This window comes from Bergeriella denitrificans NBRC 102155, from assembly GCF_001592185.1.
Taxonomy (GTDB): domain Bacteria; phylum Pseudomonadota; class Gammaproteobacteria; order Burkholderiales; family Neisseriaceae; genus Neisseria; species Neisseria denitrificans.
Genome location: NZ_BCWL01000002.1, coordinates 1 through 57,671 on the forward strand (window position 1 = coordinate 1; position 57,671 = coordinate 57,671).

46 protein-coding genes and 7 tRNA genes are annotated in these 57,671 nt (G+C 55.5%); 39 read left to right on the plus strand and 14 right to left on the minus strand.

Going from position 1 to position 57,671, the window contains the following annotated elements; translation table 11 throughout:
- Positions 1-128: 128 nt before the first annotated feature.
- The gene (locus BDE01S_RS00415) at positions 129-887 is read right to left on the minus strand and encodes a formylglycine-generating enzyme family protein (RefSeq protein ID WP_066075724.1); all 759 of its coding nucleotides are present in this window, start codon (positions 885-887) and stop codon (positions 129-131) included.
- 175 nt (positions 888-1,062) lie between these two features.
- Complete coding sequence (gene nirK / locus BDE01S_RS00420) at positions 1,063-2,214, minus strand: copper-containing nitrite reductase (RefSeq protein ID WP_066075728.1); 1,152 nt, start codon at positions 2,212-2,214, stop codon at positions 1,063-1,065.
- Positions 2,215-2,625: 411 nt separating this feature from the next.
- On the opposite strand from nirK, the gene BDE01S_RS00425 reads away from it, so the two are divergent.
- Both BDE01S_RS00425 and BDE01S_RS00430 read left to right on the plus strand, forming a co-directional pair.
- Entirely contained in the window at positions 2,626-4,881 is a 2,256-nt protein-coding gene (locus tag BDE01S_RS00425) for a nitric-oxide reductase large subunit (RefSeq protein WP_066075731.1), read from the plus strand.
- 217 nt (positions 4,882-5,098) lie between these two features.
- On the plus strand, positions 5,099-5,545 hold the full coding sequence (locus BDE01S_RS00430; RefSeq protein WP_066075734.1) for a hypothetical protein: 447 nt from the start codon (positions 5,099-5,101) through the stop codon (positions 5,543-5,545).
- Positions 5,546-5,618: 73 nt separating this feature from the next.
- Here BDE01S_RS00430 and ppc read toward each other — a convergent pair whose 3' ends face one another.
- Both ppc and BDE01S_RS11190 read right to left on the minus strand, forming a co-directional pair.
- The gene (ppc, locus tag BDE01S_RS00435; protein WP_066075737.1) at positions 5,619-8,321 is read right to left on the minus strand and encodes a phosphoenolpyruvate carboxylase; all 2,703 of its coding nucleotides are present in this window, start codon (positions 8,319-8,321) and stop codon (positions 5,619-5,621) included.
- 99 nt (positions 8,322-8,420) lie between these two features.
- Positions 8,421-8,612, minus strand: coding sequence for a hypothetical protein (locus BDE01S_RS11190; protein ID WP_147283894.1), 192 nt, complete (start codon positions 8,610-8,612; stop codon positions 8,421-8,423).
- Here BDE01S_RS11190 and ettA point away from each other — a divergent pair.
- Entirely contained in the window at positions 8,604-10,277 is a 1,674-nt protein-coding gene (gene ettA, locus BDE01S_RS00440; RefSeq protein ID WP_066075740.1) for an energy-dependent translational throttle protein EttA, read from the plus strand. The genes BDE01S_RS11190 and ettA overlap by 9 nt on opposite strands.
- A 68-nt stretch (positions 10,278-10,345) precedes the next feature.
- Here the strand turns inward: ettA and hemA are convergent, their stop codons facing one another.
- The 8 genes from hemA to gatC form a co-directional block, all read right to left on the minus strand.
- Positions 10,346-11,596, minus strand: coding sequence for a glutamyl-tRNA reductase (hemA, locus tag BDE01S_RS00445; protein WP_066075743.1), 1,251 nt, complete (start codon positions 11,594-11,596; stop codon positions 10,346-10,348).
- A 199-nt stretch (positions 11,597-11,795) separates the two neighbouring features.
- A complete protein-coding gene (gene rpoH / locus BDE01S_RS00450; RefSeq protein WP_066075746.1) occupies positions 11,796-12,659 on the minus strand; it encodes an RNA polymerase sigma factor RpoH in 864 nt (287 codons plus the stop codon).
- Between the two features lie 542 nt (positions 12,660-13,201).
- Positions 13,202-14,221: a 2Fe-2S iron-sulfur cluster-binding protein gene (locus tag BDE01S_RS00455; protein WP_066075748.1), complete on the minus strand. Its 1,020-nt coding sequence runs from the start codon at positions 14,219-14,221 to the stop codon at positions 13,202-13,204.
- A 63-nt stretch (positions 14,222-14,284) separates the two neighbouring features.
- Positions 14,285-14,428: a hypothetical protein gene (locus BDE01S_RS11195; protein ID WP_156472587.1), complete on the minus strand. Its 144-nt coding sequence runs from the start codon at positions 14,426-14,428 to the stop codon at positions 14,285-14,287.
- Complete coding sequence (gene gatB, locus BDE01S_RS00460; RefSeq protein ID WP_066075749.1) at positions 14,428-15,858, minus strand: Asp-tRNA(Asn)/Glu-tRNA(Gln) amidotransferase subunit GatB; 1,431 nt, start codon at positions 15,856-15,858, stop codon at positions 14,428-14,430. Before gatB ends, BDE01S_RS11195 begins: the two co-directional genes overlap by 1 nt.
- A gap of 107 nt (positions 15,859-15,965) precedes the next feature.
- Positions 15,966-16,490 carry a transposase gene (locus BDE01S_RS00465; protein WP_066075750.1) on the minus strand — a complete coding sequence of 175 codons (525 nt, stop codon included), beginning with the start codon at positions 16,488-16,490 and terminating at the stop codon, positions 15,966-15,968.
- A 117-nt stretch (positions 16,491-16,607) separates the two neighbouring features.
- Entirely contained in the window at positions 16,608-18,056 is a 1,449-nt protein-coding gene (gatA, locus tag BDE01S_RS00470; RefSeq protein ID WP_066075753.1) for an Asp-tRNA(Asn)/Glu-tRNA(Gln) amidotransferase subunit GatA, read from the minus strand.
- 187 nt (positions 18,057-18,243) lie between these two features.
- The gene (gatC, locus tag BDE01S_RS00475) at positions 18,244-18,534 is read right to left on the minus strand and encodes an Asp-tRNA(Asn)/Glu-tRNA(Gln) amidotransferase subunit GatC (RefSeq protein ID WP_066075756.1); all 291 of its coding nucleotides are present in this window, start codon (positions 18,532-18,534) and stop codon (positions 18,244-18,246) included.
- A gap of 231 nt (positions 18,535-18,765) precedes the next feature.
- Between gatC and BDE01S_RS00480 the strand changes: the two genes are divergently transcribed.
- Together BDE01S_RS00480 and BDE01S_RS00485 are read left to right on the plus strand one after the other, a co-directional pair.
- A complete protein-coding gene (locus BDE01S_RS00480) occupies positions 18,766-19,425 on the plus strand; it encodes a MarC family protein (RefSeq protein WP_066075759.1) in 660 nt (219 codons plus the stop codon).
- A gap of 87 nt (positions 19,426-19,512) precedes the next feature.
- Complete coding sequence (locus BDE01S_RS00485) at positions 19,513-20,856, plus strand: aldehyde dehydrogenase family protein (RefSeq protein ID WP_066075762.1); 1,344 nt, start codon at positions 19,513-19,515, stop codon at positions 20,854-20,856.
- Positions 20,857-20,962: 106 nt separating this feature from the next.
- On the opposite strand, the gene BDE01S_RS00490 is transcribed toward BDE01S_RS00485, so the two are convergent.
- Positions 20,963-21,544: a superoxide dismutase gene (locus BDE01S_RS00490; protein WP_066075765.1), complete on the minus strand. Its 582-nt coding sequence runs from the start codon at positions 21,542-21,544 to the stop codon at positions 20,963-20,965.
- Between the two features lie 190 nt (positions 21,545-21,734).
- On the opposite strand from BDE01S_RS00490, the gene dnaB reads away from it, so the two are divergent.
- The 19 genes from dnaB to BDE01S_RS00580 all read left to right on the plus strand — a co-directional run bounded on the left by dnaB (position 21,735) and on the right by BDE01S_RS00580 (position 33,573).
- Positions 21,735-23,141, plus strand: coding sequence for a replicative DNA helicase (dnaB, locus tag BDE01S_RS00495; RefSeq protein ID WP_066075768.1), 1,407 nt, complete (start codon positions 21,735-21,737; stop codon positions 23,139-23,141).
- A 60-nt stretch (positions 23,142-23,201) separates the two neighbouring features.
- A complete protein-coding gene (locus BDE01S_RS00500) occupies positions 23,202-23,867 on the plus strand; it encodes a GspH/FimT family pseudopilin (protein ID WP_066075771.1) in 666 nt (221 codons plus the stop codon).
- Positions 23,868-23,885: 18 nt separating this feature from the next.
- Entirely contained in the window at positions 23,886-24,482 is a 597-nt protein-coding gene (pilV, locus tag BDE01S_RS00505; protein WP_066075774.1) for a type IV pilus modification protein PilV, read from the plus strand.
- The gene (locus tag BDE01S_RS00510) at positions 24,482-25,423 is read left to right on the plus strand and encodes a PilW family protein (RefSeq protein ID WP_066075777.1); all 942 of its coding nucleotides are present in this window, start codon (positions 24,482-24,484) and stop codon (positions 25,421-25,423) included. The genes pilV and BDE01S_RS00510 overlap by 1 nt, the downstream gene beginning before the upstream one ends.
- Positions 25,402-25,971 carry a pilus assembly PilX family protein gene (locus tag BDE01S_RS00515; protein ID WP_066075780.1) on the plus strand — a complete coding sequence of 190 codons (570 nt, stop codon included), beginning with the start codon at positions 25,402-25,404 and terminating at the stop codon, positions 25,969-25,971. The genes BDE01S_RS00510 and BDE01S_RS00515 overlap by 22 nt, the downstream gene beginning before the upstream one ends.
- A complete protein-coding gene (locus BDE01S_RS00520; RefSeq protein ID WP_066075785.1) occupies positions 25,958-26,419 on the plus strand; it encodes a type IV pilin protein in 462 nt (153 codons plus the stop codon). The genes BDE01S_RS00515 and BDE01S_RS00520 overlap by 14 nt, the downstream gene beginning before the upstream one ends.
- 170 nt (positions 26,420-26,589) lie before the next feature.
- Positions 26,590-27,153: a CDP-diacylglycerol--glycerol-3-phosphate 3-phosphatidyltransferase gene (gene pgsA, locus BDE01S_RS00525; RefSeq protein ID WP_082790373.1), complete on the plus strand. Its 564-nt coding sequence runs from the start codon at positions 26,590-26,592 to the stop codon at positions 27,151-27,153.
- Between the two features lie 101 nt (positions 27,154-27,254).
- Positions 27,255-27,330, plus strand: a tRNA-Gly gene (locus BDE01S_RS00530).
- A 22-nt stretch (positions 27,331-27,352) separates the two neighbouring features.
- Positions 27,353-27,428, plus strand: a tRNA-Gly gene (locus BDE01S_RS00535).
- Positions 27,429-27,453: 25 nt separating this feature from the next.
- Positions 27,454-27,529: transfer RNA gene (locus BDE01S_RS00540), tRNA-Gly, on the plus strand.
- A 20-nt stretch (positions 27,530-27,549) separates the two neighbouring features.
- Positions 27,550-27,625: transfer RNA gene (locus tag BDE01S_RS00545), tRNA-Gly, on the plus strand.
- Between the two features lie 40 nt (positions 27,626-27,665).
- Positions 27,666-27,739: transfer RNA gene (locus BDE01S_RS00550), tRNA-Cys, on the plus strand.
- Between the two features lie 9 nt (positions 27,740-27,748).
- Positions 27,749-27,826, plus strand: a tRNA-Cys gene (locus BDE01S_RS11200).
- A gap of 32 nt (positions 27,827-27,858) precedes the next feature.
- Positions 27,859-27,948, plus strand: a tRNA-Leu gene (locus tag BDE01S_RS00555).
- A gap of 161 nt (positions 27,949-28,109) precedes the next feature.
- On the plus strand, positions 28,110-28,394 hold the full coding sequence (locus BDE01S_RS00560; protein WP_066075788.1) for a surface lipoprotein assembly modifier: 285 nt from the start codon (positions 28,110-28,112) through the stop codon (positions 28,392-28,394).
- Positions 28,395-28,640: 246 nt separating this feature from the next.
- Positions 28,641-30,197 carry a TerC family protein gene (locus tag BDE01S_RS00565; RefSeq protein ID WP_066075791.1) on the plus strand — a complete coding sequence of 519 codons (1,557 nt, stop codon included), beginning with the start codon at positions 28,641-28,643 and terminating at the stop codon, positions 30,195-30,197.
- 91 nt (positions 30,198-30,288) lie between these two features.
- Positions 30,289-31,248, plus strand: coding sequence for a thiamine-phosphate kinase (thiL, locus tag BDE01S_RS00570; protein ID WP_066075796.1), 960 nt, complete (start codon positions 30,289-30,291; stop codon positions 31,246-31,248).
- Positions 31,241-31,732: a phosphatidylglycerophosphatase A family protein gene (locus tag BDE01S_RS00575; RefSeq protein ID WP_066075858.1), complete on the plus strand. Its 492-nt coding sequence runs from the start codon at positions 31,241-31,243 to the stop codon at positions 31,730-31,732. Before thiL ends, BDE01S_RS00575 begins: the two co-directional genes overlap by 8 nt.
- 461 nt (positions 31,733-32,193) lie before the next feature.
- Positions 32,194-33,573 (plus strand): alanine/glycine:cation symporter family protein, encoded by a 1,380-nt coding sequence (locus tag BDE01S_RS00580; RefSeq protein WP_066075798.1) that lies wholly within the window; start codon positions 32,194-32,196, stop codon positions 33,571-33,573.
- Between the two features lie 87 nt (positions 33,574-33,660).
- Here BDE01S_RS00580 and mtrR read toward each other — a convergent pair whose 3' ends face one another.
- On the minus strand, positions 33,661-34,296 hold the full coding sequence (gene mtrR, locus BDE01S_RS00585) for a multidrug efflux system transcriptional repressor MtrR (RefSeq protein WP_066075801.1): 636 nt from the start codon (positions 34,294-34,296) through the stop codon (positions 33,661-33,663).
- 269 nt (positions 34,297-34,565) lie between these two features.
- Here mtrR and BDE01S_RS00590 point away from each other — a divergent pair, with 269 nt between their 5' ends.
- From BDE01S_RS00590 to BDE01S_RS00660, 15 genes are all read left to right on the plus strand, one after another.
- The gene (locus BDE01S_RS00590) at positions 34,566-35,849 is read left to right on the plus strand and encodes an efflux RND transporter periplasmic adaptor subunit (protein ID WP_066075803.1); all 1,284 of its coding nucleotides are present in this window, start codon (positions 34,566-34,568) and stop codon (positions 35,847-35,849) included.
- Positions 35,850-35,862: 13 nt separating this feature from the next.
- Complete coding sequence (locus BDE01S_RS00595) at positions 35,863-39,045, plus strand: efflux RND transporter permease subunit (protein WP_066075806.1); 3,183 nt, start codon at positions 35,863-35,865, stop codon at positions 39,043-39,045.
- A gap of 62 nt (positions 39,046-39,107) precedes the next feature.
- Positions 39,108-40,550: an efflux transporter outer membrane subunit gene (locus tag BDE01S_RS00600; RefSeq protein ID WP_066075809.1), complete on the plus strand. Its 1,443-nt coding sequence runs from the start codon at positions 39,108-39,110 to the stop codon at positions 40,548-40,550.
- A 150-nt stretch (positions 40,551-40,700) separates the two neighbouring features.
- Positions 40,701-42,359 carry an electron transfer flavoprotein-ubiquinone oxidoreductase gene (locus BDE01S_RS00605; protein WP_066075812.1) on the plus strand — a complete coding sequence of 553 codons (1,659 nt, stop codon included), beginning with the start codon at positions 40,701-40,703 and terminating at the stop codon, positions 42,357-42,359.
- Between the two features lie 66 nt (positions 42,360-42,425).
- Positions 42,426-42,824: an HIT family protein gene (locus BDE01S_RS00610; RefSeq protein ID WP_066075814.1), complete on the plus strand. Its 399-nt coding sequence runs from the start codon at positions 42,426-42,428 to the stop codon at positions 42,822-42,824.
- A 199-nt stretch (positions 42,825-43,023) separates the two neighbouring features.
- Positions 43,024-44,205, plus strand: coding sequence for an LD-carboxypeptidase (locus tag BDE01S_RS00615; RefSeq protein ID WP_066075817.1), 1,182 nt, complete (start codon positions 43,024-43,026; stop codon positions 44,203-44,205).
- Between the two features lie 262 nt (positions 44,206-44,467).
- Complete coding sequence (locus tag BDE01S_RS00620; RefSeq protein WP_066075820.1) at positions 44,468-45,070, plus strand: LOG family protein; 603 nt, start codon at positions 44,468-44,470, stop codon at positions 45,068-45,070.
- A gap of 42 nt (positions 45,071-45,112) precedes the next feature.
- Positions 45,113-45,877, plus strand: a complete 765-nt coding sequence (locus tag BDE01S_RS00625) for a Rossmann-fold NAD(P)-binding domain-containing protein (protein WP_066075823.1) — start codon at positions 45,113-45,115, stop codon at positions 45,875-45,877.
- A 116-nt stretch (positions 45,878-45,993) separates the two neighbouring features.
- A complete protein-coding gene (locus BDE01S_RS00630) occupies positions 45,994-46,566 on the plus strand; it encodes a ubiquinone biosynthesis accessory factor UbiJ (protein WP_066075826.1) in 573 nt (190 codons plus the stop codon).
- 59 nt (positions 46,567-46,625) lie between these two features.
- The gene (locus BDE01S_RS00635; protein WP_066075829.1) at positions 46,626-47,516 is read left to right on the plus strand and encodes an NAD(+) kinase; all 891 of its coding nucleotides are present in this window, start codon (positions 46,626-46,628) and stop codon (positions 47,514-47,516) included.
- 400 nt (positions 47,517-47,916) lie between these two features.
- Positions 47,917-49,584: an ABC transporter ATP-binding protein/permease gene (locus tag BDE01S_RS00640; RefSeq protein ID WP_066075832.1), complete on the plus strand. Its 1,668-nt coding sequence runs from the start codon at positions 47,917-47,919 to the stop codon at positions 49,582-49,584.
- 472 nt (positions 49,585-50,056) lie between these two features.
- On the plus strand, positions 50,057-52,621 hold the full coding sequence (locus BDE01S_RS00645; protein ID WP_082790374.1) for a TonB-dependent receptor plug domain-containing protein: 2,565 nt from the start codon (positions 50,057-50,059) through the stop codon (positions 52,619-52,621).
- Between the two features lie 91 nt (positions 52,622-52,712).
- Complete coding sequence (locus BDE01S_RS00650) at positions 52,713-55,475, plus strand: M16 family metallopeptidase (RefSeq protein WP_066075839.1); 2,763 nt, start codon at positions 52,713-52,715, stop codon at positions 55,473-55,475.
- 236 nt (positions 55,476-55,711) lie between these two features.
- Positions 55,712-57,076: a sodium-dependent transporter gene (locus tag BDE01S_RS00655; RefSeq protein WP_066075842.1), complete on the plus strand. Its 1,365-nt coding sequence runs from the start codon at positions 55,712-55,714 to the stop codon at positions 57,074-57,076.
- Between the two features lie 95 nt (positions 57,077-57,171).
- The gene (locus BDE01S_RS00660) at positions 57,172-57,528 is read left to right on the plus strand and encodes a hypothetical protein (RefSeq protein ID WP_066075845.1); all 357 of its coding nucleotides are present in this window, start codon (positions 57,172-57,174) and stop codon (positions 57,526-57,528) included.
- Positions 57,529-57,671 lie beyond the last annotated feature (143 nt).

A 57,671-nucleotide genomic window follows, 5' to 3' on the forward strand; every position in this document is an offset into this window, starting at 1 on the left:
TCCGACACGGAAATGCTGTGTGCGGTTTTCAGACGGCCTTTTTGCGGGCGGTGTGGTGAAGCGGAAAAAAAGCGGCGATACCTTGCGGTACCGCCTAAGCTGCTTTGGTCATAAAACGCCAAAAAAAGTTATTTCGCTGCGCAGCGGAAGCCTAAGTTTTTCAATGCGTATTTGGCTTGCAGGCTGGTGCGGATGCCGAAGCGCATGAAGGCAGCGTAGTTGGTCGGGTCGCTCGCGCCTACGGATGCGCCGCTGCAGAACATCTGGCTGTCGGAGTTGCTGGAGTTGAGCTGGCTGCTGTTGAAGTCTTCGGTCCACTCCCAAATCATGCCGTGCATATCGTAGATGCCCCAGTAGTTGGGCTTGCTTTGGCCGATGTTGCGCAGGCCGCTGCGGCCGCCGTCGGCATACCAGTCGAGAATGGTGCGGTTGAAGCCGGGCTCGGCGGTGCCGTTGATTTGGGTGTTGGATGCTTGGGCGGCAAATTCCCATTCGTCGATGGTGGGCAGGCGCTTGCCTTGCGCTGTGCAGTAGGCGTTGGCGGCAAACCAGGAAACGTTGGTCACGGGGTGTTTCAGCTCGGCGGGTTTGGGCGTGAAGTTATTGCTGCCGTTTTGTACCCAGTGCTCGAGATAGGAGGGCTCGGCCTGTTTGGAGCTGACTTTGCCTTTTTTCCATTGCGGGTGTTTGCGGATAAATTCGGCAAATTCGGCGTTGGTCACGGGGTATTTGTCGATTTGGTAGGGCTTGACGTTAATCATGGGGGTATCTTTTTTCAGATACAGGGGGCGGTAGCTGCCGCCGTCCACTTTGGCCATGTCTGCAGCTATGGCGCTGCTGCAGGCGAGCAGGCCGCCGAGAATGAGGATTTTGCGCAGGGTGTTCATGATGTGCTCTTTATCGGATCGTTGTTGTGTTTTGGAAACCGGTTTTTCAGACGGCCTGAAGCGGCCAAGCCGTCTGAAAAACCGGCCTGCGGTTGCGGGCTTTGGGAAAAAAGCCACCGTTATCTTTGGCGCAGCCGGGATAACAGTGGCTTTGCGGTTCACTATCCGTAATGAATTAGTAAGCGTTGGCTGCCGATGCGGCTGATGCTGTGGCCGGAGCCGGTGCGGCAGAGCCTGCAGGTTGGTAAGCAGTGTCGCTCAGTTTCGGCGTCATGATTTCAGGGTTGGCTTCGCCTTCTACTTTCAGTTGACCCAGTGCGCCTTTGTTGAATGCGCGGAAGATAGAGTGGTCAACCAGGGTGTAGCTTCCCGGGGTATCGATTTTGAATTCGACGATGGCTGCGCCGCCGGCAGGAATCACGGTGCTTTGTACGTTTTCGTTAATCAGTTTACCGCCTTCTACATATACTTTGTCGAAGATTTCGCCGATAACGTGGAATGAAGACACCAGGTTCGGGCCGCCGTTACCGACGTACATACGCACGGTGTCGCCTACGTTGGCTTTCAGGGCGTTTTCACCGGCAATCGAACCTACGTGGCCGTTGAATACAACGTATTCAGGCTGCTCGGCGATGGCTTTGTCCATGTCGAAGGCTTGCAGGCCTTGTGCGCCGTATTTGCCTTTGGTGTAGAAGTCGCCTTGTACGATGTAGAACTCTTTATCTACTTTCGGCAGACCTTCTTTAGGCTCAACCAAAATCAGACCGTACATACCGTTGGCGATGTGCATGCCGACAGGAGCCACGGCGCAGTGGTAGATATACAGGCCGGATTGCAGGGCTTTGAAGCTGAAAGTAGAAGTGCGGCCGGGTGCGGTAAAGGTGGCTTCTGCGCCGCCGCCGGGGCCGGTAGCTGCGTGGAAGTCAACGTTGTGCGGTACGGTAGAAGACGGGTCGTTAGAGAATTCCACTTCTACGGTGTCGCCTTCGCGTACGCGGATCATTTGGCCCGGTACGTCGCCGTCGAATGTCCAGTAGTGGTAATCCACGCCGTCAGCCATTTTCATGGTTTTTTCTACGGTGGTCATTTTCACGCGGACTTTGGCCGGTGTGTCGCGGTCGATGGCCGGCGGTACTTCCGGTGCGTGGGTCATGACGGCATCGATAACGGGCAGCTCGCTTGAAGGCACGTCGGCAGCTTGGGCGGCCGGAGCGGAAGCTTCTGCGGCAGCCGCAGGTGCAGCGGCTTGTTCGGCAGGTTTGTCGCCGCCGCAGGCAGCTAAAGCGAACATGGAAGCAATGATTGCAGCTAAGGCTTGGCGTTTCATAGTTATATTCCTTTTGTGGAAGAAATGTGGTTTTGAGAAAAACGGGTTAATGTGTAGTTTTGCGTAATTATGTAGAGGTCTCGCGCAAAATATATTGACCTAAATCAATTAATTCACAAAATATGAACCTTTATTTACCAAATTAATACCTAGTAACTAGCAGAAATTAGTTATTTATAACTAGATTTTCTGAAAATTCTGCGAATGGGTTTGTCGGTGTTTTGCAAAGATTGACGGTGTCATCAGGCTAAATAAGAATGATTTTGAATGTAAAAGCGTAAATATGCAAATAAAAGTAACGAAACCATTCCTTTGCGGCGAAAAGCGTGCTACAATCCTTAACATTCATATTCAATGAATTAATTTCTCTGACTATAAGCAACCACTTTATACCAAAAAGGAGTACCTGAAATGGGACAGTACAAGAAGCTCTGGTACTTACTGTTTGCAGTGCTGACAGTTTGTTTCACCATTCTTGGCTATATGGGTAGCGAGGTTTATAAAAAAGCGCCTCCTTATCCCGAACAAGTCGTTTCGGCTTCAGGCAAAGTTCTGATGACCAAAGACGACATTCTGGCCGGCCAATCGGCTTGGCAAACCACCGGCGGTATGGAAGTCGGCTCGGTATTGGGTCACGGTGCCTACCAAGCGCCCGACTGGACTGCCGACTGGCTGCACCGCGAGCTGGTGGCTTGGTTGGACATCACCGCTCAAGACACTTACGGTAAGAAATTTGCCGAATTGGGTGCGGAAGAGCAGGCTGTGTTGAAAACCCGCCTGGCCGATGAATACCGCGAGCAAAGCCGTGTGAAAGAAGACGGCAGCGTGGTCATCAGCGATACCCGCGTGAAAGCCATCGAAGCCATTACCCCTTACTATATGGGTGTGTACGGCGACGATCCGGCCTTCCAGCAAACCCGCGAACACTTCGCAATGAAAAACAACACATTGCCGAGCGTGGAAGCGCGTCAAAAGCTGTTTAACTTCTTCTTCTGGACTGCATGGTCTGCTTCTGCCAACCGTCCGGGCGAAACCTTTACCTATACCAACAACTGGCCGCACGAGCCGCTGATTAATAATGTGCCGACTACCGAAAACTATATGTGGTCGTTCACCAGCGTGGTCTTGCTGCTGATGGGCATCGGCCTGCTGATGTGGGGTTACTCTTTCCTGACCAAACACGAAGAAGTGCAAGTGCCGACCGAAGATCCGCTGTCCAAAATCCAGCTGACCCCTTCGCAAAAAGCCTTGGGTAAATATGTTTTCCTGACTGTTGCGCTGTTTGTGGCACAGGTATTGCTGGGCGGTCTGACCGCGCACTACACCGTGGAAGGCCAAGGTTTCTACGGCATCGACAAGGCTTTGGGCTTTGAAATGGCCGACTTGTTCCCGTATGCCCTGACCCGTACTTGGCACATCCAATCTGCGATTTTCTGGATTGCCACAGGCTTCCTGACTGCGGGCTTGTTCCTGGCACCGATTGTCAACGGCGGTAAAGATCCGAAATTCCAACGCGCCGGCGTAAACTTCCTGTATATCGCCCTGTTTATTGTGGTTGGCGGCTCTTATGCCGGTAACTTCCTGGCGCTGACCCACATCATTCCGCCTGAGCTGAACTTCTGGTTCGGCCACCAAGGTTACGAATATCTGGACTTGGGCCGTTTCTGGCAGCTGCTGTTGATGGTCGGTCTGCTGTTGTGGCTGTTCCTGATGCTGCGCTGTACCGTGACCGCCTTTAAAGAAAAAGGCACCGACAAAAACCTGTTGGCAATTTTCGTTGCCTCTATGGTCGGTGTGGGCGTGTTCTACGCACCGGGCTTGTTCTACGGCGAAAAATCTCCGATTGCCGTGATGGAATACTGGCGCTGGTGGGTGGTACACCTGTGGGTAGAAGGCTTCTTCGAAGTATTCGCCACCGCCGCATTTGCCTTTATTTTCTACAACATGGGCTTCGTGCGCCGCAGCACCGCTACCGCCTCTACTCTGGCCGCTGCCGCCATCTTCATGCTGGGCGGTATTCCGGGCACGCTGCACCACCTGTACTTCACCGGTACCACTTCGGCTTCTATGGCCATCGGCGCATGTTTCTCCGCCTTGGAAGTCGTGCCTTTGGTATTGCTGGGTCGTGAAGCGTACGAACACTGGTCTTACCAACACCTGTCGCCTTGGGCAAAACGTCTGCGCTGGCCGCTGATGTGCTTCGTGGCCGTGGCATTCTGGAACATGATCGGTGCCGGCGTATTCGGCTTCCTGATTAACCCGCCGATTTCCCTGTTCTACATCCAAGGTCTGAACACCACCGCCGTACACGCACACGCCGCTCTGTTTGGTGTATACGGTTTCCTGGCACTGGGCTTCGTATTGCTGGTGGCCCGTTACCTGAAACCGGATGTCGAGTTTGACGACAAACTGATGACTTGGGCATTCTGGCTGCTCAACGGCGGCTTGGTCGGCATGATTGCCATCAGCCTGCTGCCGGTCGGCGTGATTCAAGCCTACGCTTCGATTACCGAAGGCTTGTGGTATGCCCGCAGCGAAGAATTCATGCAAATGGAAATCCTCGATACCCTGCGCTGGGTGCGTACCGCAGCCGACTTAATCTTCATCGGCGGTGCCGTATGCGTCGCATGGCAGGCAACCAAAATCGTATTCAGCCGCAGCAAATAAAGCTGAATGTCTATCGGATTGAATACACCGAAAAAGCCGTCTGAAAATTCAGACGGCTTTTTTTGATGCCCGCAGTGCAGAATAGGGCTGCGGAGTAGAGAAATAGGCCGGTTGTGAATGTGGCCATAGCTGAACATACGACTGCTCCGCTATAATCGGCATATCCGCTGACATTTTAGTCACGACAGACTTTTATTACCGGAAACAGGAGGACATCATGAAAGCAAAACTAGGGCAGGCAGCCGCAGCCTGTCTCGCCGCGCTACTGGCCGCCGCGCCCGCCCATGCCGCCGATGAGCAGGCCAAAATCGATTTGGTGAAAAAAGTGTATCAAACCGAGCAATATGCCCGCTACGCGTCGCCGTCGTTTCAAAAAATCATCCGCCTGGGCAACAAGGCCGCCGAAAAAGCCGACCCGGAAATGGCGTGCGAAATGTACGAGCATTACGCCATCGGCTTGGGCAACGGCGATTCGGATGTGAAAAACCTGAAAATCACGCCGATGAAAGGTAATCTGGTGCGCGCCACTTTCCGAAACGGCGATGAACAAGTCAGCACCGATTTCGACATCAGCTGCACCAAAGGCCGCTGCGTGATTAATGATGTCAACGGCTACCGCGACATCTACCGCCGGATTATCCGCACCCGCTCTTGCGGTGATTGATGATTGGTTTGCATGAAAAAAGCCGTCTGAAAAATCGATGATTTTCAGACGGCTTTTTTGATGCCTACACAGATTAGCCGGTGTTACGCAGACCTTGCGCCACGCCGTTGATGGTGAGATGGACCATCAGCAGGGCGTGCGGGTCTTCCGGGTTTTGGCGCAGGCGTTTGAGCATGGCGACCTGCAGACCGTTGAGCGCGTTCAGATAGGGAATACGCAGCGCCAGCGAGCGGGCCAGGCTGCGGTTGTCGCTCAAAAGCTCGGTGGTTTGCAGAATATCCAGCAGGGCTTTGCGGCTCTTCAGGTATTCTTCTTTAATCATGGCGAAAATCACGGCGGCTTTTTCGGGCGATTCGCTCAATTCGGCATAATCTTCCGCCAGCGTGATGTCGGTTTTCGCCATTACCTGCTCCATATTCGACAGCATGGCTTGGAAAAACGGGTTGTTTTTCGCGTGCTGCTGCATCAGCGTCATATTGGCCGGGTTTTGCTGACACAAAGTCACGACCGCGCTGCCGAAGCCGTACCAAGCAGGCAGCATCAGGCGGTTTTGCATCCAGGAGAAGACCCACGGAATGGCGCGCAAATCCTGAATCCGCGCCAGCGTTTTGCGGCTGGCGGGACGGCTGCCGAGGTTGAGGGTGGCGATTTCGCGTATCGGGCTGGTTTGCAGGAAGTAGTCGATGAAGTCTTCATGCGTAATCAGCTCGCGGTAGTATTGGAACGAAATATCCGACAAAGCCTGCATCATCTCGGAATCGGGGTCTTTGCGGTCGGGCAGCAGGCTGGCTTCCAGCGTGGCGGCGACCAGCGTTTCCAGATTGCGGCGGGCATTGCTCGGGTCGGCGTATTTGGCGGTGATGACTTCGCCCTGCTCGGTAATGCGGATTTGACCGGCCACGCTGCCTGCGGGCTGCGCCAAAATCGCTTGGTAAGACGGGCCGCCGCCGCGGCCGACGCTGCCGCCGCGGCCGTGGAACAGGCGCATACGCACGTCGTATTTTTTAAACAGCTCCACCAAGCCCAATTCGGCCTGATACAGACACCACGAACTGGCGACGTAGCCGCCGTCTTTATTGGAGTCGGAATAGCCGAGCATGATTTCCTGAATATTGTCGCGGCTGGAGAGCAGCGCGCGGTACCATTCCAGCGCAAACATGGTGTCCATCACCGGGCAGGCGTTTTCCAGCGCTTCGATGGTTTCAAACAGCGGCACGATATTCATACGGCTCTGCGGCTTGCCGTCGGTTACGCTCAAGAGGCCGCTTTCTTTCAGCAGTAGGGCGACGGCCAGCAGATCGCTGGGTTTTTCGCAGTTGGAAATAATGCACTGGGTCACGGCTTCTTCGCCGAATTCGTCTTTGATTTTGCGCGCTTCGTTGAAAATCGCTAACTCGCGGCGGGCGTGTTCACTGTAGGTGACAAACGGGCTGTAGAGCGGGCGCTGGTGGTGCAGTTCGCGCAGCAGGGCGGCCTGTTTTTCGTCTTCCGAGAGCTGCCAATAATCTTCTAAACCGGCAGATTGGAACAGCTCGGCTACCACATCGCCGTGTTTTTCCGCGTGCTGGCGCAAATCCAGCGGCATCATGTGAAAGCCGCATACGGAAGCGGTGCGGATAATGTCGGCGATGCGGCTGTCGGCGGTGAGGCTGCTGCCGTTGTCGCGCAGCGAGCGTTGCAGGGCGTGCAGGTCGCGGAGAAACTCGGCGGCATGGGCGTAAGGTTCGCCGAAGCCGAATTTGCTGCCCAAGCCCAGGCCGAGCGCGCGCGCTTTGCCCATCACGCGTGCCATGATATAGGCGATGGCGCGGCGGTAAGGCTCTTCGGCGCGGGCGATTTCTTTATCGGGCGACTGCTCGGCCATCGCCGTTACATCATCATTGACGCTGACTCGGCGGGTGGAAAGCGGCAGCTCGCGGTAGAGCTTGTCCAGCTCGGCGCGGTAATGGCGGAACACGGCATCGGCGTGGCGGGTAAAGGCGTGGCGCAGCGTTTCGGCGGTCACGAAAGGGTTGCCGTCGCGGTCGCCGCCGATCCAGCCGCCGATTTTCAGAATATCGGGCACGCGGATGCCGGGATAGGCCGTCTGAAGATCGCGCTCCATGCCGCGGTAGAGTTTGGGCAGAGCTTCAAAAAAGCTCATCGGGAAGATGGATACGCCGTTGTTGATTTCATCGTTGACGGTGATTTTGTAGTGGCGGGTTTCGCTGGTCTGCCACAGGCCGAGCAGGATGGTGTCGATTTCGCGGCGCAAATCCGCCAGCGCCGTCGCGTTGGTGCAGCGTTCGCGCTTGGGCAGCAGGGCGCGGATGCGGCGGTTGAAGCTCAATACCGACTGGCGCTGTACCTCGGTCGGGTGCGCGGTCAACACGGCAGTGACATTGGTGGCGTCGAGTTGCGTCTGCAGGGTTTTGCTGTCCACCTGGCCGGCACGCAGCTTGCGTACGGTATCGGCCAGGCTGCCTTCGGCGGCATCGTGTCCGGCATCTTCGTGAACTTGGCGGCGGCGCTCGTGGTGTACGTCTTCGGCGATATTGAGAATTTGCGCCAGCAGGCCGCAAGCCAGCGTTAAATCATGGGTTTGGCGCTCGTCGAGCTGGGGCAGTACTTTTTCAATCACCGCGCCGCTGTCGTCGGAGGCCGACAGCAGTTTGACGGTTTCCACCACCAGCGGCGATGCTTCTTCATGCAAAAGGTCGAACAGGGATTGTTTTAAAAATTCCGCATCGGCCGCCAGCGCGGCATCTTTGGGGTTATTCAGGATATGGAGCTGCATGGTTTCTCTCTCTTCAATCAGGCAGATTGCGGATCCGGAGCGCCGGCGCGCGGACACGCAACAGGATATGAAATTAAATTCCGCTAACGGCAGGATAAATCAAACTTTCCAAACCGACAAGCCTGATATTTGTTTCATAAGAAATAAATTGATGCCGCGCCGCCATGCCGTCTGAAAAACGCGTTTTTCAGACGGCATGGCGGCAATATTTTTCAAGCTGCCTGATTTGTGTTTTTCAGTTAAAATCAAACTATCTGTATCCATCACCCACGAAAGATTTTCATGGCCCAATACGTTTATTCCATGCTGCGCGTGAGCAAGGTTGTGCCGCCGCAGAAAACCATCATCAAAGACATTTCCCTTTCCTTTTTCCCCGGTGCGAAAATCGGCCTTTTGGGCTTGAACGGCGCGGGCAAATCCACCGTATTGCGCATTATGGCGGGCGTGGATAAAGAATTTGAAGGCGAAGCCGTGCCGATGGGCGGCATCAAAATCGGCTATCTGCCGCAAGAGCCTGAACTTGACCCTGAAAAAACCGTGCGCGAGGAAGTGGAAAGCGGTTTGGGCGAAGTAGCGGCGGCGCAGAAACGCTTGGAAGAAGTGTATGCCGCCTATTCCGATCCTGACGCGGATTTCGACGCGCTGGCGGAAGAACAAGGCCGTTTGGAAGCGATTATCGCAGCGGGTTCGTCCACCGGCGGCGGTGCGGAACACGAATTGGAAATCGCCGCCGACGCGCTGCGCCTGCCCGACTGGGACACCAAAATCGGCGTGTTGTCGGGCGGTGAAAAACGCCGCGTGGCCTTGTGCAAACTGTTGTTGAGCAAGCCGGACATGCTCTTGCTCGACGAGCCGACCAACCACTTGGACGCGGAAAGTGTCGAATGGCTGGAGCAATTCCTGGTACGCTTCCCCGGCACCGTGGTGGCGGTCACGCACGACCGCTATTTTCTGGACAACGCCGCCGAGTGGATTTTAGAGCTCGACCGCGGCCACGGCATCCCGTGGAAAGGCAATTATTCGTCTTGGCTGGAACAAAAAGAGCAGCGTTTGGCCAACGAAGCCAAATCCGAAGCCGCACGCATCAAAGCGATGAAGCAGGAATTGGAATGGGTGCGCCAAAACGCCAAAGGCCGCCAAGCCAAATCCAAAGCACGTTTGGCGCGTTTTGAAGAAATGAGCAACTACGAATACCAAAAACGCAACGAAACGCAGGAAATCTTTATCCCCGTGGCCGAGCGTTTGGGTAATGAAGTGATTGAGTTTACCAATGTGTCCAAATCCTTCGGCGACAAAGTGCTGATTGACGATTTGAGCTTCAAAGTACCGGCGGGCGCGATTGTCGGCATCATCGGCCCGAACGGCGCGGGTAAATCCACGCTGTTCAAACTGATTTCGGGCAAAGAGCAGCCCGACAGCGGCGAAGTGAAAATCGGCCAAACCGTGAAAATGAGCCTGATCGACCAAAGCCGCGACGGCCTGCAAAACGACAAAACCGTGTTCGACAACATCGCCGAAGGCCGCGACATCTTGCAAGTCGGCCAGTTTGAAATCCCCGCACGCCAATATCTCGGCCGCTTCAATTTCAAAGGCAGCGATCAAAGCAAAATCGCAGGCAACCTCTCCGGCGGCGAACGCGGCCGCCTGCACCTGGCGAAAACCCTGCTCGCCGGCGGCAATGTATTGCTGCTCGACGAACCTTCCAACGACCTCGACGTGGAAACCCTGCGCGCGTTGGAAGACGCCTTGCTCGAATTTGCCGGCAGCGTGATGGTGATTTCGCACGACCGCTGGTTCCTCGACCGCATCGCCACACATATTCTGGCAGCGGAAGGCGACAGTAAATGGGTGTTCTTCGACGGCAACTATCAGGAATACGAAGCCGACAAAAAACGCCGCTTAGGCGAAGAGGGCGCGAAACCGAAACGCATCAAATACAAGCCGGTCACGCGTTAAGCTAAAAAAGCCGTCTGAAAAATCGATGATTTTCAGACGGCTTTTTTTATCAAGAGATTTCAAGAGATTTAATGCTGATCCAAATGATAAATTTGGGCAACGGTTTCAATCAGGTTGCTGTCGTCGGCTCCGGCTTTATTCAAAGTACTGGTGGGGGAGTGGAGCAGCTTATTGGTTAATTGGATGGAAAGGCGCTCAAGTACTTCTTCGGCGGGGGTGCCTTTGGAAAGCTGCTTCATGGCGTTTTCGAGTACTTGTCGGCGGGCGCGTTCGCCTTCGTCGCGCAGGGCGCGGATTAGGGGGACGCTTTGGCGGCTTTTCTGCCATTTAACGAATTCGGCGACTTTTTCTTCTACCATGGCTTCGGCAGCAGAAGCGGCTTTTTGGCGAGCTTCTTTGCCGCTTTGCACGATTTCCATCATATCGTCCACGGTGTAGAGATAGGCGTCGTTCAGTTCGGCGACTTCGGCTTCGATGTCGCGGGGGACGGCCAGGTCTAAAAGGAACACCGGCATGTGTTGGCGTTTTTTCAGGGCGCGTTCGACCATGCCTTTGCCGACTAAAGGCAGCTGGCTGGCGGTGGAGGAAACAATGACGTCGTATTCGTGCAGGATGTCGGGCAGCGCGCCGAGCAGGCAAGGCTCGGCGTGGACGCTGAGTTTATCGCACAATTCTTGCGCGCGCGGCAGGGTACGGTTGGCGACGGTAATCAGTTTGGGCTGCTTGGCGGCAAAATAGGTGGCAACCAGCTCAATCATTTCGCCGGCACCGATAAACAATACGTTTAAGTCGGCAATATCGGGAAAGATTTGCTCGGCCATTTTGACGGAAGCGGAGGCCATGGAGACGGAGTTTTCGCCTACTGCGGTATCGGTACGGACTTCTTTGGCCACGGCAAAGGTTTTTTGGAACATGGCGTTCAGGTGGCTGTCCATACTTTCCTGCTCTTGCGCGATGCGGACGGCGTCTTTGATTTGGCCGAGAATCTGCGGCTCGCCCAATACCATGGAATCCAAGCCGCAGGCAACGCGGAAGGCGTGGCGGACGGTTTCGTTACTGTCGAGGGTATAGAGGTAGGGGCGGATTTCTTCGAGCGGCAGGTCGTGGTATTGCGCCAGCCATGCGATGATTTCTTCGGTTTCGCCGACGCAGTAAAGCTCGGTACGGTTACAGGTAGAGAGAATGACTGCTTCTTTGGCCGCGCGGCTGTGGGCCAGACGGTGTACGGCTTCAGGCAAATCGGCGGCTGTGAAAGCCAGCTTTTCGCGTATGCTCAAAGGCGCGGTTTGGTGGTTGAGTCCGACGGCTGTAAGTTGCATGTGATGATGGGAATAATGGTGTTTAGGGCAGTATTATAGCGTAAACCGGCTTTGAAATGAATGTTTCGGAAGCGGCAGCGGGCGTTGCGGGTGGGTATCAGTGTGTATTCTGTCTTTCAGCGTATTTTCTAGAAATAGTCAAAAAGCCGTCTGAAAAATACGATTTTTCAGACGGCTTTTTATGGTATCAACAATCCGCTTAAGCGTTTTCTGCTTCTTCGGCCAGGAAACCGCGCAGTTTCTGCATGGCTTTGGCTTCGATTTGGCGGATGCGCTCGGCGGATACGCCGTATTCTGCGGCCAATTCGTGCAGGGTCAGTCCGCCATCGTCTTGCAGCCAGCGGCTTTCGACAATGCGGCGGCTGCGGTCGTCGAGCTGCGCCAGGGCATTTTGCAGACCTTCGGTTTGCAGCGCGTAATGGGCTTGCTTGGCCAGCTGCTGGGTCGGCTCGGAGTCGTTGTCGGCCAGCCAGTCGATGGGAGCGAAGCTGTCTTCGTCATCGTTGTTGTCGGCCATGATGGCGATGTCGTGGCCGGTCATGCGCTGTTCCATTTCCAAAACTTCGGAAAGTTTAACGCCCAAATCGTCGGCGATGTCCTGCGCTTCTTTCGGTGACAGGGCATTCAGGCTTTTACGCATGGAGCGCAGATTGAAGAACAGTTTGCGCTGCGGCTTGGTGGTGGCAACGCGTACCAAGCGCCAGTTACGCAGGATAAATTCGTGAATTTCGGCTTTAATCCAGTGTACGGCAAAGGAAAACAGGCGTGCGCCACGCGAGGGCTCGAAGCGTTTGACGGCTTTCATCAGGCCGATATTGCCTTCCTGAATCAGGTCGGCTTGGCTCAAGCCGTAACCGTCGTAGCCGCGGGCAATGGATACGACAACGCGCAGGTGGGAGAGAATCAGCTTTTTGGCGGCTTCCAAGTCACCTTTGAGCTGGCGCTCTGCCAAGCTGTGTTCTTCTTCGGCGCTCAGCATGGGAATGCTGTTGACAGTATGGATGTATTGCTCCAGGCTGCCGTTGCCGCTGTGAATGACCGGTAATGCAAAAGCGTTATTCATCAAAGGTATTTTCCTTTTATTGGTGCTGCCTTATGGTGGCAGCTGAAGTGTGTGGCCGGTGACAGAGTATATCACTGCTTGGCGGATACGGCTATTTTTCGCAGCGCCTACGGCCGAATATTTGAGTAGTTTACTCAGGTTTTAGGTATTATATTACAGACATCTGTGAATGTAAATATCGCAATCGGGTTATGATTCAATAAGTTTTGTGTGTTTTGGTTGTGTGGTGCGGTAGGGGGAAACCGGATTTTGAGAGCGGATTTTGAGGGTGGTATCAGGAGAGCGAGGGCTGTGAAAGCACGGAAATATGGCGAAAAAAAGGGGGTGGCTGATTTGCCACACCCAAACACACACACATCAAGAGGAAAGAGGTAATGAAAACATTTCAAAAAATGAAGCGTAATAACCGCTAAGTGCATCAAGGCAAGCGGTATCTGCCCTGATGCATTAGATAGGCATTATAAATAAAAATGATTTCGCGGTTTTGACGCAAATCAATTTCATGCAGATTGCCTGATAAAAAGATGTAAATAAAATGTTTGTTATGGCTGCGCCGTGGACGGGGTGAAGGCATCGGCGTGGAAGGCCTCAGGCGGCAGCCCGCATTGCCCGGTGAACAGGGCTTGTGCGGCATAAACCATCTGCTCTGCGCCGCAGGCATAAACAGCATAAGCGCTCATATCGGCAATATCTTGTGCGGCCAAGTGTTGCACATAGCCGCGTGCACCTTGCCAATCGTCATCCGCTTGGGAAAGTATGGGCATAAAGCGGCCGTGTGCCAGCTGTTGTATCAGCTTGGCTGCTTCTGCTTGTGCATACAAATCGGCTGCGCGGCGGGCACCCCAGTAGAAATGGACGGGATGGCGGAAATCTCGGCGGATCAGTTCCAGCAGAATACTACGGATAGGCGCATATCCTGTGCCGGTGGCCAGCAGGATAACGGGCTGCTCGCAATCAAAGTAGGGATAAGGCGCGCCGAGTGGCCCTTTGATGCGGACGATGCTTTTTTCTTTAATGGCCGGCGCATTGCCGAACAGCATATCGGCGCACACGCCGTTTTCGCGCCTGCGGATATGCAGCTCAATCAATCCTTGCCCGTCGGGCGCGTTGGCAATCGAATAGCTGCGGCTGATGTTGCCGGGCAGCAGTAAATCCACATATTGCCCGGCTTCAAACATCAGCTGCGGCGATTTGGGCAGCGCGAGCGTGAGCAGGGCGGTATTGTGTGCGAATGCGATGGATTGGACGCGAGCGGGCAAGGTGCGGACGGGGATGCTGCCGGCGCCGGTATAGCCCGGAATGTCGATGCGCAGATTACTGCCCGGCGTGGCGCAACACATCAGGATTTTGCCCTGCGCCGCTTCTTCCGCCGATAAGGCCCGCCCCGAATGCTCGGCCAGGCTGACTTGGCCGTCAAGCAAAACGGCTTTGCATTGCCCGCAAAAACCGTTTTGGCAGGAATGCGGCAGGTTCAGATTTTGGCGGAGCGCGGCGGCCAGCACGGTTTCCCGTGCATAGACGGTAAACGAGGATTGGTCGGGTAGGGTAACGGAATGAGTCATACGGATTATTCGGCTATGCAGCCTGTTCAAATTATAGGTATTGAACACTGAATGATACTTCGACTATGTATAGGCGGTATCGTTTATCATCGGATTAAGAGAGAGGCCGTCTGAAAATACAGGGTCGAAATTCGGGATTTCAACGGCATTTTCAGACGGCCTGTAATGCCCGGCGGCAGCAAGCATCTGCAGCCGGAGAGCGGGCATCAGCCCAGCTTCGCTTTCACCAATTCCTGCACCTGCGCCGGATTGGCCTTGCCTTTGCTGGCCTTCATCACTTGGCCGACAATCGCATTGAGGGCTTTTTCGTTGCCCGCTTTAAACTGCTCGACGGCTTTGGCATTGTTTGCCAACACTTCGTCTACCATCGCTTCGATGGCGCCGGTGTCGGTGATTTGTACCAAACCGTGTTTCTCGATGATTTGTTCGATGGAGGCTTCCGGCTCCGCCCACATCGCTTCAAAGGCTTTTTTCGCCAGCTTGCTGCTCAAAGTGCCGTCTGAAATTTTGCCCACCAAAGCCGCGAGGCGCGGCGCAGTAATCGGGCTTTGCGCCAACTCCAAACCTTCTTTGTTGAGTGTAGCCGCCAGTTCGCCGTTCATCCAGTTGGCCGCCAGCTTGCCTTGGCCGCTTGCTTTGGCGGCTTCTTCAAAGTAAGCGGCTTGGCTACGGCTTGCAGTCAGCAAACGCGCATCGTATTCGCTCACGCCGAATTCCGCTACGAAACGCGCCGCCATTTCCTTCGGCAACTCAGGCATTTCCTCGCGCGCTTTCTGTAACTGGCCGTCTGAAATCATTACCGGCAGCAAATCCGGATCAGGGAAATAGCGGTAGTCGTGCGCGTCTTCCTTCAGGCGCATCACGCGGGTTTCACCCTTGTCGGGGTCGAACAGCATGGTCGCCTGCTGCACCTTGCCACCGTCTTCCAAAATCTCGATTTGCGCTTCCACTTCGTAATTAATCGCCGCTTCCAAAAAACGGAACGAATTCAAGTTTTTAATTTCGCGGCGCGTGCCGAACTCGGCCTGTCCTTTCGGGCGCACCGATACGTTGGCATCCACGCGGAACGAACCTTCCGCCATATTGCCGTCGCAAATATCCAGCCAAGTCACCAAACCGTGCAGCGCCTTGGCATACGCCACCGCCTCGGCGGCGGAACGCATTTCCGGCTCGGACACCACTTCCAGCAGCGGCGTACCCGCGCGGTTCAAATCAATGCCCGTCGCACCGCTCAAACCTTCGTGTACCGACTTGCCCGCATCTTCCTCCATATGCGCGCGGGTGACATTGATGGTTTTCACCTCATCGCCCACCACGATTTCCAGCTTGCCGTGTTCCACAATCGGCAAATCCAACTGGCTGATTTGATAGCCTTTCGGCAGGTCGGGATAAAAATAGTTTTTGCGGTCGAACACGTTTTTCTGATTGATTTTCGCATCCAGTGCCAAGCCCAATTTAATGGCTTTGGCCACTGCCTCGCGGTTCATCACCGGCAGCACGCCCGGCAGCGCACATTCCACCACGCTCGCATGCGCATTCGGCTCCGCGCCGAACGCAGTTGACGCGCCGCTGAAAATTTTGGATTTAGTGTTTAATTGGACGTGGATTTCCAGTCCGATTACGGTTTCCCAGGTCATAGGAGGGTCTTTCTTTACTGGTTATTTTGATATGAAATTCGAGTAATGAGCGAATGCTTAGTCACTTTGTAGGGGAGGGTTTTATACCCTCCCGCAATACTTAAAATTCAGAAACATGGATTTTCTGTGGTTCGGTTTTTTTCAGCCGTAGTCGCCCGATAAAACCTATCCAACTCCCATTGCAAGGGATTATTGCGGATGTATTCGCGTATTCTTTCATGGGTTGATTCATTGCGGATAACGTGGTCATAAAAGCTTCTCTGCCACAATGTTCCGTCAGCGCCCACAGCCTTAGCTGCCTTTAAAAACAGGGAAGTGCTTTTTCCCTTGAACCATTTTACCGCCGCCGTTAAATCAGTATGACCGCTTTCGTTTACCCAAATAAAGTGAAGGTGATTGGGCATCAATACGCTGTCTTCGATATAGCAGCCTGGAAACTTCCCGTTTAATTCGGATAAAACCACCATGACCATTTTGCCGGTTTGATTTGGCTTCATTTCGCCGTTTTCAATCTGACCAAACAAATTATGTCGGTTGTGCGCACAAATGGTCACGAAGTAATAACCTGATTGTGCATAGTCATAATTTTGCAAACGGATGATACGCCGTTTGGGATATTGGTTTTCCATCATATAGGACTGAATCCGTTATTTCTACGGGTTTAGGCCGTCTGAAAATATTGAAACGTTTCTGCCGGGTAGCTGTTGCGGGCGGGTGTGAAACCCGCCCCTACAAGCGGTTGCGAAATGTTACGCAGGTGCTTTTGTATGCCAGTCGCTGTTTTGCTGGATTTGGTGCGCTGCGCCCAAGATTTTGGCTTCGCTGAAATAGTTGCCGATTAATTGCACGCCGATGGGCAGGCCGTCTGAAGAGAAGCCGGCGGGCAGGCTGACGGCGGGCAGGCCGGCGAGGTTGACGGATACGGTGTAGATATCCGACAGGTAGGCTTGCACGGGATCTTCGTTCAGGCTGTTGAGCTTGGGTGCGGCGGTGGGGGCGGCAGGGCCTAAAATCAGGTCGCAGTCTTTTAAGGCCGTCTGAAAATCGTTGGCGACGAGGCGGCGCAGTTTTTGGGCTTTGAGGTAGTAGGCGTCGTAGTAGCCGTGGCTCAATACGTAAGTGCCGATCATGATGCGGCGTTTGACTTCGCTGCCGAAGCCTTCGGCGCGGGTGTTGCTGTACATTTCTTCTAAGTCGCCGAACTGTGCGGCGCGGTGGCCGTAGCGCACGCCGTCGTAGCGGGAGAGGTTGGTGCTGGCTTCGGCGGAGGTCAGGACGTAGTAGGCGGGAATGGAGAGCTCGGTTTGCGGCAGGGTGACTTCTACCATTTCTGCGCCTTGTGCTTTCAACAGGTCAATGACTTGCTGCAGGGCCGTCTGAACGTCGGTGCTGTTGTTCTCGCCGAAGTATTCTTTGGGCAGGCCGATTTTGAGGCCTTTGAGTGTTTGGTTCAAATCGCGGGTGTAGTCTTCTTTTTCGCGCTCGATGCTGGTGGAGTCGCGCTCGTCGAAACCGGCCATGGCGTTGAGCAAAATCGCGCAGTCTTCGGCGGTTTGCGCCATCGGGCCGGCTTGGTCGAAGCTGGAGGCGTAGGCGACCATGCCGAAGCGGGATACGGTGCCGTAGGTGGGTTTGATGCCGGTGATGCCGCAATGTGAGGCGGGCTGGCGGATGGAGCCGCCGGTGTCGGATCCGAGTGCGGTGGGTGCGAGACGTGCGGCGACGACGGCTGCGGAGCCGCCTGAGGAGCCGCCGGGTACGTTTTCAAGGTTCCACGGGTTTTTGGTGGCGCCGTAAAATGAGGTTTCGTTGGTCGAACCCATGGCGAATTCGTCCATATTGGTGCGGCCGAGTGTGACCATGCCTGCGTCGAGCAGGTTTTGCACGACGGTGGCGGTGTAGGGGGAGACGAAGTTGTCGAGCATTTTGCTGGAACAGGCGCTCTTCCAGCCGGTTTGGCAGAAGATGTCTTTGTAGGCGACGGGTACGCCGGTCAGTGCGCCGGCGTTGCCTGCGGCGATGCGCGCGTCGGCGGCGCGGGCTTCGGCCATTGTCAGGTTTTTGTCTAGGGTGATGTAGCCGTTGATGGCGGGATTTTTCGTATCGATGGCGTTGAGGTATTCGGTGGCCAGTTCTACGGCGGAGATTTTTTTGGATTGCAACAGCTCGGAGGCTTGTTTCAAGGTATAGGTGGTCATAATTATCTTTCAGACGGCATTGCGGCTTGGTATGTGTTTTATTTCATCTGCTATTTTCAGACGGCCTGGGGAACGGGCAATACATAGGGCTGTCAACCCATACATGATTGGAATGGATAGAGTGCATCGGTTTGACAACCCAATCTACGGTTTGCCGGATATCCTACGTTTCAGGCCGTCTGAAAAATTATTCTTCAATCACTTGCGGTACGATATACAGGCGGTTGCGTACTTCGGGAGCGACGGCTTGGTATTCGGCGGCGCGGTCGGTTTCGGTGACTTTGTCTTCGCGCAGGCGCAGGGCGGCTTCGTGCGGGTGCGCCATCGGCTCGATGCCGTCGGTGTCGACGGTTTGCATTTTCTCAACCAGCGTGAAAATATCGTTTAATTCTTGCAGGGTTTGCGTTTTTTCATCATCGCTCAGGCGCAGGCGGGAAAGGCGGGCGATTTTTTCCACATCGTGTAAGCTTAAAGCCATAAAAAATCCTTGTCTGATAGCCAATCTGCCCCGCTGTGGGGTATGATTGCGTTCATCTTCTATGAAACGAAGAATTATAACTGAAAACTCATGCGCCGGCATGGTGATTTTGGGCGTTGCGCCGCCGTGCGTGCCGTCTGAAAAAGGAAGGGCTGCGGGCTGCCGCGCGGCTCTCTTGGGTAACGGGAAAGGTTGCGGGCATACTGTCGGCAGGGTATGCGGGGAACGGAAATGGAACTCGGTGTTGGAATTACTACGCTGATGCTGGCGTTTATGGTGCTGATTAATCCTTTCAGCGCCTTGTCGATTTATTTGGATATGACGCGCAATTACAGCTCGCGCGAGCGGCGTAGGGTGGCGCAGATTGCCGCTTTGACGGTGTTTATCGTGATTGCTGTGTTTGCCGTGTCGGGCGGCTTTCTGCTGAAGCTTTTGGGCATTAGCGTGGGCTCGTTCCAGGTCGGCGGCGGGATTTTGGTGCTGCTGATTGCGATTTCGATGATGAGCGGCAACGATAATCCGGCCAAGCCCGATTTGGGCACGAGCGAGGAAAATGCCATTACGGTATCGGCGCCGAAAAACAACGGCATGGCTGTGGCTGTGGTACCGATTGCCATTCCGATGATGATTGGTCCGGGCGGGATTTCGACGGTGATTATTTACGCATCGGCAGCCAAAACGTATTGGGACCTTGTGTCCATCATCGCAGCCGGTTTCCTGATTAGCATCATCTGCTGCCTGACCCTGCTGGCTTCGGCGAAAATCAGCAAATGGCTGGGCGATACGGGGCTGACCATTCTCAACCGCGTGATGGGTATGATGCTGGCGGCGGTATCGGTGGAGATTATCGTGGCCGGTTTGAAAGCGATTTTCCCGCAGCTGGCCGCTTAAAGGCGCAGAGCCGCCATTGGGCCGTCTGAAAAACTGTTCACTGAAGAGCGTTTTCAGACGGCCATTATATTTTGAAAAGGAGTAAGCATGTTCCACAGCCTGAATGCCGCCGACGGCCGCGAGCTTTACCGCCGCGAAGCGCAAACCTGGCCGCAGTTTGCGGCGGATTTGGCGCAGCTGCGGGCGCGGCAGCGGCAGTTTGCGGCGCTGGGCGTGACCGGACGTGCGGCGTTGCTGGCGCGTTTTGCCGACCGGCTGGAGGCGGAAAAAGACGTGTTGGCGCAGATGGTGTGCGAAGAAGTCGGCCGCTGCCTGCACGAATGCCGCGCCGAACTGAATAAATCGGTGGAATTAATCCGCTATTACGTCCGCCTGTCGCCCGAGCTGCTGGCGCACAAAACCATCGCCACCCAAGCCAGCCTGAGCCAGGTGCGCTTCGAGCCTTTGGGTGTGGTGTTGGCGGTGATGCCGTGGAACTATCCGGTGTGGCAGGTATTGCGTTTTGCCGTACCGGCTTTGTGCGCGGGCAACGCCTGCGTGGTTAAACCCGCGCCCAGCGTGGCCAGGGTCACGGCGGCGCTGTTTGATTTGATTGGCGGCGATTTGCCGATGATGCCCGCCTGGCTGGCGCATGAAGAAACTTTACGCGCCATCGAGCATACCGACGCGCTGGCGTTTACCGGCTCGACGTACACCGGCCGCCTGTTGGCCGCCCATGCCGGGGCGCATGTGAAGAAAACCGTTTTGGAGCTGGGCGGCAGCAATGCGTTTATCGTGATGCCCGATGCCGATTTGGCGCAGGCGGCCAAAGATGCCTGCTATTCGCGTTTTCGCGATGCCGGGCAGTCGTGCAACGCCGCCAAGCGCATTATTGTGACTGAAGTGGTGGCAGAGCCGTTTATCGAACTGTTTTTGGACGAATGTGCCAAATTGAAAAGCGGTGACCCGAAATCGCCCGACACCACGCTGGCGCCGCTGCACCGCGAAGATTTGCGCCGACAGGTGCACGCGCAGGTGGAGGACGCGCGCGAGCAGGGGGCGGAAATCTTGTGTGGCGGATATATTCCTGAAGGCGCGGGCTGGTTTTATCCCGCAACGGTGTTGGACAAAGTCAATCCGGCCTGCCGTGTGTACCGCGAGGAAGTGTTCGGCCCCGTAGCACTGATTTTGCGTGCGCGCGATGCGGCGGAAGCGGTGGCTCTGGCCAATGATTCGCCGTTCGGATTGGGCGCGTGCATTTATTCGGCGGATACCGAGCAGGCTTGGCGGTATGCGGAGCGCATCGAAGCGGGCGCGGTGTTTATCAACCGCCATACCAGCAGCGATTTGCGCCTGCCGTTCGGCGGCGTGAAAGCGTCGGGCTACGGGCGCGAGCTGTCGGAATTCGGGCTGTATGAGTTTGTGAATGTGAAAACGTATTGGCAGAAATAGCGGGCTGTTGCGCCTGTTTCGGCTTTATCTGACAAGTCTTGCGGCAAAAAAGCCGTCTGAAAAACAGTATTTTCAGACGGCTTTTTTCAATGTTCAATCGCGGGGATTAAGCGGCAAAGCGTTTGGCTACTTCGTCCCAGTTCACGATTTCCCAGAAACCTTTCAGGTAGTTCGGGCGGCTGTTGCGGTAGTCGATGTAGTAGGCGTGTTCCCATACGTCGCAAGTCAGCAGCGGGGTGTTGTCAGTAGTCAGCGGGGTAGCGGCGTTGGAAGTGGAAACCAGATCCAATTCGCCCGCAGGGGTTTTTACCAACCATGCCCAGCCTGAGCCGAAAGTGCCGGCCGCGCAGGCGTTGAAGGCTTCTTGGAAGGCTTCGAAGCTGCCCCATTTGGCATCGATGGCGGCAGCCAAGTCGCCGGCAGGTTTGCCTTGGCCTTTAGGTGTGAAGCCCAGCCAGTAGAAGGTGTGGTTCCAGGTTTGCGCTGCGTTGTTGAATACGCCGCCTGAAGATTTTTTCACGATTTCTTCCAAAGACAGGTTTTCAAACTCGGTGCCTTTGATTTGGTTGTTCAGATTGGTGATGTAGGTTTGGTGGTGTTTGCCGTAGTGGTATTCCAAAGTTTCTTTGGAAAGATGCGGCTCCAGAGCGTCCAGGGCATACGGCAGTTGTGGCAGTTGGTGTTCCATTTCAGCACTCCTTATGGGTTGTGTGTCGTCATTGTCGGCGCAGGCGTGCGGCTTTTTCAGACGGCCTGCTGCTGCCGCTTATGTGGCGGCAGAGATGCCATTTTACCTGCGCTGAGTTTAAAAAACCAATAAAACTTATGCTGCGCTATAATAGTGCATTCTTAATGTGTGCCTGATTGCGAGATGTGCCATGAATGATTATCCGGATATGCCGTCTGAAGACCGCGAGGTCGGTGCGTTGTCGCTGCCGCCGCACTCGATGGAGGCGGAGCAGTCGGTATTGGGCGGCCTGCTGCTGGAGAATTCGGCGTTTGACCGCATCGTCGATGTGCTCGGCGGCGAGGATTTTTACCGCCACGAGCACCGCCTGATTTTCCGCGCAATAGCCAAGTTAATCAACGAGCACCGCCCGGCCGATGTGATTACGGTGCAGGAAGCGCTGGAACGCAATGAAGAGCTGGAAGCGGCGGGCGGCTTCGATTATCTGATTTCATTGGCGCAAAACACGCCTTCTGCCGCCAATATCCGCCGCTATGCCGAGATTGTGCGCGAGCGTTCCATCATGCGCCAGCTGGCCGAAGTGGGTACGGAAATCGCCCGCAGCGCCTACAATCCGCAAGGCCGCGACGCGGGGCAGCTTTTGGACGAAGCGGAAAACAAAGTGTTCCAAATCGCCGAGAGTACCGCTAAATCCAAGCAGGGCTTTTTGGAAATGCCCGCGCTTTTGGAAGAAGTGGTGGCGCGTATCGATATGCTGTACTCGCGCGACAATCCCGATGAAGTCACAGGCATTCCGACCGGCTTTATCGATTTGGACAAGAAAACATCGGGCCTGCAGCCGGGCGATTTGATTATCGTGGCCGGGCGGCCGTCTATGGGTAAAACCGCGTTTTCCATTAATATCGCCGAATATGTGGCGGTAGAAGGCAAGCTGCCGGTGGCGGTGTTTTCCATGGAGATGGGCGGTGCGCAGCTGGTGATGCGTATGCTCGGCTCGGTCGGCCGGCTCGACCAGCATGTTTTGAAAACCGGCCGTCTGGAAGACGAGCATTGGGGGCGGCTGAACGACGCCGTGGTCAAGCTCTCTGACGCGCCGATGTATATCGACGAAACCCCCGGCCTGACCGCGCTGGAGCTGCGCGCCCGCGCCCGCCGCCTGGCGCGGCAGTATAACGGCAAGCTGGGGCTGATTGTCATCGACTATCTGCAGCTGATGGCCGGCTCGGGGCGCAGCGACAACCGCGCGTCCGAATTGGGCGAAATTTCCCGCTCGCTCAAGGCTTTGGCTAAGGAGCTGCAAGTGCCCGTGATTGCGCTGTCGCAGCTGAGCCGTACCGTAGAGCAGCGTACCGACAAGCGGCCGATGATGTCGGACTTGCGCGAATCGGGCGCCATCGAGCAGGATGCCGACCTGATTATGTTTATGTACCGCGACGAATACTACAACCCCGAATCGCCCGTAAAAGGTTTGGCCGAATGTATCATCGGCAAACACCGTAACGGCCCGACCGGCAAAGTGTTCTTGACCTGGATGGGGCAGTTTACCAAATTCGACAACGCGGCCTATATTCCCGAATCCGCCCTGATGGAAGATTAAGCGGATTGTGCGGCAAGGGGCTGATTTCGTGTTCAACCACCATGATAAGGCCGTCTGAAAATGATGCCCGATAGCAAAGGTTTTACCTTTATCGAAATGCTGCTGGTGCTGGTGTTGTCTGCCGTGGCTGCCGCCATTGCCCTGCCCAATCTGGGCGGCTGGCGGGCGAAGGCGCGTGCGGCCAATCAGGCGCAGCAGCTGGCGAACCTGCTGCAGTATGCGCGGGGCGAAGCGGCGCGGCTCAATTTAACGGTGTATGTCTGCCCGGCGCAAATCCGCGTGGACGGGCGGGCGCAAGGCCATTGCCGCGCCGAAAACAGAGCGCAGGGGCTGACGGCTTTTGCCGATGCCAACCAAAACCGTCTGTATGACGACGATACCCGCGACCTTTCCCTGCGCACGGTGATTTTAAACGCCAATCTCACGCAGGGCGAAGCGCCGAAAAATACCTACCGCTACCAAAGCTGCAGCGCGGGCGGCAGCTGCGCCGATACCGATGATTTGGTGTGGGCGTATTACCCCGACGGCGCATTCGGCTACGGCAGCCGCATGGGCGCTCAGGCGCGTATGGCCGCCGCAGGGCGTTTGCGCGTGATTGTCTCGGATGCCCGCGCCGACGGCAGCGATGCGGCGGCGCGCTCGGCGGTGGTGGTGATAGACGCGGGCGGGCGTGCGGAAGTGTGTGCGAAAAACGATGAGCGTGCCATCTGCCGCCATCCCGATTGATAAAGAACGAGGGCGCGAATGGCCAATCCAAGCGGAAAAGCGGCGGCAGGCCGTCTGAAAAAACGCCAGCAGGGCGTGACGCTGATTGAAGTGCTGGTGGCTTCCGCCATTTTGCTGATCGGCGTATTGGCTTTGCTGTCGGTACAAACCCGGGCGGTGTCGGGCGTGCGCGAGGCCGAGGGCGAAAGCGCCGTTTCGCTGATTGTGCAAAACCTGTCGGCGGGCATGGCGGCCAATCCCGTGCTGACCGCAGCGGGCAACAGCCTGCCGGGCAAATCTTTCCGGCATTATTATGGCAGCGGGCGGGCGGCGGCCTGTCGCGGCGATTATGCGGCGCGTATGGATAAAACGCAGCTGGCGGCCGCCCAATTATGCCGTTTTCAAAACAGCCTGGCCGCCGCTTTGCCCGAAAGTACGGTGTATTACGCCGTGTGCCGCGACACCTCGGGCAACGAGCCGACGCTCAACGGCGGTACGTTCAATCCGCGCTGCAACAACCGCGCCGGTATGACAGCGATTAAAGTGGCCTGGCTGCCCGGCTCGGATGCCGAGGGCGGCCTGCGTTCGGCAGACGGGCAGACGTATTACACGTTTCAAATCAGGATGGCGGAATAATGACGCAGCGCAAAATCACTTATCTGCCGCCTAAACCGGCTTCGCGCGGCTTTACGCTGATGGAATTTCTGGTGGCCGGCGCACTGGGCATGATTGTGCTGGTGGCGGCTACATCGGGCTATACCGCCATGCGGAATATGAACCAGGCGGCCAATGCGCGCGCGGCGGTGCAGCAGGATGTGCGCCGCGCGGCGGCTTTGCTGGCGCAGGACGCACGGCAGGCCGGCGCGTTCGGCTGCTTCGATACCGCCAAAGCCGTACGCGGCGATGTGCTGGAAGACAGCGCGCCCGATCATGCCCAAGCCTTAACGGCGGCAGGGCAGGCGGGCGTGCAGCCCGTTAAGGTATTGGGCAGCGCGGCGGCCTTGGGCATCAGCGGCTTCAGCTCGTCGGGCAGCGTGCTGGTGTTCCAATACGGCACACCTTCGGGCACGCTGTATGCGCCCGGCCAAGATGTTGCGGCGGGCGCGGCGCTGTACAGCAGCTGCCGCTATCTGTTCAGGCCGTCTGAAAATCTGCCGAATGCTGCGGCAATCCGCGCGGCTTTAAGATTGGCGGACACACGCGCCGACGGCGAAGTATCGGTGATGCGCTATACCCCCGCTGCTTATGCGGTGGGCAGCCTGAACGGCGAGCAGGGGCTGTACCGCTTCGGCTTGGACGACAACGGCCGCTGGGGCAGCCCGCAGCTTTTGGTCGCCAATGCGGCATCATGGTCGCTAGCTTATCTGTATGTGGAAAACTGCCCCGCAGGCAGCAATCCGAGCGAAACATTCGTTTATACGGCCACGGCCAACCCGGCGCGCACGCCCGCGCTGATACGCATCAGCCTTAACGGCGGCAATATCGCCTCGGAAGCGGGCGGTATAGGTATAGTAGATGTGCCCGCCATCGAAGTCGGCATCAAAGGAGGGAATGCATGCGCCAACCGCGTCTGGTAAATGCCCCGCAGCGGCAGCAGGGTTTTGTGCTGTTTATGGTGTTGGCGGTGATGATGGTGGTGGCTCTGTTTGTGGTGGCTGCCGTGCAGTCCTACAACACGGAGCAGCGCATCAGTGCCAACGATGCCGACCGGAAATTCGCCGCTTCTTTGGCCGAAGCCGCTTTGCGTGAGGGTGAGCGGCGGGCGGTCACCCTGGATAGGGAAGGGGCGGTTTTTACCGCCGATTGTGCGGACGGATTGTGTACCGCAGTCGGCTCGTCCGCGCCTGCGGGCAGAAACGATATTGTGATTGAAGGCGCGCCGACCGTACCCGCTGTATCGCGCCGCTGCGGTAATGCCTTGTGTTTGGATAACCGCAGTCGAAGATATAATGTCGGCGGCTTGAATACCAATAAAGACCCGCGCTATCTGATTGAGTTTATCCGCTTTGATGCCGAAACCGGCGAAGCCGTTTATCGGGTCAGCGCGCAAGGCCGGGGCAGGATTGCCAATACGGCGGTGGTGGTGCAATCGTATGTAAGGGTGGGCGCAAATGCGGGCAACTAAATTCGGCGTGCAAGGCTTTACTTTGGTGGAAATGCTGCTGGCTTTAGCCATCGTCGGCCTGCTGGCCGTATTTGCCGTGCAGAGCTATCAAAGCCATATCAATAAAGGCTATGAAGCGCAGGCTGCGTTGGATTTGGGCAGTTTGAACCAGTCGGTAGCCGCCATGCGCCTGCGCGAGCCGTCGCAAACCGCAGCCGAATGGGATGCGCGTATGCAGTCGCTGGCCGCAAGCCTGCAGGCCGCATCGCCCGCAGGCAGCCGCTACCGCTACGAAGTCGAGTTAGTGTCGGACGGCGGGCGGACGCGCCATTATCTGTATGCCTTGCCGTCTGAAAACGGCGCAGCGGCGCTGTGGGCAGACGGAGCGGGCGGAATTTACCGCTGCGACACTGCTGCGGCCGCGCGTCGGCGGGAAGCGGGCGAGCATACCGCCTGCCGCCGTATATAGTCGGACAAGATAAAGCATACGGCGTGTGCGCTTTGCTGCGTTATATGTTCAATATAAATAGGTGCATTTTTCAGACGGCATCGGGCGGTTTCCGAGCGCCGGATAAATCCGTTATAATCAAACCGGTTTTGCGGCGCCGTTTCGGCCGCCTTTCGATAAAAGGTCATACCATGCCTTGCAACATCCCCATCTTGCTGACTTGGCTGCGCGTTTTGCTGATACCGGTCTTTACCGCCCTGTTTTATCTGCCCGCAGGCTGGGTGGATACGCAAACCGTCAACTGGCTGGCCGCCGCGATTTTTGCCATAGCGGCGGTCACCGATTGGTTCGACGGATTTTTGGCGCGGCTGTGGAAGCAGACGTCCGACTTCGGCGCGTTTCTCGACCCCGTGGCCGACAAGCTGATGGTGGCGGTGGCGCTGCTGCTGCTGGTCAGCCTGAACCGCACCTATGTTATTTTCGCCATGATTATCATCGGGCGGGAAATTACCATCTCAGCTCTGCGCGAATGGATGGCGCAGATGGGCAAGCGCAGCAGCGTGGCCGTGGCCACCATAGGCAAGCTGAAAACCGCCGCGCAGATGGTGGCTATTTTACTGCTTTTGGCCGGTTTGGAAGATTTTTACGGCTTCGATTTGGTGCTGATCGGTAACATATTGATGTTTATCGCATCCGTATTGACCATCTGGTCGATGTTTTACTATCTCAAAATGGCCTGGAAAGAATTTAATTGAGAAATTTTCAAAAAAGTGCCATAAAGTGCTTGACGTGTTCAGGCAAATCCATAATAATAGCCGCTTCGTTACTTCGCAGAAGTAATTGAGATTGAATCCGGGCGGGAATAGCTCAGTTGGTAGAGCGCAACCTTGCCAAGGTTGAGGTCGCGAGTTCGAGACTCGTTTCCCGCTCCATCCGGAATTCGACAGCCCTAATGCGGGAATAGCTCAGTTGGTAGAGCGCAACCTTGCCAAGGTTGAGGTCGCGAGTTCGAGACTCGTTTCCCGCTCCAGTTTATCGTCAAATGTCATCCTAATGCGGGAATAGCTCAGTTGGTAGAGCGCAACCTTGCCAAGGTTGAGGTCGCGAGTTCGAGACTCGTTTCCCGCTCCATTAGCCCGGCATTTGCACACGCGGGAATAGCTCAGTTGGTAGAGCGCAACCTTGCCAAGGTTGAGGTCGCGAGTTCGAGACTCGTTTCCCGCTCCAAGTCAGCAGCATGCTTTATCCGTAAAGCAGCTTTCAGTTTGGCGAGATAGCAAAGTGGTTATGCAGCGGATTGCAAATCCGTCGACGCCGGTTCGATTCCGACTCTCGCCTCCACTTTCTCACGGCGGGGTGGCAGAGTGTTTATGCCATAAGGGGTGCAACCTTTATGCAGGCCGGTTCAAATCCGCGCCCCCGCCTCCAGTTTGCTTGTTTTTCGACTGGGAAAAGCAAGAGCCCGGATGGTGAAATAGGTAGACACAACGGACTTAAAATCCGTCGGGGCTAAACACCCCGTGCCGGTTCGATTCCGGCTCCGGGCACCACGCACCCCAAAATATAAAATGTTGATGAGACCGCATGAAGCGGTCTTTTTCGTATCGGCCGTCTGAAAAGGGCGGCTTTTTTATGCGTGTCGTAAACGGTGTTGCATTTTTAATACAGCAAAGATAAAGAAAATTTGCCCGAATAAAAGATTTTCAAAACAATGGCCTGCCTACCCGAGCAGAACCAAGATACGGTATTGGCGCGCTATACCCAAGCCGTGTTGGCGCAGGCAGACCGGGACGATAAAGCCGCTGTGCGGCAGCTGCGTGAATTAGTAGCGGAGCACCCGGAATATTTCACGCGCCTGTCGGTATCGCATCCCAAATTGTCATGGAAAGGGCTGACCCCGCGTGTGAACTGGACATGGACGCGCGTGGGCAGCAACCATTTCTACTACCGCTTTGCCGAGCATAAGGTGTTTATCGATATTTCCAAGCAGTTTTAGGGAAATGTGAACCCGGGCCGTCTGAAAAAAGGCATCAATTGAAGTATGCGGACGCATTTTCAGACGGCCTTTGCCAGATTGCCGCGAAGCTGTTACACTTAACGCGTTATGATTACAGGGCATATTCCTTTTATGAAAGACGCAGAGCAGAGTAGTTTGATACAAAGCCCTACGCATATGCCCGATTTCCGGCAGCCCGACGCCACCGACCGTCAGGCTGCTTTTTCACGTTTATAGGAAAGTAAAATGGATTTCAGTTGGTTGGCCGATCCGCATACCTGGATTGGCTTTGTAACGCTGCTGATACTTGAAGTGGTTTTGGGTATCGACAACTTGGTGTTTGTAGCGATTTTGGCCAACAAGGTCAAGCCCGCGCTGCGCGATAAGGCGCGGATTGTCGGCTTGGGGCTGGCGGTGCTGATCCGCATCATCATGCTGGGCTTTATGGCGCACATTATGACGCTGACGCAGCCGCTGTTCCATTTGGGCAGCTTGAGCGTATCGGGCAAAGATTTGATTATGTTTGCCGGCGGTATCTTCCTGCTGTATAAGGCCACCACCGAGCTGCATGAGCGTTTGGAAGGGCACAACCAATTTGCCGTGGCCGACAACCATAAAAAACACGCGCCGTTTTGGGGCGTGGTGTTGCAGATTTTGATTTTGGATGCCGTGTTCTCCATCGACTCGGTGATTACCGCCGTGGCAATGGTGGACCACATCGTGGTTGCGATGGCGGCGGTGGCCGTGGCAATGGCGGTGATGATTACCGCCAGCAAACCGCTCACGGCGTTTGTGGACAAACACCCGACCGTGGTAATGCTCTGCCTGGGCTTCCTGCTGATGATCGGTTTCAGTCTGCTGGCCGAAGCCTTCCACTTCCATATCCCGAAAGGCTATCTGTATGCCGCTATCGGTTTCTCGATTTTGATTGAAGTGTTCAATCAGGTATCGCAGAAAAACAGCCGCAAAAACGACTACATCAGCAGCTCGTGGCGCAAACGCACCGCCGAAAACGTGCTCGGCATGATGGGCATCCGCGAAAGCGTGCTGGCCAAAGCGGGCAATGAAGCCGCCGACGACGCGCATTTTGAGGAAAACGAAAAATCCATGATCCGCAGCGTGCTGACTCTGGCCGAGCGGCCGATTATGGGCGTGATGATTCCGCGCCGCGACATCGAGCGGCTGGATATTTCCCAAAGCAAAGAAGAGCAAAATGCCCAGCTGCAAAACACACCGTTCAGCCGCCTGCTGGTGGTGGGCAAAGCCGGGGTGGACGAGCCTTTGGGCTATGTGAACAAAAAAGACTTGCTGGCGCAGTTTTTAAGCAGCGGCGAGATGAATATTCAGACGGCCTTGCGCCAGCCGCTGGTGCTGCCCGACAGCACCACCGCGCTCAACGCGATTGAACTGTTCCGCCAAAGCAGCGCCGATTACGCGCTGGTGGTGGATGAATTCGGCGCGGTTTTGGGCATGGTAACCATGAAAGATTTGTTTGAAAGCATCGCCGGCGAGTTTCCGGAAGAATTCGAGCGCGAGGAAGAATCGGCCGTGCAGGAAAACGAAGACCAAAGCCTGACGGTGGACGGCGCGCTGGAATACGTCGAGCTGATGCCGCAGCTGAACCTGCCGCCGCAGGGCGAGGACGCCGACTTCCACACCGTCGCCGGCCTGATTATGGAAGAGCTGCAAAGCATCCCCGATGTCGGCGATTTTGCCGATTACCACGGCTGGCGCTTTGAAGTCATCGAAAAAGAAGGGCAGCGCATCGAGCGGGTGAAAATCACCAAGCTGCCGGAAGAGTAACAGCATACCGATACAGGCCGTCTGAAAACACGTTTTTCAGACGGCCTGCGCTGCATCAGCGGCTGCGCCGCAGGCATACGGAGGGCGTATCATGAACGAATTTGACTTTATCCGGCGCTATCTGCAGCGGCAGCCGTCGGACAGTGATGTGGTGCTGGGCATAGGTGATGATGCCGCCATCGTGCGGCCGCAGCCGGGATACGATTTGTGTTTCAGCAGTGATATGTTGCTGAAGGGTCGGCATTTTTTTGCTGATGTTGCGCCGGAAGATTTGGCTTGGAAAGTGTTGGCCGTCAACCTTTCCGATATGGCGGCAATGGGCGCGCGCCCGCGCTGGGTGTTGCTGAGTGCGGCGCTGCCCGAGTTGGACGAAGCGTGGCTGGCGCACTTTTGCGACAGCCTGTTTGCATTGGCAGCGCAACACGGCGTGGCCTTAATCGGCGGCGATACCACGCGCGGCGATTTGGTGTTTAACGTCACCATTATCGGCGAGCTGCCGCAAGGGCAGGGGCTGCGGCGTGATGCGGCGCAGGTAGGAGACGATATTTGGGTGTCGGGCCGGGTGGGTTTGGCGGCGGCGGCCTTAAACAGCCGTCTGAAAAACTGCGTGCTGCCGCCCGAAGCCGCGCCCGAGTGCGAAGCCGCGCTGCTGCGTCCGATACCGCGCGTGGCTTTGGGGCGGGCGCTGTTGCCTGTTGCCCGTGCCGCGCAGGATATTTCAGACGGCCTGGCGCAGGACATCGGCCATATTTTGAAGGCTTCGGGCGTGGGTGCGGAGCTGTGGGCGGACAGTCTGCCGACGCTGCCGGCCTTGAAGCAGCATTTGGGCAGGGCGCAGTGGCTGGCCTATACTTTGGCGGGCGGCGATGATTACGAGCTGGTGTTTACCGCCGCGCCCGAGCATCGGGAAGCGGTATCGGTGGCGGCGGAAGCTGCGGGCACGCAGGTGACGCGGGTCGGGCGGATAAACGGCAGCGGCGGTTTGCAGATTGTGGATGCCGCGCATCAAGACATTACTTTGACTTCTTTGGGGTTTGATCATTTTGGCTGACTTTAAACCTGATTGGCATTGGCTGCGGCAGCGGCCGCTGTGTTTTTTGGCATTCGGCTTCGGCAGCGGGCTGGCACCCGTCGCACCGGGCACGTTCGGCACGCTGCCCGCGCTGCCGCTGGCCTGGATATTGCACGGCGTGGGGCTGGGCGGCTGGCCGATGGCGCTGCTGTGCGCCGTATTGTTTGTATGGGGCATCCGCATCTGCAATGAAGCCGAGCGGGCGTTGGGCGTGCAGGATTACGGCGGTATTGTGTGGGACGAAATCGTCGCCATGCTGCTGGTGCTGGCGTTTGTACCGCTTAGCTGGGGCTGGTGGCTGGCCGCGTTTGCGGTATTCCGTTTGTTTGACGCGCTCAAACCGTGGCCGATTAAGTGGTTTGATGCCCGCATCCACGGCGGTTTGGGCATTATGCTGGACGATTTGATTGCCGCGCTGATGAGCTTGGCGGTATTGGGGCTGGCGGGGTGGATGCTGGGGTGAGGCTGACTATAACGATATCGTAAAACTTCTAACGGAAATCCTGATTGCCGTCATTAGCTACGCAAGTCCGCTTCGCTCCCCCCCGCGCAGGCGGGAATCCACTTCAAATATTAAGCAACATTTTGTTTTAAAATAAGTTATGTTATTCCATCGGTGGATTCCTGCCTGCGCGGGAATGACGTCGCTGAGCGTTTCGGTTTTTTGCAAAGAAACAGGCCGTCTGAAAAAGCGTTTTTCAGACGGCCTGTTTGCGTATATTGCTTACAATTTGCCGATTATTTTGAGGAGTGTGCGCCGTATGTTGGGATTTTGAAAAATTATTTATTTTTAATTTTCAAATGATTATTGAAATTTTTATGCAAAATCGGCTTGCGGTGCGTTTTGATGCTTACTATTCCATTGCATTTTTTAACGCCTTATGCTGAAATGCAAACATATTAGAAGCAAACCAGGAGAGAATAATGGAGTCGTTAAAATCATTCTTCGACGTTGTGAGCGGCTGGGTATGGGGCCCGCCGATGCTGGTGCTGATTGTCGGCACGGGCGTGGTTTTGACTTTTCTGCTGAAAGGCTTGCAGTTCAGCATGCTGGGCTATGCGCTCAAGCAGGCGTTTATGCCGAGCCACAAACGGCCGGACAACGGCAAAGAAGAGGGCGATATTTCCCACTTCGGCGCGTTGATGACGGCGCTTTCGGCTACTATCGGTACGGGTAACATCGCCGGCGTGGCGACTGCGGTTGTGGTCGGCGGCCCGGGCGCGGTGTTCTGGATGTGGATTACCGCTATTTTCGGTATGGCCACCAAATACGGCGAGGGCGTGCTGGCGGTGAAATACCGCGTCACCAACAAGCGCGGCGAAATGTCGGGCGGCCCGATGTATTACATTCAAAACGGCTTGGGTAAAAACTGGAAATGGATGGCGTATGCTTTCGCGTTGTTCGGCACGTTTGCATCATTCGGCATCGGCAGCTCGGTGCAGTCCAACTCGGTCGCGCAGGCGGTGGAAACCAGCTTCGGCATTGCCGGCGCCTACACCGGTGTGGTGCTGACCGTGTTTACCGCGATTGTGGTATTGGGCGGCATCCGCGGCATTGCAAAAGCGGCTTCGTTCATCGTGCCTGTGATGGCGGTGATGTATGTATTGGGCGGTTTGGCGATTATTGCCTTTAACTTGGATATGGTTGCCCCGGCCGTTAACCTGATTTTCTCTGACGCGTTTACCGGCCAGGCTGCCGCAGGCGGCGCATTGGGCGCGGTTATCCGCTACGGTGTGGCACGCGGCGTGTTCTCCAACGAAGCCGGTATGGGCTCTGCGCCGATTGCGGCGGCTGCGGCCAAAACCGACCACCCTGTGCGTCAGGCATTGGTATCGATGACCGGTACGTTTTTGGATACCATCGTGGTATGTTCGATTACCGGTATCGTATTGGTGATGGGCTTGCTGGGTGCGGGCGGCGAATTTGTGAAGCCTGAATTGAGCGGCGCGGCGCTGACCACCGTTACCTTCGACAAGCTGCTGCCGGGCATCGGCGGGCTGGTGGTCACCATCGGTTTGATTTTCTTCGCTTACTCTACCATTTTGGGCTGGTGTTACTACGGCGAGAAATGTGCGACTTATGTATTCGGTGAAGGCTTTGCCAATGTGTACCGTTTGTTCTACGTCGCCTCCGTGATGTTGGGTACGGTATTGAGCCTGGATTTGGTATGGCTGGCATCCGATACCTTCAACGGCCTGATGGCACTGCCGAACTTGATTGCCTTGCTGCTGCTGGCTAAGGTGATTGTCAGCGAAACCAAAGACTTTAAGCAGAAGATTAAGAGTGGTGAATTACCGCGTTAATCTAGTCGGATAGAAAAAGCCGTCTGAATTTTCAGACGGCTTTTTTTGTTTTCGGGTTTGTGAAATGTCTGCGTAAGGCAGTATTTTTCAGACGGCTTTTCGCAGCAAAGTATGCTGTTTCAGATTATCCAGCGCGATATCGATGACGCGCGGGGCAACTTGGTTGAGCTCGAAGCCGACGGGGGAGGAGAGCCATTGGTTAATCAGACCGTCCACCGTGGATTTGAGGTAGATGATGGTGGTTTCCGTATCCAAATCGGTCGGCAGGGATTGTTGGGCGATGCAGTTTTGCAGAATGGTGTTCAGCTTTTCGCGCCAGAGCAGGCGGTATTTTTCCATCAGAGCAACAATAGCCGCATTCTGCTCGGTGTGCTCGCATTTGATAAACAATACGGTGTAAAACTTATTATGGATGCTGTTGTTTTCGATGCGCTCGAAAAATTTTAGCAGCATCAGGCGGAAGGCGGCCAGGTGGTCGCCGTCGCTGCATTCCAAATCGTGCTGGATGCATTCTTCGATGTCGTTGCAGACGCGTTGGAACAGGCTGTCGAACAAATCTTCTTTATTGCGGAAATGCCAATAGAGCGCGCCGCGCGTGACGCCGGCGGATTGGGCGATTTCGTTGAGCGAAGAGCGCGCTACGCCGCGTTGGTGGAAGGTATCCAAAGCTGCCAGCATCAAGTGCTCTTTGGTTTTTAAAGCCTCTGTTTTGGTTTTTCTCATGGCGCGCCTGTCGGATATAAAAAAGATAAATGTAAAAATATAACGGAATTATAAAAAATTACTTCATTCCATGCAATAGTGTATGTATAATGCGAACCCGAAAACACACATCATTTATCAAAATGTTACGCGGCTTCGACCGTTGACTGCCTGCTTCTTTGCCCTGAACGGGGTAAGGGCGCAGGCCTGTTTACGTTTTGAAAATATGTAATAAGTTTACAAACCGTTTTGTGAAATCCCTTACATTGAATATGAAGACAGGAATCGTCATGACACTTCATCCCTCTAAAGTGCTGCGTTTGGCAGCCGTAGCCGCCGCCACTGCCCTGGCATTGTCTGCGTGCGGAAAAGGTTCGGATGCCGCCGCGCAGCAGCAGGCCGCCGGGCAGCAGCAGGAACACGCGCCGGAAGTCGGCGTGGTCACCGTTTATCCGCAAACCGTTGCGCTGACCACCGAGCTGCCGGGCCGCTTGGAGTCGGTACGCAAGGCCGAGGTGCGCGCCCAGGTCGGCGGCATTATCGAAAAACGCCTGTTCCAAGAGGGCAGCTATGTCCGCGCCGGCCAGCCGCTGTATCAAATCGACAGCTCGACTTATCAGGCGGAGCTGGAAAGTGCGCGTGCGAACCTGGCTTCCGCTGAGGCTTCGCTGGCCAAAGCCAATGCCGATTTGTCGCGCTATAAGCCTTTGGTGGATGCCGATGCCATCAGCCGCTTGGAATACGATGCGGCGGTAACGGCCAAGCGTTCGGCGGAAGCGGGCGTGAAAGCGGCCAAAGCAGCCATCAAGAGCGCGGGTATCAGCCTGAACCGCAGCCGTATTACCGCGCCGATTTCCGGCTTTATCGGCCAGTCTAACGTTTCCGAAGGTACGCTGGTCAGCGCGGGCGATACGACTGTGCTGGCGACCATCCAGCAGACCAATCCGATGTATGTAAACGTGACCCAGTCGGCCACCGATATTATGAAGCTGCGCCAGGCTGTGGCCGACGGCAAGCTGCAGGCGGTCAACGGCGGTATCGCGGTGGACATCAAATTTGAAGACGGCACGGTTTACGGTCAGAAAGGCCGCCTGCTGTTTGCCGATCCGTCGGTAAACGAATCCACCGGTCAGGTGACCCTGCGTGCGGCCATTCCGAATGACGACAATGTCTTGTTGCCGGGTCTGTATGTGCGCGTATTGATGAATCAGGCCGATGTGGCCAATGCTTATGTGGTGCCGCAGCAGGCGGTTACGCGCGGCGACAAGGACACGGTATTGATTGTCAACGCGCAGGGCGGTATGGAGCCGCGCGTGGTGACCGTGGCGCAGCAGCAGGGCAGTAACTGGATTATTACAGACGGCCTGCAAGAGGGCGACAAGGTGATTGTGGACGGTACGATGATTGCGGGCATGACCGGTGCGAAAAAGGTCACGCCGAAAGAATGGACGCCGCCGTCTGAAACTGCGGCAGCGGCGCAACAGGCACCTGCCGACGAAGCCGCCTCCGCAGCCGATGTTCAGACGGCCCCGGCATCCGCCGCCGCTTCAGAAGCTGCTTCGGAACAGAAGTAAGGATTAACGAGACATGGCTCAATTTTTTATCAACCGGCCCATCTTTGCATGGGTGATTGCAATCTTTATTATGATTGCAGGGGTTATCGGCATTAAAAACCTGCCGATTTCCCAATATCCTTCGGTGGCGTCGCCCACCATTACGCTGACGGCGACTTATCCGGGTGCTTCCGCGCAGGTGATGGAAGACAGCGTATTGGCGGTCATCGAGCGCAATATGTACGGCGTGGACGGCTTGGACTACATGACCACCTCCGCCGACTCCAGCGGCTCGGGTACGGTAACGCTGACCTTTACGCCCGACACCAATGAGGATTTGGCGCAGGTAAACGTGCAAAACAAGCTCTCCGAGGTGACGGCTTTGCTGCCTTCTACCGTGCAGCAAAACGGTGTGATTGTGTCGAAGGCGCGTTCCAACTTCCTGATGGTGGTGATGTTGTCTTCCGATACCAAATCCACCGAGGAGATGGCCGACTATGCCCAGCGCAACATCGTGCCGCAACTGCAACAGGTTGACGGCGTGGGTAACGTGAACCTGTTCGGTTCGCAACGCGCTATGCGCGTATGGGTCGATCCGGCCAAGCTGCAAAACTACAACCTGTCGTTTGCCGATGTGAATGCGGCCATTCAGGCGCAAAACGCGCAGATTTCCGCCGGCTCCATCGGCGCGCTGCCCGCAGTGCAGGGGCAGACCATTACGGCGACCGTCAGCGCGCAAGGCCAGCTGAGCACGGCTGAAGAATTCGGCAACATCATCGTGCGCTCTACCGGCTCCGGTGCCAACGTGTATCTGAAGGATGTGGCCGAAGTGTCTTTGGGCAGCGAAAGCTATATGTCGGGTACGCGCCTGAACGGCAAGCCGACCGTCGGCATGGGCGTGTCGCTCTCCGCCACGGGTAACGCGATGGCCGCCGCAGCGGAAATCAAAACCCGTATGGCCGAGATGGAAAAATACTTCCCCGAGGGCGTGACTTGGAGTACGCCTTACGACACTTCCACTTTCGTGGCGTTGTCGATTGAGAAAGTGATTCACACGCTCTTGGAAGCGATTGTGCTGGTGTTTATCGTGATGTTTGTATTCCTGCAAAACATCCGCTATACGCTGATTCCGACGATTGTGGTGCCGATTTCGCTGTTGGGCGCGTTTGCCGCCATTTCGTATCTGGGCATGTCGATTAACGTGATGACCATGTTTGCCATGGTACTGGTAATCGGTATCGTGGTCGATGACGCGATTGTAGTGGTGGAAAACGTCGAGCGGATTATGGCCGAAGAAGGGCTGCCGCCGAAGCAGGCTACCCAGAAGGCCATGGGTCAGATTTCCGGCGCAGTCATCGGTATTACCGCCGTATTGATTTCGGTATTCGTACCGCTTTCCATGCTCAGCGGCGCCAGCGGCAATATTTACCGCCAGTTTGCGCTGACGATGGCTTTGGCGATTGCGTTTTCCGCCTTCCTGGCACTGACGCTGACCCCGGCTTTGTGCGCCACCATGCTCAAGCCGATTCCCAAAGGCCACCATGAGGAGAAAAAAGGCTTCTTCGGCTGGTTCAACCGCAATTTCAACAAAGGCGCGAAAAAATACGAAGGCTTCGTAGCGCGCGGTTTGCGCAAAGTCGGCCGTATGTTTGCGATTTACGCGGCTTTGGGTGCGGTGGCGTTTTTCGCAATGAGCCGCCTGCCCACCTCTTTTCTGCCAAACGAAGACCAAGGTTTTGTGATGGTGTCGGTGCAGCTGCCGGCCGGTGCGAGCAAAGAGCGTACCGAAAACACGCTGGCTACGCTGACCAATATCGCCACCTCCATGCCCGAAGTGGAAAACATCCTGACCATTTCCGGCTTCAGCTTCTCCGGTTCGGGTCAGAATATGGCGATGGGTTTTGCCATGCTGAAAGACTGGTCGGAGCGCAAAGCCCCGGGCAGCGACGCGGAATCTGTGGCCGGCAAGCTGACCGGCGCGCTGATGGGCTCGGTGAAAGACGGTTTCGCCATCGCCATCAACCCGCCGCCGATTATGGAATTGGGTAACGATTCCGGCTTCTCTTTCTACCTGCAGGACCGCAACAACAACGGCCACGCCGCATTGTTGGCCAAACGCGAGGAGCTGATCGGCAAAATGCGCCAAAACGCGGCCATGTTCGACCCGACCAACGTCCGCGCCAGCGGCTTGGAAGACGCACCGCAGCTGAAAATCAGCATCGACCGCGAAGCCGCCGCAGCGCAAGGCATCAGCTTTGCCAGCATCAACAGCGTGCTGGGTACGGCTTTGGGTTCGTCTTACGTCAACGACTTCCCGAACGCAGGCCGTCTGCAACGCGTGATTGTGCAATCCTCCGCCAATGCGCGTATGCAGCCCGAAGATATCCTGAAACTGACCGTGCCCAACAGCGCGGGCACAGCCGTGCCGCTCTCCACCATCGCCAGCGTTTCCTGGCAGACCGGCGTAGAGCAGAGCCAACGCTTCAACGGCTACCCGGCCATGCCGATTACCGGCGCACCGGCTGCGGGCAAATCCACGGGTGACGCCATGGCCGAAGTGCAGAAGATGGTGGACGAGCTGGGCGGCGGTTACAGCCTGGAATGGGACGGCCAATCCCGCGAGGAAGCCAAAGGCTCTTCGCAAACCAACATGATTTACGCTTTGGCGGGTATTGCCGTATTCCTGGCACTGGCTGCGCTGTATGAGAGCTGGTCGATTCCGCTGGCGGTGATTTTGGTGGTGCCTTTGGGTATTTTGGGTGTGGACACCGGCGCACTGCTGCACGGCAATTCGCGCGACATCTACTTCACCATCGGTATGGTGACGGTGATGGGCTTGAGTGCGAAAAACGCGATTTTGATTATCGAGTTTGCCAAGGATCTGCAGTCGCAGGGCAAGAGTGCGCTGGAGTCGGCCATCGAAGCCGCACACCTGCGTTTCCGCCCGATTTTGATGACCTCGTTTGCCTTTATTCTGGGCGTGGTGCCGATGTATATCGCCTCCGGCGCAAGCTCCGCGAGCCAGCGCGCCATCGGTACGGCGGTATTCTGGGGTATGCTGGTGGGTACGTTCCTCGCCGTATTCCTCGTGCCGATGTTCTATGTCGTGGTGCGTAAGTTCTTCAAGCCTTCGCAGCATGAAATGGAAATCGCCCAGCAGGAACACGCCGCACATGAAGCGGTCGTATCCGGCGGCAAGGATCAAATTAAGCATTAAGCAAGCAAAGGCCGTCTGAAAAATGCCCGTACGGGTTTTTCAGACGGCCTCAAGGACACAACATGAAACATGTAAATTTCAAGTCGGCAGCAGGCATCCTGGCCGCCGCCGTATTATCGGCCTGTACCCTGATGCCCAAATACGAGCAGCCCAAGGTCGCCGTGGCCGACACGTTTAAATACGACACCGCCGGGCCGGGCATTCAGGCCGCCTCTTTGGGCTGGCAGGACTATTTCGCCGACCCGCGCCTGCACCGCTTAATCGATATCGCGCTGGAACGCAACACCGATTTGCGCAGCGCCGTATTGAATGCCGAAATCTACCGCAAGCAATACATGATTGAGCGCAACAATCTGTTGCCGAGCGTGACCGGCACAGGCAGCGGCAACCGTGCGCGTACCGCAGCCGATTTGAGCGGTACCGGTAACGCCCGCATCGGCGAGTCTTACAGCGTGGGCTTGGGCGTAGCCGCCTATGAGCTGGATTTGTTCGGCCGCGTACGCAGCAGCAGCGAAGCCGCCCTGCAGGGCTATTTCAACAGCGCCGCCAACCGTGATGCCGCGCATCTGACTTTGGTGGCATCGGTTGCCAAAGCCTATTTCAACGAGCGTTACGCCGAAGAAGCCATGGCACTGGCGCAGCGCGTATTGGCAACCCGCGAAGCCACTTACGGCTTATCCCAGCTGCGCCATAAAGCCGGCGTGATTTCCGCCGTCGATTTGCGCCAACAGGAAGCCTTAATCGAAGCGGCCAAAGCCGATTATGAAAACGCCGTGCGCGCGCGTGAAACCGCCCGTAACGCCTTGGCCGTATTAATCAACCAGCCGCTGCCCGAAGACTTGCCGCAAGGTCTGCCTTTGAGCCGCCAGTTTAAAATCAGCCGTCTGCCTGCGGGCTTGAGCTCCGAAGTATTGCTCAACCGCCCCGACGTGCGTGCGGCAGAATTCGCCCTGAAACAGGCCAACGCCAATATCGGCGCGGCGCGTGCGGCGTTTTTCCCCAGCATCAACTTAATCGGCTCGCTGGGCTTTGCTTCGGCAGATTTCAGCAACCTGTTTAAAGGCCCGAACCGCGTCTGGTCGTTCGGCCCGTCCGTCAGCGTGCCGATTTTCAACTGGGGCACGACCCAAGCCAATCTGGATGTAGCCAAGCTGCGCCAGCAAGCGCAAATCGTTGCCTATGAAGCAGCCGTGCAGTCCGCCTTCCAAGACGTATCTAATGCCTTGGTGGCACGCGAGCAGCTGGATAAAAGCTATGCCGCTTTAAGCAAGCAGTCGCGCGCCTATGCCGATGCGCTGCGCTTGGTTAACCTGCGCTACAAACACGGCGTCTCCAGCGCCCTGGACTTGCTGGATGCCGAGCGCAGCAGCTATGCCGCCGATACACAGGTACTGGCCACCCAGCTCACCCGTCTGGAAAACATGGCCGACCTGTATAAAGCCCTCGGCGGCGGCATGAAGCGCCTGAGCAGCGATGCGGCCGAGCCTGTCGCTTCTGCCCGCTAATGGTGCGGATATGAAGTCAAAAGCCGTCTGAAAACAGCTGTTTTCAGACGGCTTTTTTGTGGCATAGGCGAGCCGTTTGGTAGCGCAAACCATCTTACGGTATAATTTCAAGATTTGCTTTAAATACAAAAAGATTAAATAGGAACCGTCATGACAGAGAATATCGGGCGCGACAGCATGCAGTATGATGTGGTGGTGGTCGGCGCAGGCCCATCCGGTTTGAGTGCGGCCATCAGGCTCAAGCAGCTGGCCGAAGCGGCGGGGCGCGACATCAGCGTCTGCGTGGTGGAAAAAGGCTCGGAAGTCGGCGCGCACACCATGTCGGGCGCGGTCATCGATCCGCTGGCGCTGGGCGAACTTTTCCCCGATTGGCGGGAACGCGGCGCACCTTTAACGCGCAGCGTTACGCAAGACAAAGTATGGTTTCTGACCGAGCAGAAAGCCTATAAGCTGCCGGTTACGCCGAATTTCAACAACCACGGCAATTACATCATCAGCATCGGCGCATTGGTGCGCTGGCTGGCCGAGCAGGCCGAGGCGCTGGGCGTGGAAATCTACCCCGGATTTGCTGCCGCCGAAGTGCTGTATCACGAAGACGGCTCGGTCAAAGGCATCGCCACCGGCAATATGGGCGTGGGCAAAGACGGCGAGCCGACCGAAATGTTCCAGCCCGGCATGGAATTGTGGGCGCAGCAAACCGTCTTCGCCGAAGGCTGCCGTGGCTCGCTGAGCAAGCAAATCATCGAACGTTTTGCGCTGGATAAACACAGCCAGCCGCAAACCTACGGCCTGGGTATCAAAGAAATCTGGGAAGTGCCGTCTGAAAACTGCCAACCCGGTCTGGTGGTGCATACCGCAGGCTGGCCGCTCGACAGCCGCACCTACGGCGGCTCGTTTATCTACCATCTCGACGACAACAAAATCGCCGTCGGCTTTGTGGTCGGCCTGGATTACCAAAATCCCTATCTGTCGCCGTTTGAAGAATTCCAACGCTTTAAAACCCATCCCGCCGTGCGCGATACCTTCAAAGGCGGCCGCCGTCTTGCCTACGGCGCGCGCGCGCTGGTGGAGGGCGGCCTGCAGAGCCTGCCCGAATTGGCGTTTCGCGGCGGCGTATTGGTCGGCGACGCGGCCGGCTTTCTGAATATGCCGCGCATCAAAGGCATCCACACTGCCATGAAATCGGGTATGCTGGCCGCCGAAGCGGTTTTCCCCGAATTGGCGGATTTGTCGGAAAGCGAATGCAGCAGCGGCAAAGAAGCGGCGCGTTACCGCAGCCTGTTTGAGCAGAGCTGGGCGTATGAAGAGCTTTACGCCGCGCGTAACGTGCGCCCGTCTTTCAAATGGGGCGTGTATGCCGCTTCGATTTATACCGGCATCGACCAAGTTTTGTTTAAAGGCAAAGCACCCTGGACGCTCAAGCATCACGGCCGGGACAACGAAGCGCTGAAAAAAGCCGCCGACTGCCGCCCGATTGATTATCCCAAACCCGACGGTGTATTGACGTTTGACCGCTTGAGCAGTGTGTTTCTTGCCAATACAGCCCACGAAGAAAGCCAGCCCGACCATCTGACCCTGAAAAATCCTCAGGTGATGATGGATGTGAACTATCGGGAATACGCTTCGCCGGAAACCCGCTATTGCCCGGCGGGCGTGTATGAAATCGTAGAAGAGGGCGGCGCGCCCAAGCTGCGGATTAACGCCGCCAACTGCGTGCACTGCAAAACCTGCGACATCAAAGACCCGACGCAAAACATCGTATGGGTCTGCCCCGAGGGCGGTAGCGGCCCGAACTACGGTGCGATGTAAGTTAGTAGCCTGTTTTTCAGACGGCTTTTTCGTTTAAAATACTTCATTTATCCAGCGAGCTGAAGCATGACTTGCCCCATCTGCCATGCGGAACACGAAGACGTGTTGCTGCAAACCCCGAATCTGCGCGTGATTGCCGTGCACAACGAAGCCGGTTCGCCCGCATTTTGCCGGGTGATTTGGCAGCGCCACGTTGCCGAAATGACCGACCTGAATGCGGCAGAACGCGCGGAGCTGATGGAAGCGGTGTACCGCGTTGAAGCCGCGATGCGCCGCGTTTTGCAGCCCGCCAAAATCAATTTGGCCAGCTTGGGCAACGTTGTGCCGCACCTGCATTGGCACGTGATTGCGCGTTTTGAAAACGACGCATCTTTCCCCGCGCCGATTTGGGCGCCGCCCGTACGCAGCCATGAGATGACGCTGCCCGAAGATTGGACGGCGCAGGTGAAAGCACTGCTGGCTTGATAAGACGACGACACGCAGCCGCGCCGTTGCAGACGGCATTTTTCAGACGGCCTGAGCGGCTGATATTGCAGAAAATGCAGCCAATATCAGCCAATATTTTTATTTTATTCAATCATATACACACTCAACAGCTTTTGCGGTATTCTTCCTGCGGCGCAGGCCGTCTGAAAACCGCGCTGGCAAACAAAAGGATTTTGACATGACCTGGCAACCTTCACGCCGCCACTTTCTCCGCGCCACGGCTGCCGCAGCCGGCGCCGGCCTGCTGACCGCCTGCGGCAGCACGCCCGCTCCCAAACCCAATGTGCGTACTTCTTCTGTGAAAGCCCAATCCGTGCCGACCCGACAAACTTCCGCCGCCGGCGACACCGTTTTGCGCGTTGTCGCACCCTCCGGCTTTGCCGAATCTTACGAACGCTTCAACCTCGGCCTGACGCGCCTGTATAACGCAGGTTTTGTGGTGACCAACCAGCAGGCCGGTTCGCGCCGCTACCAGCGTTTTGCCGGTACGGATGCCGAACGCGCCGCCGATTTCCAAGCCGTAGCGACCGGCCGCGTGGCCACGCCGAAAGTGCTGATGGGGATGCGCGGCGGCTACGGTGCGGCGCGTTTGCTGCCCGCCATCGACTTCGCATCGCTGGGCGCACGGATGCGCGAAAAAGGTACGCTGTTTTTCGGCTTCAGCGACGTGTGTGCCATCCAGCTGGCGCTCTTGGCCAAAGGCAATATGATGAGCTTCGCCGGGCCGATGGTGTACAGCGAATTCGGCCGCCCCGAGTTGAGCACGTTTACCATGGATTCGTTTATCCGCGGCACCACAGAGCGCACCAACACCATCGATGTGCACACCATCCAGCGCAGTGATGTCAACGTAGAAGGCACGCTGTGGGGCGGTAATCTGAGCGTATTGGCATCGCTGGCGGGTACGCCTTATCTGCCCGATGTGCCGGGCGGCATCCTGTTTTTGGAAGACGTGAGCGAGCAACCTTACCGCATCGAGCGTATGCTCAACACGCTGTATCTGGGCGGCGTATTGCAGAAGCAGCGTGCCATCGTGCTTGGCGATTTCCGCATGGGCACCATCCGCGATACTTACGATTCGAGCTACGACCTGCCCGCCGTCGCCAACCACATCAGCCGCGTCACGCGCGTGCCCGTGCTGACCGGTTTCCCGTTCGGCCACATCACCAATAAAGCCACTTTCCCGCTGGGCGCACACGCCAAAATCCGCAGCAACGGCAGCGGCGGCTATTCGGTGACCTTCAGCGGCTATCCGACCCTGAACGCCGCCGGCCTGAATTTGGACAGTCTGCTGCCGCCGCCTATGCCGGTGTTCGACGGCTCGTCTTTTGGCGGCATCATCGAAGAAATCACGGAATAATCCGCAGCAAGGCCGTCTGAAAACCGATTTTCAGACGGCCTTTGTTGATTGTGAATGGATACAAAAAGTACTGAGCAGGTTGCGAACTTTGCAAAAAAGTTAATTTTTTTAGTGACGTCATTCCCGCGCAGGGAAGTTTAAGTTTTTTAATAAAATTTCAGGCTGTTCCCAAACTGGGAAAACGCGCTAGTGTCAGTCTATAATCCGGCTGAACAGTTCGCTTTGGGGATAATGCCGCCACACACAGCACAGGAGCAGAAACATGACCTTAAAATCAGTGGCCGTCTATTGCGGCTCGAATTTGGGCAACTCGCCCGATTACGTCCGCGCCGCGCAGGAAACCGGCCGCGAGCTGGCGCAGCGCGGCAGCCGCCTGGTGTACGGCGGCGGCAAAATCGGCCTGATGGGCGCGGTGGCCGATGCCGCCTTGGCAGCGGGCGGCGAAGTGGTCGGCGTGATTCCGACTTTTCTGCGCGAAAAAGAAGTGGCGCATCCGGGCTTGAGCGATTTGCTGGAAACGCCCGATATGGCGACCCGCAAAAACAAAATGATTGAGCTGGCCGACGCCTTTATCGCGCTGCCCGGCGGCATCGGCACCTACGAAGAATTGTTTGAAGTCTTGTCGCTGGCGCAGCTGCGCCGCCACAGCAAGCCCGTGGGCATTTTGAATATTGGCGGCTTTTTCGATCCGCTGCTGGCGCTGATGCGGCAAACCGCCGATGCGGGCTTTATGCCGCAGGCCAATTTAAATCTGTTGTGCGAGGCGGACACACCGCAGGCGCTGCTGCAGAAAATGGCCGATTACCGCTTTGTGGACGCGCCCAAATGGGTCGAGCCGGAATGGGTGAAGCAGCAGGCCGTCTGAAAAAAGCCGTCGTTTCACGACACGCGCCGAAAGGAATACGATATGACGACACATCAGGCTTTGCGCTGCGGCATTCTTGGCTTCGGCTATCTCGGCCGCCCGCTGGCGCAGAAAATTTACGAGCAGGGCGGTGCCGTGTCCGCGCTCAAACGCCGCATCAGCTCCGACGATGTCAATCTGCCGCTGGACTTGGAAGCGGCGGATTTGAACGACCCTGCGGTTTTTCAGACGGCTTTTTGGCAGCGTTGGGCGGATAAAACCACCTGGTTCTGCCTGCTGCCGCCCTCGGCGCTGCAGGATTACGCGGGTACGTTGCGCCGCTGGTTGGCGCTGGCGGAGCAGTCGGGCGTGCAGCATATCGTGTTGACGGGCAGCACCAGCGTATATGGCGAACGCGCGCGCTTGTGCGACGAGCACACGCCGCCCGAGCCGCAAACCGAAGCGGCGCGGCAGATTTTGGCGGCGGAAGCCTTGTTTTGGGCGAGCCGCATTCCCCATATCGATATTTTGCGGCTGGGCGGCCTGTATTGCGCCGAACGCCACCCCGTCAGCCGCCTGTCCGGGCGGGGCAGGCTGGGCGGCGGCGCGCGGCCGGTGAATATGCTGCATCGGGATTTGGCGGTAGAAGCCCTGTTTCAGACGGCCTTAAATCCGCAGGGCAAACGCTTACGCAATATCGTCGAACCCGCGCATCCGACACGCGCCGAATTCTATACCGCCGAAGCGGCCAAACTCGGCCTGAGTGCGCCCGATTTCGACCCGGCAGACCGCACGGACGGAAAAATCGTAACCAGCCTGTATGCCTGATACAAAACGTGTACGACCTGCCGCCTGCCGAGCGGCGGCAATCTGACGAAACAACTATATTTCCGCGTGATAAGCCTGTAAAATCGTTTTTTTCAGACGGCCTCAGGAAAATACGCATGTCCGCCTTAATCCCCATCATCAACCACCTGATTCAGCAAAACCCCGAGCATCGGCAGGCTTTGTCAGCCTTTGCCGGCAAGCGTCTGCGCGTGGACATGGCGGGCTTCCGCCTGCAGGGGCAGATTGGCGGGGAAGGCTTTTTGGAATGCAGCGATGCCGAGCCGGATGCCGAAATCAGCTTCCGCAGCAGCGCCATTCCCAAAATCCTGCAAGGCCGCCAGCCCGGCGTGGGCGACATCGCCTTGAGCGGCGATTTGGTGTTGGGCATGGCGCTGCTGCCGATTTTCGGCGCGTTGCGCTACGACGCCCATCAGGATTTGAACCGTCTGTTCGGCGAAGCCGCCGGCGCGGACATCGGCAGCCGCGCCGCGCAAATCGGCCAAACCGTGCGCCAAATCGGCCTGAGCCTGGCCGAGCAGATGAGCGAGTTTTCCCGCGAGCCGGAATCGCCCGTGATTGATCAGGAAACGTTGGCGGCCTGGTTGGAAGAAGTGGACCGGCTGCGCGACGACGTGGCCCGCCTCAATGCCCGCCTCGACCGCCTCGAGCGCGATATCTGGATAGACTGACCCCGTTTGCATTTGACCGCGTGCCGTTTTCAGACGGCCTGCGATTTGGAGTGCCCCGCATGAAAAGCCCGTTTCGCAACATCGGCATCGTAACCCGCCCGAATACGCCCGGCATCGAGCATACCGCGCATCGGCTGATTGATTTTTTACAGCGCGAAGGTTTCGGCATTTATCTCGACGAGCAGAGCGTCGGCGAGCAGGCGCTGCTGCCTGAGGATATCGCCCGCTGCCGCGCAGCCGCCAAAGCCGATTTGGGTAAAACCTGCGATTTGGTGGTGGTGTTGGGCGGCGACGGTACGTTTCTTTCCGTGGCGCGGGAAGTCGCGCCGCGTGCCGTGCCCATGATTGGTATCAACCAGGGGCATTTGGGCTTTCTGACCCAGATTTCGCATGAAAACATGACCGAGGGCTTAAAGCCGATTTTGGAGGGCAAATATCTGCCGGAAGAGCGGATTTTGCTGGAAATCGAGCTGGTGCGTGACGGCGAGGTGTGCGAACGCTCGCTGGCTCTGAACGATTGCGTGCTTTCGCGCGGCGGGGCAGGGCAGATGATTGAGTTTGAAGTGTTTATCAACCGCGAGTTTGTCTATACGCAGCGCTCGGACGGCCTGATTGTGTCCACGCCCACCGGCTCGACGGCTTATGCGCTGGCGGCGGGCGGGCCGATTTTGCAGGCCGGATCGCGGGTGGTGACTTTGGTGCCGATTTGCCCGCAGTCGATGACCAACCGCCCGATTGCGGTGTCCGACAGCAGCGAAATCGAAGTATTGGTGACCAAAAGCGGCGACGCGCGCGTGCATTTCGACGGGCAGTCGTTTCTCGATATCCAAAACCTCGACCGCCTGATTATCCGCCGCTACCACAACCCGCTGCGCGTGCTGCATCCGACTGATTACCAGTATTACCGCACGCTGCGCCAGAAGCTGCATTGGGGCGAGCAGTTGGTGTGATAAATGAAAGACCTGCGCGGGTGTGTGTAAATTTAAAAAAAAGCCGTCTGAAAATGGAGATTTTCAGACGGCTTTTCCCGTTATGTAGGGGAATGGATTTCCTGTTTCGGGGTTTAATGGACATTTAGGATGATTTTTTATCCCATTCTCCTTTATTAAACACCAAGTTGACACACATTGGTAAAAATCGCTGAAAGTACTTCAGCTAGGGGATTTCAGCGATTCTTACCATTCTAAACGGCCATTAGCTTTAATGAGTACTTTTCTTTCAGGTAGGTTGCTATGGTGGAAAGGCTATTCGAAAAAATTCAACTCATCTGAATGAAAGGCGTATAATATATTTTTGAATATCATTCTCATTTTCCGAGTTTAAAAAAATCCAAAACAGAGATATGTCATAATGCTTAAAATTCTCAAACAATTCAAATGGTTTCTTAAAGATTACTGGTGGCGCAAAGATAATATACTGTCTTGGGTGGTGTTGATCGTATTGGTGGCGTTGGGCTTCGGCGTGGTGGAAATCAATGTGCGGATTAACGAATGGAGCAAGTCGTTTTACGATACGCTGGAGGCGTTTCAGGCGGATAAGCTGTATGTATTGATTCAGGAATATTTGGTTTATGTGGCTGTTTTCGTGGTGGCGGCTGTGTATCGCGGCTGGCTGCGCAAACTACTGATTATCCGCTGGCGCTCGCATTTGACCGAACGGCTGCTGGGCGATTGGCTGGAAAAGCGGGCGTTTTACCGCATTGCGCTGAAACAGATCACGGACAACCCCGACCAGCGGATTGCCGAAGATGTGAATATTTTTGTTTCGCGCACCATCGAGCTGTTTATCTCGCTGCTGACCAATCTGGCGCAACTGTATTCGTTTATTGCGATTTTGTGGAAACTGTCGGGTACGCATACGTTTAACATCATGGGGCATGACATTACCGTTACCGGTTATTTGGTGTGGATTGCGGTGGTCTACGCCTTATTCGGCAGTATTTTCACCCAGGTCATCGGTAAAAAACTGCACGAGTTAAACTACCGCCAGCAAAAATTCGAGGCAGATTTCCGTGCTTCATTGGTGCGTAAAAACGATAATGCCGAGCAAATCGCGCTGTATCACGGCGAAAGCCGCGAGCGAGCTACTTTGCGCGGCGAGTTTAACGAAATTATCGGCAACTGGCGTTTGTTGATGAACCGCGAGCGTAATTTGGGTTTTTTCACCACCGCGTACGACCGCTTTTCGCTGATGCTGCCGGTGTTGGCGAGCATACCGTTGTTTATGGCCAAGGCCATTACGTTGGGCGGGCTGATGCAGATTCGCAGCGCGTTTGGTGCGGTGTTTAACTCATTGAGCTGGTTTGTGTTTGCCTATACCATTTTGCCGGAGTGGAGTGCGACCGTGCAGCGTCTGCACCAATTCCGTGAAAACATCCTGACCGAGCAGGACAACGATAAGCCCGCGCCGCTTTCAGACGGCCTTGAAATCAACGGCCTGAATATTTATACGCCGAACGGCGAAGCCATTTTGAGCAATGTGCGCGCCAAAATCAGCCCGCAAAAATGGACGCAATTGGCCGGACGCAGCGGCTTGGGCAAATCCACACTGCTGCGCACCATCGGCGGCCTGTGGGCGGATTACGACGGTGCATGGCAGGCGCCGAAAGGCACCAGCCTGCTGCTGCCGCAACGCACCTACCTCGGCAGCGGTACGCTCGCAGAAATCCTCAGCTACCCCGATACCCATATCCACGACGACCGCGTGTATCACGAATTACTGGCCGAAGTCGGTTTGGAAAAATGGCAGCACGATTTGCACAAAGCGCAAAACTGGGCGCAAACGCTCTCTGCCGGCGAGCAGCAGCGCATTGCCATTGCCCGCGCCTTGTTGATTCAGCCCGATTATCTCTATCTCGATGAAAACACTTCGGCGCTGGATATGCAGTCTGCACGTTATTTGTTGAACCTGCTGAAAGAAAAATTACCGCATACCACCGTCGTTATTGTCAGCCATCAGCCGGAATTGGCGGATATGTATGATGAGGTGTTGGACTTGAGCGCATTTAAAGCTGCTTGAGCGGGGTAGACAGAATCAAGGCCGTCTGAAAAATATTTTTCAGACGGCTTTTTTAGATGCTTTTAAAAGCATTAAATTTTGCATTTTTACCGTCGGATTACATCACTTGGGTGGTCTATCCAACATTTCAGACGGCAAATGGTAGCTCGGACACTTTTGCCCGACAATACTTTCAGACGGCTTGGGTAAGAGTAGGCAGGCAACAGTGCCCGCCCTGCGGGAACTGTTGTAAATAAAATACATTTAAAACTCATCTTTTAAAAAAGAAAGCCCAAATAAAACAACATATTAAAAAATCAGCATAAAGTAATTATTTTTATTTTGGTAGATAATAAAAATCTAATTGATAAGCAATATCAATTAGTGATAAATTTGCGTAAATTTTGTTCCGGAAAATATCAGTTTTTTCCGCATACCGATAAGCCGTCTGAAACGGCGCATGATTAACCGAGTTGATTAGAGATTTCACACCATGAAACCGACCACAATGATGCTGGCCCTGGCTGCCGCGTTTTCTACCCCTTATGCTTTGGCTGAAGAGGATGATGTTCAGACGGCCTCTGACAGCCGGCAGGCCGAAGTCGTACATAATTTAAATGAGATTGTGGTGTACGGCAGTCCGTTCAGCCAGCAAATCGGTACGCAAACGGTGACTCAGCAAGATATTCAAAACCAGCCGACCGGTAACGGTAATCTGACTGATTTATTGCGGGATAACGTGAATGTTCGTTTTTCCAATAATGCGGGCAGCTCGTTGTCGGCGGGTGAGATTTCTCCGGACGAAGTTTCATTTCACGGTGAGAAGTTTTACAACAATAATTTTGTCGTCAATGGTATGTCCAACAACGACAACATCAATCCCGCGCAAGGCGGGGGCGGCAGCAATGCCAATCATGAGCAGGGCTTGAATCCGTATGAGCTGCCGGCCGGCGGTACGCAGTCGTTTTATTTGGATTCCGGCTTGGTTAAAAATCTTGAGGTATTCGACAGCAACGTGTCGGCCAAACACGGTCAGTTTACCGGCGGCGTGGTGGTGGCCAATTTGATTGATGCCGATGTCAAGAAAGCCAGTGGCAGAATCTCATACCGCACCACACGCGATGAATGGGCTGAGTTCCATATCCAAGAGGGTAGGGAAGAAGAGTTTAACGAAGCCAGCAAATATTCCGCCCAACCGCAATTCCGCAAACAGCAATATAGTGCGACCATCAATCAGCCTTTGAACGATAAGTTGGCGGTATTGTTCTCTTACAACCGCAGCGAATCGGATATCCCGTTCCGTCATTCCCAGCTGCGTCCCGCCGACCAAGCGACGGTTGCGGAAGGTACGTACAGCACCAACACCAAGCGCTTGAGTGAAACCTATCTGTTGCGCTCGACCTATCTGCCGGAAAACGGTGATGTGTGGAAGTTTACCGCCATGTACGCGCCGCACGAATTCAAGCTGGCCAAAGGCAATGTGTATAACGGTAACTTTACCAATCAGGGTGGCGGTTATCAGTTTGACGTGAAATGGGATAAAGAATTCGACAACGGCCTGCGTATGGAAAGTTATGCGGGCTATAAGGAAACCGGCGATAAGATTACCCACGACGGCAGCAACTACAATATTTACCGCCGTACCGACAGCATCGGTTGGCGTGCGGCAAGTAATGCGACGACCAATGAGGGCGGCTACGGCAGTTATGAAACCGAAAAACGCACCTTCACCCTGAAGCAGGATTTCAGTGGCCTAAAATTTGATACCGGCGCGTTAAAACACAATCTGATTTTCGGTTGGAAAGCTGATTTTGCCTCGGGTAAATACCGCCGCTTTAATGATGTGGCCAACAACCGTACTTATATCGCTTCAAACCGTGTGGTGTGTAACGGCGCAGATGCCTGTATCGACGGCGAACAATATGCCCGCGCCCGCCGTTTGTATAAAGCCATGACCAATAAGGCCGATGACAATACTTATTCTGCTTATGCGGAAGACCGTCTGAAGTGGAAAAACTGGGAAGCATCGCTGGGCGTGCGCGCCGACCACAGCCAGTTTACCGGCAATACCGATTTTGCCCCGCGCTTCTCTACTTCGTATGACGTGTTCGGTAACAAGAAAACCCGTCTGTTCGGCGGTTTCAACCGCTATTACACCAATTCCATGCTGGCGTACAAACTGCGCGAAGGCATTAACAGCTATACCGACCAAACCCGTACACTGCTTGCCAATGTTCCGCAGGCGTGGGTAGATTCTATCGAGGGCTTGGAATCAGGTGTCGGCCAATGGCACATGGGCGACATCAAAACGCCGTACAGTGATGAAAAAGTATTGGGTTTTGAACAAAATATCGCGGGTGTGGTCGGTACGTTCAAATGGGTCAACCGCCACAGTAAAAACAGCCTGACCCGCAAAACCACCGGTACGGGTACAGACCGTGTTAGCGAGTTGGTTAACTCGGGCTGGAGCAAAAACGACAGCTACACATTGGATGTACGCCCTGAAAAAGCGTGGAAATCCAAATATGCCCATATCGATTGGAGTTTGGGCGTACAAGTCAGCGACAGTAAATCCAACAGCAATACTTATGACGACCCTTTGAACGCCGAAGCGGATAGAGTGGAAAAAGTCATTTACGACGGCAAGCTGATGAATGTCGGCGACCTGCCTCCTGAGGACTACAATCAGCGTTGGCGCGCCTTTGCCACGTTGAACACGTATTTCCCGAAACTGCGCCTGAATTGGAGCCAGCGTTTCAGCTATAACCCGGGTTATAAAAACCGCTACCTTGAAGAAAACAATGTAGCCTGCTCGATGAGCGTGTGCGGAGATTACGGCGGCGAAGTCGATGTGTACAATACACAGAAAAACGGCAGCATGTTCTTAGTTGACTGGCGTTTTGTCTACAAACAACCGACTGTCCGCAACCAGTCGCTGGACATTACCTTGGATATCAACAACGTATTCAACAAACGCGCCGTTGTGCGCACCACCAGCTCGACCAAAACCTATAAAATGGGGCGCAATTTCTGGCTGGGTGTTGCTTATAACTGGTAATTTTATATGACGCGGTATTTTCAGACGGCCTTTACGTTTCCCTAGGCCGTCTGAAATGCTTTTTAACGACTCACAAAAGACCTCAAACCTTATGAATGCTTTTATCCCCCAAATCATCTTTGCCGCAGCGGTATCGACTGTCGCCGTCGGCGCTTACGCTGAAAATACCTACAGTACAGGCCGTCTGAATAATGGGCTGGTGTACCATGTGTTAAACGTACCCTCGGAGCCGGGGCGGGTTGATGTGCGCGTGCAGGTCGGCGTGGGGGCGAGCGATGAAAACGGTACGTCTGAAATCGGCGTGGCGCATATGGTCGAGCACATGGTGTTCCGCGCCGCACCCGATTATCCGCAAGGTGTGGGCGAAACGCTGATTCAGCAGGGCTGGCGGCGCGGCGCGAATTTCAATGCCATGACCAACTACGAACGCACGCTGTATATGTTCAGCCCGAACAAGGGCAAGGTGCAGTTGGATGAAACGCTGAAAGCTGCCGCAGCGATGATGACACCACGCCCGTTTGCACAGGCCGATTGGCAAAAAGAGCAGCAGATCATTGAGGCCGAATGGCGCAACGGTTTGGGCGTGGCCGAGCGCATGAACCGCAAGCGCAACGAGGTCATCCGCAGCGGCAGCCGCCAGTCGCGCCATGCGATTATCGGCACGCAAACTAGCATTCAAAACACGCCGGTCAATGTATTGGAAGATTTCCACCGCCGCTGGTACGTAGCCAACAATATGCAGGTTATGATTTCCGGCGATATTACGCCCGAGCAGGCACGCCCGTTGCTGGAAAAATATTTCGGCCGTCTGAAAACCGGCGAGCTGCCCGACCGCAGCGGTGCGTATTACGAGCCGGTATTGCAAAACGGCTGGCACGTCAACCAGCTTCAGGATAAAGACAGCGGTGGCAGCTTCGTAGCCGTATTGTTCCGTCAAAACGACGCGCCCTCGCGGGTTTACGACAGCGAGGCCGGTACGCGCGCGCGCATGGTCGACCGCTTTGCCGCACGGATTCTGGCTCAGCGTGTGAAAAACGAATTGAAAGACCTGCCAAAAGCAGTCAGCACCATTACCGCGCGTAAAAGTGATATCGGCCGCGAAAGCATCGCCATCGGCTTGGTTGCTTCGGTTACCCCCGACGGCCATAACCAAGGCCTGACGGAGATTTTGAAACTGCGGGAACGCATTTTGCGTGCACCGGTCACGCGGGCTGAGTTTGACGATTACATGAAAACCATGCGCAGCACCATCGCACGGGCGAAACAGAAAACCACGCTGCCCGAGCCGTTTGGCGATGCGATTCAACTGGTCAGCGAAAACGCCTTAAACGGCAAACCGGTACGTACCCAAGCGCAAAACGCTGCCAGTGCCGAGCCGGTGTTAAACCGCTTGACGCCGTCTGAAATTACCGCGCGTTTGCAACAATGGCTGAACGCTGATGACAAGCTGGTGCAAATCCAAGCGCCTAGCCTCACCGAAATCAAAGGCTTTCCGAACGCCGCACAAATCGAAGCTGAAGCCGCCGCTCTGCAAACCGCGCAACTGCCGCCGTTGCAAGCCAAAGCCGAAGCAGGCAAGGGCGCGTTTACCGCCAAAGCGAAAAAAGGCGAAATCACTGCCGAAAGCTACGACCAATCATTGAAAATTACCCGTTGGACGCTGCAAAACGGCGATAAAGTGGTGCTGCTGCAAAACCCCGTGGCCGCCGGCAAGGTTTATCTGCAAGCCTACGGCGCGGCGGGCTTTATGAGTAGCAACCTCAATCCGTGGCAATCGCAGCTGGCGCAGCAGATTGTATGGCAGTCCGCTCCGCAAGGTTGGACAAACGAGCAGTTGAACGAGTGGAAAAAACAGCACAAACTCAGCCTGAATATGCGCCTGAATGCGACCAATAGCAAAGTGGACGGCAGTGCCGCCGATAAAGAAGCAGAAAACCTGTTCCGCCTTTACCAAGCCTATTACACCACGCCGCAAGTGGGCGAAGATTACCGTGATGCGATTATGACCATGATTCGCCGTTTGACCATGGATGAAACCGCTTCCCGAGCGGCTAAAGAAAAAGCCGTCACCGATTTGCGCTTCGGCGGCAAAGCCTATCTGTCGCCGACGCAGACGGATTTGGAAGAAACCGAAGAGCCGCAACTGTTGGCACAATGGCAAAGCCTCAGTCAAGCACCGACCACCTACTATATTTTGACTGCGCAAAAACCGCGCAAAATCAAGCCATTGGTCGAACAGTATCTGGCCGCCATCGAGCGCAAGCCGGTTGAAAGCGCCAAGCCGTATCAGGCCTTGAGCGGCGACAAAGTCGAGCGCCAAAACGTCAACGCCGAAGCGCGTACCGATGTCGCCGCCTGGTCGTTTAGCGATGAAAAATGGTCGCCGCAAACCGCCGCCCAAACCGCCATTTTGCGCACCTTGGCCTACGAGCAGCTCAAAGCTGAATTGCGCGACAAAGCGTTGGGCGTGTACAGTCTGAAGTTTGAAACCACACTCAATCCCGAGACCAATCGGGTTGAAAGCGAACTGCGCTTCACTACCACCGCCGACAAAGCCGACGGACTGTGGAAGCTGGGCGAAACCACGCTGGCCAAACTGCCGCAAACCATCACCGAACAGCAAGTCGCGCCTTTGCGCAGCAACTTTGTCGAGCAGGAAAAAGGCCGTCTGAAAAACCCCGAAACCTGGCTCAACCGTTTGGTATTGAGCGAGCAGCATTTCGGTGACGCGCGTTATCTGAATGAAATGGACAAACTGCCCGAAGCCATCACGGTGGAAAAATTGCAGGACACCGCCCAATTATTGTGGAACCCGCAAAACCGCCGCGTGTTGATTGCCGATCCCATGAAGTAAGGGGATAGGCATGAAAAAAGCCGTCTGAAAATGGAGATTTTCAGACGGCTTTTTTCCCGCTATACAAGAGAACAGATTTCCTGTTTCAGCGTAAAAGAGTAAAAATTCTAGAGAAATTATCTTTATTTTGAATATTTTTTAGGGATATTCCCCATTGTTATTTTTTCGCTTTGGTTAAAAACGGTTAAGAAGGCGGCGTATAATAAATGCTTCCCGTATGACAAAGATGAAATAAGATGTCTGCAAATCCTTCCCGTCAAACCTGGTCGAGCCGTTTGACGTATATTCTGACCGTGGCGGGCGCGACGGTCGGCTTCGGCGCTACTTGGCGTTTCCCGTATTTGGTCGGTGAAAACGGCGGTGGCGCTTATGTATTTTTATTCTGTATCGCGATGTTTGTCATCGGCATTCCGATGATTTTGGTGGAAAACGTGATTGGCCGCCGCCATAAGGTGAATGCGCTCGATGCGTTCGGCGGCGAGATGAACGGCCGGCCGGTGGCGAAAATCTGGAAGCTGGTGGGCTGGATGGGTCTGCTCGGCGCGTTCGGCATTATGGCGTATTACATGGTGCTGGGCGGCTGGGTTATCAGCTATATCGTCAACATTATCGGCGGCGGCTTGGATGTGTCGCAGCCGGTGGACGGCGCGCTGACTAAGGCGTTTTTTACCGAACATATTGAAAACAGCCCGTGGGCCATCGCGTTTTATACGCTGCTTTTCGTGGCGGTGAACCAGTGGATTTTGGTGAAAGGTGTGATTGGCGGGATTGAGAAGGCGGCCAAGTATTTGATGCCGCTGCTGTTTGTGTTTCTGATTGCGATGGTGATCCGCAATGTGACGCTGCCGGGCGCGATGGAAGGGATTGTTTTTTATCTGAAACCGGATTTCAGCAAGGTTACGGCGGAGCTGTTTGTGTTTGTATTGGGGCAGGTGTTTTTTGCCCTAAGCCTGGGCTTCGGCGTGATGATTACGTTGTCGAGCTATTTGGATAAAAACGAAAATCTGGTGCAGACGGCGGTGATTACGGCGGTTACCAATACCGTGATTGCGGTACTGGCGGGCTTTATGATTTTCCCGTCGCTCTTCAGCTTCGGCGTGGCGCCCGATTCCGGCCCGACGCTGGTGTTCCAAAGCCTGCCGATTGTGTTTTCGCATATGTGGGCGGGGCCTGTGTTTGCGGTGATTTTCTTCAGCCTGCTGCTGATTGCGGCGCTGACGACTTCGCTGACGATTTACGAGGTGCTGATTACCACCATTCAGGAGAAAACCAAAATCCGCCGCAGTATGGCGATTACGCTGGTGTTGGGCGGGATTTTCCTGCTGGGCAATATTCCGTCGATTTTGAGCTACGGCCCGTGGCGCGGGGTATCGGTGTTCGGCATGAATATTTTTGATGCGTTCGATTATATCAGCGGCAATATCCTGTTTATGCTGACCGCGCTGGGTTCGGCGCTGTTTGTCGGCTTTGTGATGAAAGACGAGGCCAAAGACGAATTGCTGTATCAGGGCAACCATGCCACGGTGAATATTTGGTTCAATTATGTGAAATACATTGTGCCGCTGGTGATTTTGCTGATTTTCTTCAGTAATCTGCTTTGAGTCATGAAAAGCCGTCTGTTTTCAGACGGCTTTTGCATGGCCTGAACGGCGGTTTTGAATTACAATGCCTTACATTTGCAACAACAGGCAATAAGATGCGTATTTGGATTGTGGTCGCGCTGGCCGCCGTATTGGTCGGCTGCGGGCAGGAAGGGGCGGATGCCCTGCAGGAAAACATTGAGCGGCAGGTTCGCAGCGGCTTTGTGAGTGTCGCCGAGGAGCAGTGCATGAACCGCCTGCCTTCGGGGCATCCGCTGTTTGACGAAGAAAAAGCGCGGCAGATTTGCGGCTGTACGGCGCAGAAGTTGGCCGATAGTCTGGCTGCCGGAGATTTGGCCGCTTTGGCGGGCGGTGAAATCGGTAAGGAGGCCGCCGCAAAAATCCAAGATGCCGCGCTGGCGTGTGCCAAAGAAATGATAACGCCGGGCAGCCGCGCCGCTTCTGCGCCTTAAAGGCCGTCTGAAAAAGCGTGCAATAGGGCGGAATTGCCCTGGGTGCGCGGCTGCACTCCCATATTGTTTTAATCGGAAGGTTAAGTAACCTACTGATTTTATTCGATAAATATATTTAACCGTTGACAATAGAAAAGAGCCAG

Coding starts and splice junctions, on each gene's coding strand:
- BDE01S_RS00480 (WP_066075759.1), top strand. CDS start 18,766: ATGGAACTCGGTGTTGGAATTACTACGCTGATGCTGGCGTTTATGGTG.
- BDE01S_RS00485 (WP_066075762.1), top strand. CDS start 19,513: ATGTTCCACAGCCTGAATGCCGCCGACGGCCGCGAGCTTTACCGCCGC.
- BDE01S_RS00610 (WP_066075814.1), top strand. CDS start 42,426: ATGACTTGCCCCATCTGCCATGCGGAACACGAAGACGTGTTGCTGCAA.
- gatB (WP_066075749.1), bottom strand. CDS start 15,858: ATGACCTGGGAAACCGTAATCGGACTGGAAATCCACGTCCAATTAAAC.
- BDE01S_RS00630 (WP_066075826.1), top strand. CDS start 45,994: ATGTCCGCCTTAATCCCCATCATCAACCACCTGATTCAGCAAAACCCC.
- dnaB (WP_066075768.1), top strand. CDS start 21,735: ATGAATGATTATCCGGATATGCCGTCTGAAGACCGCGAGGTCGGTGCG.
- BDE01S_RS00430 (WP_066075734.1), top strand. CDS start 5,099: ATGAAAGCAAAACTAGGGCAGGCAGCCGCAGCCTGTCTCGCCGCGCTA.
- mtrR (WP_066075801.1), bottom strand. CDS start 34,296: ATGAGAAAAACCAAAACAGAGGCTTTAAAAACCAAAGAGCACTTGATG.
- rpoH (WP_066075746.1), bottom strand. CDS start 12,659: ATGAATAACGCTTTTGCATTACCGGTCATTCACAGCGGCAACGGCAGC.
- ettA (WP_066075740.1), top strand. CDS start 8,604: ATGGCCCAATACGTTTATTCCATGCTGCGCGTGAGCAAGGTTGTGCCG.
- BDE01S_RS00580 (WP_066075798.1), top strand. CDS start 32,194: ATGGAGTCGTTAAAATCATTCTTCGACGTTGTGAGCGGCTGGGTATGG.
- BDE01S_RS00650 (WP_066075839.1), top strand. CDS start 52,713: ATGAATGCTTTTATCCCCCAAATCATCTTTGCCGCAGCGGTATCGACT.
- gatC (WP_066075756.1), bottom strand. CDS start 18,534: ATGGCTTTAAGCTTACACGATGTGGAAAAAATCGCCCGCCTTTCCCGC.
- BDE01S_RS00520 (WP_066075785.1), top strand. CDS start 25,958: ATGCGGGCAACTAAATTCGGCGTGCAAGGCTTTACTTTGGTGGAAATG.
- BDE01S_RS00605 (WP_066075812.1), top strand. CDS start 40,701: ATGACAGAGAATATCGGGCGCGACAGCATGCAGTATGATGTGGTGGTG.
- pilV (WP_066075774.1), top strand. CDS start 23,886: ATGGCCAATCCAAGCGGAAAAGCGGCGGCAGGCCGTCTGAAAAAACGC.
- BDE01S_RS00415 (WP_066075724.1), bottom strand. CDS start 887: ATGAACACCCTGCGCAAAATCCTCATTCTCGGCGGCCTGCTCGCCTGC.
- BDE01S_RS00635 (WP_066075829.1), top strand. CDS start 46,626: ATGAAAAGCCCGTTTCGCAACATCGGCATCGTAACCCGCCCGAATACG.
- BDE01S_RS00655 (WP_066075842.1), top strand. CDS start 55,712: ATGTCTGCAAATCCTTCCCGTCAAACCTGGTCGAGCCGTTTGACGTAT.
- BDE01S_RS00660 (WP_066075845.1), top strand. CDS start 57,172: ATGCGTATTTGGATTGTGGTCGCGCTGGCCGCCGTATTGGTCGGCTGC.
- BDE01S_RS00615 (WP_066075817.1), top strand. CDS start 43,024: ATGACCTGGCAACCTTCACGCCGCCACTTTCTCCGCGCCACGGCTGCC.
- BDE01S_RS00465 (WP_066075750.1), bottom strand. CDS start 16,490: ATGATGGAAAACCAATATCCCAAACGGCGTATCATCCGTTTGCAAAAT.
- BDE01S_RS00425 (WP_066075731.1), top strand. CDS start 2,626: ATGGGACAGTACAAGAAGCTCTGGTACTTACTGTTTGCAGTGCTGACA.
- BDE01S_RS00645 (WP_082790374.1), top strand. CDS start 50,057: ATGAAACCGACCACAATGATGCTGGCCCTGGCTGCCGCGTTTTCTACC.
- BDE01S_RS00510 (WP_066075777.1), top strand. CDS start 24,482: ATGACGCAGCGCAAAATCACTTATCTGCCGCCTAAACCGGCTTCGCGC.
- BDE01S_RS00515 (WP_066075780.1), top strand. CDS start 25,402: ATGCGCCAACCGCGTCTGGTAAATGCCCCGCAGCGGCAGCAGGGTTTT.
- BDE01S_RS00620 (WP_066075820.1), top strand. CDS start 44,468: ATGACCTTAAAATCAGTGGCCGTCTATTGCGGCTCGAATTTGGGCAAC.
- nirK (WP_066075728.1), bottom strand. CDS start 2,214: ATGAAACGCCAAGCCTTAGCTGCAATCATTGCTTCCATGTTCGCTTTA.
- BDE01S_RS00640 (WP_066075832.1), top strand. CDS start 47,917: ATGCTTAAAATTCTCAAACAATTCAAATGGTTTCTTAAAGATTACTGG.
- BDE01S_RS00455 (WP_066075748.1), bottom strand. CDS start 14,221: ATGACTCATTCCGTTACCCTACCCGACCAATCCTCGTTTACCGTCTAT.
- BDE01S_RS00595 (WP_066075806.1), top strand. CDS start 35,863: ATGGCTCAATTTTTTATCAACCGGCCCATCTTTGCATGGGTGATTGCA.
- hemA (WP_066075743.1), bottom strand. CDS start 11,596: ATGCAACTTACAGCCGTCGGACTCAACCACCAAACCGCGCCTTTGAGC.
- thiL (WP_066075796.1), top strand. CDS start 30,289: ATGAACGAATTTGACTTTATCCGGCGCTATCTGCAGCGGCAGCCGTCG.
- ppc (WP_066075737.1), bottom strand. CDS start 8,321: ATGCAGCTCCATATCCTGAATAACCCCAAAGATGCCGCGCTGGCGGCC.
- BDE01S_RS00565 (WP_066075791.1), top strand. CDS start 28,641: ATGGATTTCAGTTGGTTGGCCGATCCGCATACCTGGATTGGCTTTGTA.
- pgsA (WP_082790373.1), top strand. CDS start 26,590: ATGCCTTGCAACATCCCCATCTTGCTGACTTGGCTGCGCGTTTTGCTG.
- BDE01S_RS11195 (WP_156472587.1), bottom strand. CDS start 14,428: ATGCCCGCTCTCCGGCTGCAGATGCTTGCTGCCGCCGGGCATTACAGG.
- BDE01S_RS00590 (WP_066075803.1), top strand. CDS start 34,566: ATGACACTTCATCCCTCTAAAGTGCTGCGTTTGGCAGCCGTAGCCGCC.
- BDE01S_RS00625 (WP_066075823.1), top strand. CDS start 45,113: ATGACGACACATCAGGCTTTGCGCTGCGGCATTCTTGGCTTCGGCTAT.
- BDE01S_RS00600 (WP_066075809.1), top strand. CDS start 39,108: ATGAAACATGTAAATTTCAAGTCGGCAGCAGGCATCCTGGCCGCCGCC.
- BDE01S_RS00560 (WP_066075788.1), top strand. CDS start 28,110: ATGGCCTGCCTACCCGAGCAGAACCAAGATACGGTATTGGCGCGCTAT.
- gatA (WP_066075753.1), bottom strand. CDS start 18,056: ATGACCACCTATACCTTGAAACAAGCCTCCGAGCTGTTGCAATCCAAA.
- BDE01S_RS00490 (WP_066075765.1), bottom strand. CDS start 21,544: ATGGAACACCAACTGCCACAACTGCCGTATGCCCTGGACGCTCTGGAG.
- BDE01S_RS00500 (WP_066075771.1), top strand. CDS start 23,202: ATGATGCCCGATAGCAAAGGTTTTACCTTTATCGAAATGCTGCTGGTG.